Raw genomic sequence first — 57,671 nt, 5'->3', positions numbered from 1 at the left:
CGGCGGTGGCCGAGGCGGTGGTGCGGGTCCGCGAGCACCTGGCCGAGCTGCCGGACAACGGCATGGGCTACGGCATGCTGCGCTACCTCAACCCGGTGACCGCGCCCACGCTGGCCGCGCTGCCGCATCCGCCGATCCAGTTCAACTACATGGGCCGGTTCGACTTCCCGGAGGCCGCCGACTGGGAGTTCGCCCCCGAGGCGGAGGCCGCCGAGAACGGTGCCGACGACGCCATGCCCGAGACGTACGAGCTGGTGCTGAACGCCCAGACCGAGGACCGCGCGTCCGGCCCGCAGCTGGTCGCCACCTGGAGCTGGCCGGACGGCGTGTTCGCCGAGGGGTCGGTGGACGAGCTCGCCCGTCTCTGGTTCGACGCCCTGCAAGCCCTGGTAACGCACAACCCCATGAGGAGTATCCGATGAGTACGAACCCGTTCGACAACGCCGACGGCACGTTCCTCGTGCTGGTCAACGACGAGAACCAGCACAGCCTGTGGCCGGTCTTCGCCGAGGTGCCGGCGGGTTGGCGGACCGTACACGGCCCGGCCGACCGGCAGGACTGTGTCGACTACGTCAATGCGCACTGGACCGACATGCGTCCGCAGAGCCTGATCGACGCCGACCGCTGAGCGGCGGCCCGGACCAGCGCGCTCAGTGCCGGGCGCGCTGGTCCGACCAGGCCCGCCACAGGGTGGCGTACGGGCCGCCCCGCGCGATGAGATCGCGGTGAGTGCCCACCTCGACGATCCGGCCGGCCTCCAGCACCACCACCCGGTCCGCGCTCACCGCCTGGGTGAGCCGGTGCGCCACGACCAGCGCGGTACGTCCCGCCAGCGCGGCCGTGGCCACCCGTTCGAGCAGGCGCGCTCCGGCGCTGCCGGCCTCCGCGGTGGCCTCGTCGAGGATCGCCATCGGCGGATCGGCCAGGATCAGCCGGGCGAACGCCAACTGCTGTGCCTGCGCCGCGGTGAGGACGTACCCGCCGGCACCGACCTCGGTGTCCAGACCGTCCGGCAGTTGCCGCACCCAGCCCAGCGCGTCCACGGTGTCCAGGGCGGCGCTCACCTCGTCGTCGGTGGCGTCCGGGCGGGCCAGCCGCAGGTCGTCGACGAGGGGCCCGGCGAAGACGTGCACCTCCTGGGTGATCAGGGCGACCTCGCCGGCCGGCACCACGACGCTCCCCCCGGTGGGCCGGTGCACTCCGGCGATCACCTTAGCCAGCGTGGTCTTGCCGGCGCCGCTGCTGCCGACCAGGGCGACCCGCTCGCCCCGGGCGATCGTCAGGTCGACGTCGTGCAGCACCGGCCGGTCCGGCCGGTAGGCGAAGTCCAGCCCGCGTACGACCACCGCGTCCGGTCCGTCTCCGGCGACGGCCCGCTGTCGTACCGGCGGGGTCAGGTCGGCGACCCCGACCAGCCGGTCCAGCCCCGAGGCGGCGGCCTGGGCGTCGTCGACCAGGGCGAGAGCCACGTTGACCGGGCCGAAGAGGCCGTGGAAGTACAGCGCCGCCGCGGTCGCCGTGCCGATGCTCACCAGGTCACCCCGGACGAGGAAGAAGCCGGTGCCGAGGACCGCGGCGAGTCCGGCGAACTCGGCGACGTGCAGCCGGGCGTAGAAGCGGGTCTGTAGCGCGACGCCCCGCAGCAACAGGTCGACCGCCTGCCGGGACCTGGTGGCGACCCGGTCCCGGTGCGCGTCGGCGATGCGGAACGCGCGGATCGTCGGCGCACCGTCGATGGTGGCGAGCAGGTGGTGTTGCTGGGCGGCGACGGCAACCCGCTGCCGGGCGTAGAGGGGCACGGCACGGCGGGCGTACCAGCGGACCGTGTGCGCCTGCACCGGCACGGCGATCAGCGCCGCGACCAGGAACCGCCAGTCGAGCACGGCCATCCCGGCCAGGGTGAGCACGATGGTCAACGCGGCACGGGTGAACTCGGGGACGGCGCTGCGGGCCGCCTCGGCGATCACCGCGACGTCGTTGGTCACCCGGGAGGTCAGGTCACCGGTCCCGGCGCGTTCGACCTGCTCCAGTGGCAGGTGCAGGGCCGAGGACACGAACCGCTCGCGCAGGTCGGCCAGCACTCCCTCGCCGACCTGCGCGAGCAGGGCGACACCGAAGCCGGCCAGGGCCGCCTCGACGACAGCGGCGGCCACCAGCCCCACGCCGGTGAGCACGACGTCGCCGGCGCTGCCCCCGCCGGTGGCAAGATCGACCAGGTGCCCGAGCAGCGGCGGGACCACCAGACCGGCCGTGGTGCCGGCGATCAGCAGGGCCAGCGCCCCGGCCAGCCGGGATCGCCGTGGCCGCACCAGGGCACGCAGCTGGGTCAGGGTGCGCCGCCCGGTCGCGATCGGCAGCAACGTCGTCGATTCGGTGGTCATGCGAGCACGGTCTCCCGGTAGGTGTCGTCCTCGGCGACCAGATCGCCGTGCGTGCCGTCGGTGCGGACGGTGCCGTCGTGCACGACGATCACCCGGTCGGTCACCGCGAGCAGCGCCGGGCTGGTGGTCACCAGGATCGTGGTGTGTCCGGCGCGCATCGACCGCAACCGGCCGGCGATGCGCGCCTCGGTCGCGGCGTCGACCGCGGTGGTGGGGTCGTGCACGACGAGCACCGGCGGTTCACCGGCCAGTGCCCGGGCGAGCGCGATGCGCTGCCGCTGCCCACCGGAGAGCGACCGCGCCCGGTCGTCCAGCACGGTGTCCAGCCCGTCCGGCAGGCCGTGCGCCACCTCGTCGGCGTCGGCAGCGGCCACGGCGGCGTCGACGCTCGCCGGGCGGGCCCGCCCGGCGAGCGAGACGGCGGCGCGGACGCTGTCATCGAACAGGTCGGTCTGGTGTTCGACGGCCAGCACCACGGCCCGCAGATCGTGCGGTGCGAGCGTGGCGAGCGCGACGCCGTCCAGTTCGATCACCCCCGCGGCGGGGTCGTGCAGCCGCCCGAGCAGCCGCACCAGCTCGGCCGCCTCGGCCGGGTCGGTGGCCACGATCCCGACCAGCTCACCGGGAGCGATCTCCAGGTCGATTCCGCGCAGGGGCGGGCTGTCCACCCCGCGCAGCGCGAGCCCGCCCCGCACGGGGGTGACCGGGCTCGCCGCACCGTCGGGCACCGCGGCGGGGGTGTCCAGCACGGCGGCGATCCGGCGGGCGGAGGCCCGGCCCTGGGCGATGTCCGCACCCACCCAGCCGAACGTCGACATCGGACCGACCAGGAACTGCGCCAGGCCGAGCGAGGAGATAAGCTGACCGACGCTGATCTGGCCGTCGAGGGCGAGGAGCCCACCGATGACCGCGACGACCGCCAGGAACACCCCGCTGAGCATGAGCACCAGCCCCTGGTACGCGGCCTCGGCGCGGGCCGCGCGCACGGTCGCGGCCAACGCGCTGCGACTGCGCTGCCGGTAGCGGGAGACCGCCGCGGTCTCGGCCCGCAGACCCTTGACCACCCGGAGCCCGTCGACCAGGTCGGCGGCGATGCCGGAGGCGTGCGCGCCGTGCTCCTGCTCCGTCTCGCTGCGTTCCTCCAGCGGCTTGCCGCACAGCCGGGTGAGCAGCAACAGCGGCGGCGTGCCCAGCAACACCACCAGCCCGAGCGGCACCGAGATGGCCAGCAGCAGGATCGCCGCGAGGGCCAGGCCGACGACGGCGGCCACGCCGGAGGCGACAGCGATGGCGACCGCGCCGACCCGGGCCGCGTCGCTGGTGGCGATCGACACCAGCGCACCGGGCAGTCGGTCGGCTTCGGCGCCACCACGCTCGTGCAGCACCCGCCCGGTCACCCGTAGGCGCAGATCGTGCGCCGCCTGCTCTGCGGCACGTTCGCCGCTGCGCTCGCCGTACCGGTAGCTGTAGCTCAGGCCGACGTAGACGGCGGCCAGCACACCCAGCCAGAGGAACAGACCGTCGATGCCGCCGTCCACCGCCCGGTCGATGATCACACCGATCAGGAACGGCACCGCCGCCTCGCCGGCCTGATGGCCGCAGATCAGCAGGGTGCTCAGCGAGATGAGGCGTCGCTGCCCACCGAGCGCGTCGGCGAGCAGACTCCGGCCGCCGGTCACGCGGGGACCCGGTCGGCGGGGTTCGCCGGCACACCGGCACGGGCCATCCGACGCCGCTGCCGCCCGGCCGGCACCACCATCGGGGTGTCCGTCTCCGGATCGGTCATCACCCGGCAGGGCATCGCGAACACCGTCTCCACCAGCTCCGCCGTCATCACCTCGGCGGGCGGGCCCTGCGCGAGGACCCGGCCCTCGCGCATCACGATCAGCTCGGTGGCGTACCGGCAGGCGTGGTTGAGGTCGTGCAGGACGGCGACGACCGTCCGGCCCTGCTCGTGCAGGTCGGCGCAGAGGTCCAGCACCTCGAACTGGTGGGACAGGTCGAGGAACGTGGTCGGTTCGTCGAGCAGCAGGATCGGCGTCTGCTGGGCCAGTGCCATCGCCAGCCAGACCCGCTGACGCTGACCGCCGGAGAGTTCGTCGACGAACCGGTCGGCCAGCTCGGTCACCTCGGTCTGGCGCATCGCGTCGGTGACCGCCGCCTCGTCCTGCGGCGACCACTGCCGCAGCAGGCGCTGATGGGCGAAGCGGCCCCGGGCGACCAACTCCTCCACCACGATCCCGCCGGGCGCGACCGACGACTGCGGCAGCATGCCGAGCTGCCGGGCCACCTGCTTGGACGGCTGCGACGCGATGGTCTGACCATTCAGGTAGACGGCACCGGACTGCGGCTTCAGCACCCGGGCCAGTGACCGCAGCAGCGTCGACTTGCCGCAGGCGTTGGGACCGACGATGACGGTGAACGACCCGTCGGCGATCTGGACGTCGAGGTCCCGAACGACCACCCGCCTGTCGTACGCCAGGGTCAGTGCGTCGGCCCGCAGCCGCGACTCGGTCATCGCTGTGCTCCTTGTCCGCGGTTACGTCGCTCGTGGAAGAGCAACCAGGTCAGGTAGATGCCGCCCAGGGCGGCGGTGACGAGGCCGACCGGGACGTCGTTCTCGGGCAGGATGCGTTGGGCGACCCAGTCACTGGCCGTCAACAGGGCGGCACCCATCAACGCGGCCGGTAGGATCCCGGCGTTCGGTGACCGGGTCAGCCGGGCTGCCAACGGTGGCGCGGCGAGAGCGACGAACGCGATCGGCCCGGCCGCGGCGGTGGCACCGGCCGCGAGCCCGACGCCGGACAGCGCGAGCACCACCCTGCTGCGTTCGACAGGTACCCCGTGCAGCATCGCGGGCTCGTCGCCCAGGGCCAACATGTCGAGATACCGGCCGTGGTGAAGCGCGACCGGCAGCAGCACCGCGACGGCGACGGCGACCAGCGCCACCTCGGTCCAGCCGGGACCGTTGACGCTGCCGATCAACCAGACCTGGGCGGCGATCGCCTCGTCCAGTCGACTGCGGTAGATCAGGAACGAGTTGAACGAGTCGAGCAGCGCGGACACGCCGACGCCCATCAGCACCAGCCGGAACGGCTGCACCCCACGACGGAACGCGAGCAGGTAGATGGCGACCGAGGTGACCAGGCAGCCGATGATCGCGCCGGCCGCGACCTGGAAGCCGGCACCGTTGAACAGCAGCAGGACGATCAGCGCGCCGGTCGCCGCGCCCACCGTCAAGCCGACGAAGTCGGGGCTGCCCAGGGGGTTGCGGGTCAACCCCTGGAAGATCGTGCCGCTCGCGCCCAGGGCGGTGCCGACCAGCAGGGTGATCAGCACGCGGGGTAGCCGCAGCTCGTGCACGATGAAGTCGGTGCCCGGGTCGCCCTGGCCGACGAGGCTCCGTAGCACGTCGGACACGGGGATCGGGAAGTCGCCGCTGGAGAGGTTGACCAGCGCGACACCCAGCGCCGTGAGCAGCAGCGCGGTGCCGGCGATCAGCGCCCGCAGGTGCACCCGCAGCGAGAGCCGGTTACCCCGGCTACGGATCACCAGCCGGGTGCTGCGCCCGGACGGGCGTAGCTTCAGCCCCGGCCCGCTCACAGGATGCTCAGCCGGCGTCGGCGGCACAGCGCGATGAACAGTGGTGCGCCCAGAAACGCGGTGACCACCCCGACCGGCAGTTCGGCCGGGGCCACCAGGACCCGCCCGAGCACGTCCGAGCCCAGCAGCAGGGTGGGCCCGAGGACGAGCGAGTAGGCCAGGATCCAGCGGTGGTCCGAGCCGGTGAACATCCGGGCGGCATAGGGGACGGCCAGGCCGACGAACCAGATCGGCCCGCAGGCGGCGGTCGCCACGCCGCACAACAGGGTGATCGTGATCATGCCCAGCACCCGGATCCGCCCCGGGTGCGCGCCGACCGAGGTCGCCGCGTCGTCACCCATGCTCAGCGCGTTGAGCTGGTGGCCCAGCATCAGCGCGAGCAGGACGCCGACCACCAGGAACGGCGTCAACTGGGTGATCGTGCCGGTCTCCCGGTCGGCGAGCGAGCCGACGTCCCAGTGCCGGTACCGGTCGAACGCCTCCCGGTGGGTCACCAGGATCGCCCAGACTCCGGCGCCGAGCACCGCGGTGAGAGAGACCCCGGCGAGCACCTGCCGTTCCGGGGTGGGGGCCCGGCCGGCACCGCCGAGCGCGAAGACGGCCGCCGAGGTGAGTCCGGCACCGGCGATGGCGAACCAGACGTACCCGGTCGCACTCGTCACTCCGAGCAGCGCGATGGCCAGCACCACGCCGGTGGAAGCGCCCAGGCTGACCCCGAGCAGCCCGGGTTCGGCCAGCGGGTTGCGGGTGAGCGCCTGCATCACCGTGCCGGCCAGGCCCAGGGCCGCGCCCACGCCGAAGCCGAGGATCGTCCGGGGCAGCCGTAGCTGGTGCACGATCTCCGCCGCAGCGGAGCCGTCGTCGTGCCAGAGCACCTGCCAGACCGTGCCGGGGCCGAGCGAGCGGCTGCCGACCGCGATGCTGAGCGCCACGGCGACGACGAGGGCAACGAGGCCCACGACGAGGCCGGCCCAGCGGCGACCGGTGCGCGACGACGACTCGCGCGGCACCTTGCCGGGTGGGACGGCCCGGGGCTCCGGGCGGGTGCCGGTGCCTGAGGTCAACACGTGCTCCATCCGTCCACCCGTTCGCACTACTCAATTAGGTGAGGCTAACCTACACTCCCGTCCGAGGTCACCACCCTGGGGCCTCGCTGGCAGAAAGGAACAGCCGTGCGGCCTTCCTCAATCCGCCGGAGCGCCACGGTCGCGGCGACCGTGCTCCTGCTTCTACTCGCGGCCTGCGGTGGTGGGTCGGAGCCGTCGGCCCCCTCGTCCAGCGCCGCCGCCTCCGACGCCTTCCCGGTCTCGATCGCGCACAAGTTCGGCACCACCACCATCCCGGCCGAGCCCCAGCGGATCGTGGTGGTCGGCCTGGTCGAGCAGGACGCGCTGCTGTCGCTGGGCGTCGTGCCGGTGGCCACCACCGAGTGGTTCGGTGAGAAGCCGGGCGCCATCTGGCCCTGGGCCGAGGCCGCGCTGGGCGCAGGGGCCAAGCCGCAGGTGCTCACCAGCACCGATGGCGTCCAGTTCGAGAAGGTGGCGGCCCTGCGGCCCGACCTCATTCTCGGCGTCTACTCGGGGCTGACGAGCGAGGACTACGCGAAGCTGGCGAAGATCGCGCCGACCGTGGCGCAGCCGAAGAACGCCGTCGACTACGGAGTGTCCTGGCAGGATCTCACCCGCACGGTCGGCACCGCCGTCGGTCGCAAGACGCAGGCGGACAAGGTCGTCACCGATGTCGAGGCCAGGTTCGCCGCGGCACGCGCCGCGAACCCGGCCTTCGCCGGCACGACCGGCCTGATGGCCACCACCTACGAGGGCTACTACGTGTACGGCCCGCAGGACTCGCGTGGTCGGCTCCTCACCGACCTGGGCTTCACGCTGCCGCCCGGGCTGGCCGAGGTGACCGGCAAGGAGTTCGGCGCGAACCTGAGCCGGGAGCGCACCGACATGCTCGACACCGGCGTGCTGATCTGGTTGGTCGACAGCTACGACACCGACCGGGCGAAGGTGCAGGCCGACCCGCTCTACAGCAGGTTGAAGGTCAAGACCGAGGGTCGCGACATCTACCTGGAGAACGAGGAACTGGTCGGGGCCGCGACCTCGTTCATCACCCCGCTGAGCCTGCCGTTCCTGCTGGACAGGCTCGTTCCGCAACTCACCGCGGCGGTGGACGGCAACCCCGCCACGGCGGTGCAGCGCGCCGCCACCTGACGATCCGGCGGGGAACTGCTCCAGACCGGACAGTTCCCCGCCCGGCGGGCCGCGACGGCGCAAACGGGGCCAGCGACCGGCTTCGCCCGACGTCCTGTGCCGAGGTAGAGCCGCGATGGCGGGCGCGGCACCATGACCGGCTCACCGCGCGGACCCGCCGCCACCGGATCGGAGCAGCGCGCCGTCTATATCGCCTGGAACCCGACCCCGCCACCGCGCACCACGTGCGGTGGACTGTCGACCAGCGGCTCGCGGGTCGCAGCGCGGCAAGCATCGCCCGCGCGCTCCACGACACCGGCGTTCCCTGCCCATCCGGCACCGACCCGGCACGTGACCCGCACCGCAGCGGCCAACGCTGGATGCTGACCACCGCCGCGGCGAGCCTGGCCAACCCCCGCTACACCGGTCGGCAGTCCTGGAACCGGCAACGCACCGACCATCAAACGGACAGCGTTTTCGCGGTCCGGTCAAGCAGGTCTTGGGCACCAACGCCGACCCCCGAATCGGCGTCAGTCAGCAACCCCTGCAGCACAGCCTGGAAACGGGCGCGATCCTGCAACGTGGAACGAGTCAGCTCGAACAGGACAGCGCTCAGCGCACCACTGAGATGATCCGCCGTCTCCGGCTCCGCCACGTGCCAGGCCCGAGCGAACAGACGCAACGCGGCCGCGTCCCCGCGCCGCAGTAACGCCTCGGCGGCAGCGTCCGTGACAGCCGTATCACCAGGATCAAGCAGAAGGGCCTGCACGTCTCACGCCATCGCCGACATCCCGCCCTATCTGCCACAGAGCCGAGCGCGGGCGGTCCGCAGGTTGTTCGACTGGCGGGTGCAGGCGGTTGTGGTGGTGACAGGTAACGTGGCGGCCGGACCCGCCGAACAGGCTAACCACCTCTGTCGCTCGCTGCTGATGGCCAACGGACGCTCCGCGCAGACGGCCTGTGCCGATGAGCCCTGTTGGCCCTCCGGCGCGACCGGCATCACGGCCGGACGGCCCCGACGGCATCCACGACGAGAGTGCCGCTGCGCACCATGATCTGCACGGTGTGCGTGCCGGCACCGAGGTTGCGCAGGGCGTACGTCTGATAGAACTCGGGAGAGGCGAGTGTGCTCGCTGCGGAGTTGACCACCGTACCGTCCACCGTGACCTGCAGGACGGCCGAGCCGTTGTTCGGCCCGATGATGTCCAGTCCGGTGCCGGCGAACGTGTAGGTCAGCGTCGAGCCGCTTCCCTGGCTGGTTGACAGGCTCCGCTGAACGTTGTACATACCCTTACCGTTCTCGTGCGCCCAGGACCCGCCGTACACCAGCTTCCTGGCGACCGGATTGGCCAGGTCGGACATCTCCAGGTTGTCCAGCACCTCGGAGTAGTACGGCGGGCTTCCGTCGACCGTCTCCACCCGGAGGTTGTCAAACCGGGTGAAGTAGTAGCCGCTGCCCAGCGTGATCCGGCCGGACAGCTTGGGATTCGGGTCGGTGTAGGTGGCCAGTGTGACGCCGTCGAGGTAGGCGGTCACCGTGCTTCCGACGCCCTTCAGCGCGATGTTGTGCCACGCGTTGTGAGCGGTGTTGAACCCACCGATCCGCACGCCGCCGGCGCCGCTGACCACGTTTCCGCTGGCGACCGCGCTGTTGTTGACCAGCAACTGCCAGCCCCCGTCGAAGGTGAACCTCACCGAGTACGGCGCACCGTTGTCACCGTGCTGCTCGCGGATGCCCAGCCGGGCGTGGTTGGCGCCGTTCTGGGTGCTGCTGTTCTCGAAGGAGACGTCGACACTGGCCTTGTAGTTGAGCCACCGGCTGTCACCGATCCTGGTGACCGCGTCCCCCCCGTTCCACGCACCGCCCAGGCCCTGGCTCGGGCTGTCCAACTGCTGGCGCAGCACGTAGTTGGTCGATCCGTCCGGCTGGTACGCCTCGAAGGCGCCGTTGCGGTCGCTGGCGTAGCGCGGGATGACGCTCCTGGTGCCGCCACGCGAGGTGATGAAGTCCTCCGTGCCCGTGATGGTGCCGCCACTGCCGATCACCGGGACCGTCTTGCCGGAGTAGTCGAAGCCGTCGGCGTAGAGGATGTTGTCGCTGGTGCTCTGCACGTCGCCGGAGATGTCGGTGTCCAGCACGGTGCGCTGGCCCTCCACCGGCAGGGGTTCCAGGTACTCGGGCTTGGTGTGGTTGGCCAGCGTCGTCACGGTGACGACCGAGTTCGGCCTGACCGTCACGGAGTACACCCCGCTGTCATCGGCCTGGACGCTGCCGAGGTGCTTCAGGTAGTTGGCGTTGAACGCCTGGCCGGGGTCGGCCGCGCGGGTTTCCCACAGCTGTAGGGCGGGAGTGCCGGAGTAGGCCATGTTCACCGGCTGGAGGCGGTACGACTGGGTGTACTCGCTGTCGTTCATGAAGACCGTGGAGAAGTTGCGCCTGTCGGGCGCGGCGAGCGTGAGATAGCTGGGCGTGCCGTTGCGTCCGACCACCGGGTTCGTCCCGGTCGCTCCGGTATAGCTGGATTCGGGGACGGCGCGCCAGATACCGGCCGTGTTGCTGGAGTTCTCCCAGCCGGTCTTGGCGAACCAGCTGAAGTGCCGCAGCACGTCGATGGCGGCGTCGTAGTGCAGCCAGCCCGACCAGGGATCACGGGCGCTGACGACCTCCTTGTAGGAGTACTGCCCACCCTCGTAGAAGGACCCGATGGCCGGTTGGTAAATGAAGTTCGTCCGGCGCGAGTTGACGAAACCCTTGATGATGGTGTTTCCCATCTCCAGCGCACTGTTGGTGCCGCCGATGCCGGTACCGACCACCGACGGGGACCGCATGTTGTTGTTGGGGCGGAAGGCGGAATTGCCGAAGGTCGCCTGTGCTTCGCTGTTCCAGATCTCCTTGTCGTAGTCCATCGCCAGGCGCTTGAAGTTGCCGGCGCTGTCGTCGTCGGGGCTGTAGTGGTAGCCGGCCGCCGCCACCACGTCGCGCAGGCCGGCGTCGCTGATCATGCTGCCGCCGAACGACCCGACACCGACCTCGTCGGAGATGACGACCTTGAGCTGGTTGTACCGGGATTGCTCCGTCGAGTTGGCGAAGTCGGCACTGTCGGTCCTGACCCGGTTGGCATAGGTCTTGGTCCAGTTCAGGTCCGCCCCGCGCTCGTTGAGACCCGGGTTGACGTAGTCGACCATGAACCCGTAGGTCCGGTACGCGCTCAGGATGGTCTTCTTGAACCAGGTGTAGACCTTGTCGTTGCTGTTCGCCCAGCCCGGGGAGTTCCAGCGCAGCAGGGACACCTTGACGTTCGGGTTGACCTTCTTCGCGTCGGCCGCGAGTTGGAAGCCCTGCGCCCGCTTGACGTTGGGGGTCTCGGACTCCCAGCGCATGGTCGAGGGGTCCGGTCCGGTGGAGTTGTTGCGGTCGTTGCCCATCTCGATCTTCACGTTGGTGAAGACCGGACTCTCCCCACCGAAGAGGACCCGCAGCAGCTGCGCGTACGCGGTCGGGCTCTGGGCCTTGTAGTCCATCAGCAGCTCGCTGGTGCTGTTGGCGCTGAGCGCACCGAAGCCCTTGAACGTCAGGCCGTTGACGTTGCCGGCGCGGACGTTGTTGCCGTCCACCATGATCGTGCCCGATCCCGGAGTCGACACGTCAGTGACGATCCACTGCTGGTTGGTGCTGCCGCTGTTCGCGTACTGGACGAGGTTGGCGCCGTCGGACGTGCTGCCCCCGCCATCCAGGTACAGCCCGTTGACCCGGTTCCTGAACTTGGCGTAGCCGCCGGAGTCCTCCCGGGTCCACTGCTGGTTGGTGCTGCTGCTGTCACTCCACTGGCCGCAGATGGATCCGCCCGTCGTGCGGCCCATCCCGTCCAGGTACAGGCCGGTGGCCCGATTCTTGATCCGGACGTAGTTGCCGACGGCCTCGATCGTCCACTGCTGGTTGTCGCTGGACGACGAGGAATACTGGCCGACTGCGGCGCCGTTGGTGGTCCGGCCCATGCCGTCGATGAACTTGCCGGTAGTCCGGTTGCCCAGTTTGACGTAGGCGGCGGCTACTTCCGTGGTTAGGCCCACTGGCGTGGATGCGACCGGCATGGCCAGCACGTACGTCAGGGCAAGCGCTGCGACCGACAGCATGCTCAGCGCGGTGGGCCTGACGCGGGCACGGCGCGGGCGGGCTACTCCCGGAGTCTGCCGAGGCGGAGCGGATCGAGGGCTGGTCATGAGATCTCCAGTCAACCGGTCAAGGTGTGGCAGGCGACGCCTCGGGCTCGCTGGCCTGCGGTGTCCAGAGGTGGCACGTCATCGTCTGATCGCATCGACTCACATGTATACCACCCGGATCTGGAGATGCCAGGAACCGGACCGAGACGTGCAAGAAAGTGCAGGCTCGAACATCCGGCCGTCCGGCGGGAGGACCGCGACGGATCCACCCAGCCGTCGGGGCCAGGCTGGGGACAGGATCTCGCGCTTGAACAGCGGGACGAGTGCCTGCCGGCCCCAGGGCTGGAACTCACTGACGTGCTCTCCACAAGATTCCGGCAGGCATCGGTATTCGTAGGGGGTGAGGTGGAGGGCGGCACGGGCGACGTCGCCGAGGCTGCGTGGGCTGGGGTGCGGTGGCCTAGCGTGCGCCAGCGGCCGGCCAGGATCGCGAAGCCACGTTCTCCGAGGCGCCGCATTGGTCGAAGGACGGCGTTGCAGGTGCGGTTGTCGACCGCGAGGCGACGGCCGTCGGTGGGTTGCTTGTGCGGGGTGTGGATGCCCTGGCCAGCGCCTTCGTCGCCAGTGTCGGCCAGGATGGGTAGATGCAGTTCGGAGGCTGCCCAGCACCGGGCGCCGTCCTACCGGTGGGCGCAGGTGAGATCGGGCAGGTGCCCCGACATGGCGTCCGAGGTCCAGATCGGCAGGCCGTCGGGGCGCATCACCGCCTGAATGCTTGCGCCGAAGTCGCGATGCTCCCCGGAGTACCAGGCGTCGATCGTTTCGCCTTTCACACTCACGGTGGTCTCGGCCAGCCGGATTGCAATTCCGCCCTGATCGACAGCATTCGCGACCGTCCAGCTTTAGCGCTTGCGCTACGCCATGAGTGTCTGGCCGGAGTTTATCCGCAAGTCGCTGACGGCCGGCACACTGCCAGGGTCGGCACCTCATGTATCGCCCGGCTGGCCCGCCCACATAGGGCCAAGGGCCTCAAAACGGCCAACCTGAATCAGGATCAGACGTCCTCTCAGACACGCGACACTAGCGCTCCGGCCACCCCATGGAGGCGAACGCGCTACTCGACGCCCTCCTTGAGGAGGAAGGCATGTCCCGTGCCGGGCTGGCCGTGCGGGTCAACCAGGCTGCCGAAGTCCGTGGACGGCCCCGCGCTACGACCACTCCCCTGTCATCCGGTGGCTGAATGGTCGGCGACCGCACGGCACAGCTGCCAACCTGGCCTGCCAGGCAGGCCAAATTTTCTTTGACGCACGTCGGCCGCGCCCACGATACGATTGATGTTCGATGATGGCTTACTCTTCGAGGGAAGCGCGCATGCCGATCACCACCACACCGATGTCGCCGTACATCGGTCTGGAAGTTCATGGCCTCGACCTGGAAGAGGACTTCGACGAGTCGACGCGGCAGACCCTGCTGGACGCCTGGATTCGCGGCGGCATCCTGCTGCTCCGCGGCTGCCGCTCCGCCGAAGCACACCTGCGGCTGAGCCGCTGCTTCGGCAAGCTTGAGTCTTCGGCGACGCCCGCTCTCAATGTCGACAACAATCCCTATCTGATGGAGCTGAAATACGATCCCGAAAACCGCAAGGATTTCCCCGCCGCCATCATGCGTGTCAATGGTGTCGAGCGTGCCGGCTGGCTGGGCTGGCATTGGGACCAGTCCTTCACGCCGGTGATCGCGCGCGGCGCGGCGCTGCGAATGATCGAGCCGGCGGCGATCGCGGGCGAAACCGGCTTCATCGACGGTATCGCCGCCTGGCAACGCCTGCCGGTGCAGTTGCGGGAGCGCATCGAGGACCTCGAAGTGGTCTACCATTTCTCACCTCAGATGGACAAGAACCCCTATGGCTTTCCGCCCGACCTGGTGAACCTGAAGACCGACTCTGAGAACATGGCTGATCTCCGCAAGTACAACTTCCCGCCGGTGGTGCACCCACTGGTCATCGTCCACCCGGAGACCGGCCGCAAGGTGCTCAAGCTGTCGCCGATGCACGCCAAGCACGTACTCGGCATGGACACGACGCAAAGCGATGCCCTGCTGCACCGGCTGGCGGACCACCTCGTGGACGAGCGCTACGCCTATTTCCACAAGTGGAGCAAGGACGACGTCATCGTCTGGGACAACTGGCGCGTGATCCACAGCGCCGCCGGCGTGCCCTTGGACGTGCGCCGTCGCGCGCACCGCACCACCCTGCTCGGCGACTACGGCCACGGCCGCTACCTCGACCCCGCGCTGGGCCGCGAGCCGCGCACGGCGACCATCGTCGACTGAGGCGGTGAGCGCATGCCCGGCTCCCAGTACTCCAGCCGCACCTGCCTAGTCTGGAGTTTCGCCAGGTCATCGGTGTAGTCGACGCGTGAGCGGCGCCGGCCGTACAGCTGCGCGTGTCGATGCTATTCATGCGGTGAGTGAGGTGGTCGCACTGTCTGACGGCCTCATCCCCCTCACCCTCGGCGAGGTCCGCCGTCTCCTGGCACACCTGATCACCACGATCCGATCCTTCGACCACATCCATCGATGGTCACGATGGCGACGCCGACACCAGTACCGCGCCAGAACAGCCCACTACCAGCGAAGACTCCGACTCCATCAGGCACGGCTGGAGCACCAGTCCTGGTGGAGGCCGGGCAGTACGTCCTGCGGCGGGATCGGGTGTCGTCCGTGGACGACGTGCTGCTCAACGCCGCCGGCGTCGGGCTGGCCGCGCTGGCCTCGCGGCTGCGTGTCAGGAGGTAGCCGGCACAGGCCGTCAGCGCCACGGTTGCCAACGCTGCGGACGGACCGATGAGTGCGCGGCCACCCTCGCGGGAGCCCAGCGCGGCTCCGAAGGAGCGGTGAGCCATCAACGACCAGCGGGACCGCCACGACAGGGCCGACCCGATCGAGAGCGCGGACCCGATGGACAGGACCGATCCGGCGGAGCCGACGCTGCCGATGGACAGCACCGAGCCTCGGGATCCGATGGACAGCAACGAGTCGGTGGACCACAGCGGCAGCCGTGACGAGCGGGTGGAGGTCATGAACGGATCATGCGGCACTGCTGTTGCTCCCGCGGCCATCCGGATCTGACCGGGAGCAGCCGCCGCGACCGCGGGTGGCGTCTGACCTCAATCTGACGGAGAGGGAGGGGGTGGGCACGGTCTGTGCGGGATTTCGACCGGCACGGCACCGGGGGCAAGGAAGTGAGCGGCGTCGATTGACGGATGGCTGCCCGGTCAGGAGACTGACTGACGCAGGTAAATGTCATGGGAGTGTTCACAGGGTGTTACAAATCCAAGACCGCAGGTCGGCGGGCTGAGATTCCGGGCCGGAAGGCCAGTCGGAGGCGCATTGCGTGAACGCTCCCCGTCCGCGTCCGCTGCTACTGCTCCGACCAGACCGGGACATCCCGACGGTGATCGGCATCCGCACTGCCGTGTCGCTGCCACGGCCGCGCCTCGGCGCGGTCCGAGGGTCGCCACCGTGCCAGCCCACAGGAGGTACCTGAGCCGTGTCGACACCTTCGGCGGCACCGGCGGCACGTCGCGCCTCCCGACACTGACCCGCACGAGCCCCCAACTGGTCGTCCTCAAGCCCTGGAGATCGTCATGTTGTCACGCAGACAGCGCGTCGCGCTGCTCTCCGCCTGCACGGCGGTCACCGTCAGCGCCGGCGTCGCCGTCGTCACGGTGGCGTCCGCCGCCGCGATCCGTCAGGAGGTCGAGACCGCGCCTGCCACCTGCGACGGCGCGATCGAGTCCAACCACACCGGCTACTCGGGCAGCGGGTTCTGCAACGGCAGGAACGCCGTCGGTGCGGCGGCACAGTTCACCGTGAACGTGTCGGCCGCCGGCACGGCGACCATCGCCGTCCGGTATGCCAACGGTACGACCGACAACCGCCCGGCCGACGTGCTCGTCAACGGATCGGTGGCGCAGGCCGCGAGCACGTTCGACCCCGCCGGGGCGTGGACGACCTGGGCCACGAAGACCCTCACCGCCTCGCTCACCGCCGGCAGCAACACGATCCGGTTGAGCCCCACCACCGCCGCGGGACTCGCCAACATCGACTACGTCGAGGTCGAGACGACCGGCACCCCGCCGCCGTCCGAGACGGGCCGGCAGTTGGAGGACCTGAACCGGGGCGTGATCAGCGTCCGCTCCGGGTCGGGCAACCTGGTGTCCTGGCGACTGCGCGGCACCGAGGCGGCCAACACCGGCTTCAACGTCTACCGCGGCACCACGAAGCTGACCGCGTCGCCGATCACCACCTCCACCAACTACCTCGACACCGGGGCGCCCGCCGACGCCTCGTACACGATCCGTGCGGTGGTCGACGGGGCGGAGCAGGTGGCCTCGGAGGCGTCGCTGCGCTTCGCCGGTGGCGACCACCTGGACGTGCCGATCTCCCGGCCGGGCAGCAACTACACCGCCGGTGACGCCAGCGTCGGCGACGCCGACGGCGACGGGCAGTACGAGATCTTCCTCAAGTGGGACCCCAGCGACCTGAAGGACAACTCCCAGTCGGGCGTGACCAGCAACGTCTACCTCGACGCCTACCGGCTCGACGGCACCCGGTTGTGGCGCGTCGACCTGGGGCGCAACATCCGCGCCGGAGCCCACTACACGCAGTTCCAGGTGTACGACTACGACGGTGACGGCCGGGCGGAAGTCGCGGTCAAAACCGGTGACGGTAGCCGCTCCGGCACCGGGCAGGTCATCGGTGACGCGAACGCCCTGCACCGTAACGCTGGCGGGTACATCCTCACCGGTCCCGAGTACCTGACCATGTTCAGCGGGCTGAGCGGCGCGGTGCTGGCCACGGTGCCGTTCCAGCCGGCCCGCGGCAACGTCAGCGACTGGGGCGACGACTACGGCAACCGCGTCGACCGGTTCCTGGCCGGCACCGCCTACCTCGACGGGCGTCGACCCAGCCTGATCGTGGGCCGTGGCTACTACGCCAAGACCGCGATCGCCGCGTACGACTTCCGCAACGGACAGCTCACCCTGCGGTGGAAGTTCGACTCGAGCAGCGCGGGCAGCCAGTGGACCGGCAAGGGCACCCACTCGCTGTCCATCGCCGACGTCGACGGCAACGGCACCGACGAGATCATCTACGGCGGCATGACGATCAACGCCAACGGGACCGGCCGCTACACCACCACCTTCTACGCCCACGGCGACGCGCTGCACGTCAGCGACTTCGTGCCCAGCCGCCCCGGCAAGGAGATCTGGCAGATCCACGAGCAGAACTCCGGCGCGGCGGCGACGCTGCGCGACGCGAACACCGGCGCGATCATCATGCAGAAGAACAACAGCTGCGGTTGCGAGGGGCCGGGGCGTGGTGTGGCCGGTGACGTCTACGCCGGCAACCCCGGTGCCGAGTTCTGGGGGGCCGGCACCGGCCTGACCAACCTGTTCAACTCCGCCGGCGGCAGCGTCGGTCGTACCCCGGGCAGCTCCAACTTCCTCGCCTGGTGGGACGGCGACCCGGTGCGGGAACTGCTCGACGGCAACCACGTCGACAAGTACGGCACGGGCGGCGACACGCGCCTGCTCACCGCCACCGGCGCGCACTCGATCAACGGCACCAAGGCGACGCCCTCGCTCTCCGGTGACCTGTTCGGCGACTGGCGGGAAGAGGTCATCCTGCCCCGGGACGACAACGCCGCGCTGAGTATCTACGCCAGCCCGACGCAGACCGACCGGCGGCTCTACACCCTCCTGCACGACCCGCAGTACCGGGTGGCGATCGCCTGGCAGAACACCGCCTACAACCAGCCGCCGCACCCGAGCTTCTTCCTGGGCGACGGCATGACCACCCCGCCCCGCCCCGACATCTACCTCCGGTAGCTGCCACTTCCGGCGTACGGCGTCCGACCTCGTCGTGCCGGGCCTGCGGGCACACCACCGACCTTCGATCAGCCAAGGAGCTCAGTCATGAGACCCCTGCCCCTCCTCGCCGTCGGCACGCTCGTCGCCGGCATGGTCACGGTGTTGACCGGCAGCCCCGCGACGGCTGCCGTGAACCGGTACGAGGCCGAGACGGCGCCGGCGATGTGCACCGGCACGATCGACGCGAACCACGCCGGCTTCTCCGGGACCGGATTCTGCAACGGCGACAACGTCGTCGGCGCCTCGGTCCAGTTCACCGTGACCATGCCGGCGGCGGGACGGGCGACCCTGGGCGTACGCTTCGCCAACGGCACCACCACCGGCCGCCCGGCGGACGTCCTCGTCAACGGCACCCGGGTCTCGACCGCCGCCTTCGGCGGCACCGGAGCCTGGACCACCTGGTCGGCCAGCACGCTCACCGTGTCGCTGGGCGCCGGCAGCAACACCGTCCGACTCAGCCCGACCACGGCGGCCGGCCTGCCCAACGTCGACAGTCTCGATGTCGACACCTCCGGCAGCTCCTCGGCCGGCACCGGGCGGCCGGACGACTCGAACATCCAGTACTACGGCCGGTGGAGCAGGTCCGACCCGGCGTTCCCCGCGATGGGCTGGGCCGGCGGCTACCTTGAGACCCGCTTCACCGGCAGCGTCATCGGGGTGCGCCAGCGCAACGCCATCGACCTGTACTACTCCGTCGACCAGGCCGCACCGCAGTGGCGGCGCAACGTGTCCGGCAACGTCACCCTCGCCTCCGGGCTGACCGGCGGCTCGCACAGCATCCGGATCGGCTACCGCGAGCGGGCCGGCTCGTACACCGGCGACCCGGTGTTCGGTGGGCTCATCCTCGCCAGCGGCGCGCAGACCGCGCCGCTGGCCAGGCCGGCGAACCTCGTGGAGTTCATCGGTGACTCCATCACGGTGGGCCAGCCCAACGCCAACCGCCCCTTCACCGCCTACCCGTGGCTCACGGCCGAGGCCCTCGGCGCGGGTCACACCCAGGTCGCCCAGGGCGGCGCCTGCCTGGTCAACCAGGACTGTTACGGCATGGTCGACTGGTTCCGCCGCTCCTCGGCGTGGGTGAGCACCGACGACTGGAACTTCGGGACGTACCAGGCGACCGCCGTGGTCATCAACCTCGGCACCAACGACGTCGGTCACGGCGTCAGCACCGTGCAGTTCCAGCAGAACTACGTCGTCATGCTCGAACGCGTGCGCGTGGCGTACCCGAACGCCGAGATCTTCGCGATGGGCGTCTTCCGCAACCGGTACGTGCCCGAGACGCGAAACGCCGTCGCCGCCCGCACCGCGGCCGGCGACGCGAAGGTCCACTTCGTCGACACCACGGGCTGGATCGACCCGGCCACCGACACCACGGACAACGTCCACCCCACGGACGCCGGCCACGTCAAGATCACGCAACGGCTCCGGCCGATTCTCGACCAATACATCTGAGCGACCCGAGGAGCGACATGAATCGACGAGCGGTCATCGGCGTCGTGACGATGACGACAGTCCTCATCGGGCTGGGGGCCACCATCGCCACGGCGGCGTCCAGCCGGTACGAGGCCGAGACGGCGCCGGTGGTGTGCACCGGCACGATCGACGCGAACCACGCCGGGTACTCCGGGACCGGGTTCTGCAACGGCGACAACGCCGTCGGCGCGGCGGTCCGGCTCACCGTGACCACGTCGGCGGCCGGGACGGCGACGCTGGACGTACGGTTCGCCAACGGCTCCACCACCGCGCGACCCGCCGCCGTCCTGGTGAACGGCACATCGACGCAGACGGTGCCCTTCGCGCCCACCGGGGCGTGGACGACGTGGGTCACCACGACGGTGACCGTGCCGGTGAACCCGGGCACCACCACCATCGGGTTCAGCCCGACCACGGCCGGCGGGCTGCCCAACCTCGACTACTTCGACCTGACGGGCGGCGGCCCGTCGCCGAGCCCGTCGCCGTGCGCGCCGCCGTCGTCCAGCTCTCCTCCCCCGCAGGGGCAGGTCACCGTCTGGTTGGCCGGCGACTCCACGGTGGCCGACCCCTCCGGCGGCACCGTGTGCCCGGCCGGCTGGGGCAGCCAGTTCGCCCAGTACTTCACCGGCGACGTCACCGTACGCAACAGTGCCGTGGGCGGGCGGAGCATCCAGACGTGGCTCTACGACCCCAACGTGACGAGCACGAAGAACCCGGCCGGGGAGTGCGTCGTCAGCCCGGAGACGTACTCCTCGCGCTGGCAGGCCATGCTCGACCCGACGACCGGCATGAAGCGCGGCGACTACCTGCTCATCCAGTTCGGGATCAACGACGGAACCAGTGCCTGCCCCCGCCACGTCGGCTCGGCGCGGTACCAGCAGCTGCTCGGGATGATGGCCACCGCGGCCAAGGCGCGCGGCGCCCACCCCGTCTTCCTGACCCCGCCGGCCGCGCTCACCTGCTCCGGGAGCACGGCGGTCGGCAACCGCGGCTTCGTCACCGAGACGAACTCGGCCGGCAGCGCGAACGCCGTCCCCGTCATCGACCTGCACCGGCTCAGCTACACGCTCTACAACAGCCTGCGTTTCTGTCCCTTCAACGGCGACTACGGCTCGGGCCCGGTGGGCGCCTTCTTCTGCGCCGACCACACCCACTTCGAGCCGTCCGGTGCCCGGCAGATCGCCGGGGTCGTCACCCGAGCACTCCGTGACCAGCAGATCCCTTTAGCCACCTACCTGAGATAGGACGGGGACGCCGGTGACCGACCGGCGATCCGACCATCGCGGCCCACCCGGGGCGTCGACGGGGTACCGGCCACCGGCGTCCCGGGCTGGCCGGTCGCGCCGTCGTCGCCCTCGGGCGGACCCGGCCGCGTCGTCCCGGCCCGATCCGGGTCACCGCCCTCGGGCGGGCCCGGCCGCGCCCGGCCCGGCCCGATCCGGGTCACCGGGTGAGCCGCTGCGGGATGCCGGTCAGATCCGCTGCCGGAGTTCGTCGCGCTCGTCCAGCGAATCGCGCATCGCGGTCCGGACGACCTCGACCCCGGTGCCCGTCACCGCGGCGATGACCTCGGCGAGACGGGCGGGGTGTTCGATCCGTGGGTAGGTGGGCCGGGTGACCCAGATCTCGGGCCCCACCTCGTCCGCGTCGAAGGTTGCCGCGTTGCTGGTGAGCTGTGCGTAGTAGCTCTCGGCTCCGGGATCCCAGCCCCAGACACTCTGCCGGTTCCAGCCCGCCAGCTGAAGGTTGTAGATCGGGTACCAGGCCATGCGAGTTCTCCATTGTGTGTCGGATGGTCCGCTTCGGACGGTCCCCATCATCGCCGTCGCCGCCACTTCCCGACTGGTCGGCCGCGACGGGCAACGTCGGCGTGACCGGCTACCGCGTCTACCGGTTCGACGGCTGGTACACCTCCACACTGCTCGGCACCGCCATGTCGACGACGTACCAGCTGCCGCCCTCGGCCACGACGGGACCCGGCCCGTACCTCCAGTTCTACGTACGCGCCACCGACGCCGCAGGTAACCTGTCGGCTGCGTCCAACACTGTCGACGCGACCAGCTCGACGCCCCCGGCCGACCTCCCGCCGACAGCGCCGAGGGACCTGGCGGTCAGCCGGATCACCTCAACCTCGGTCACCCCGACCTGGACGGCGGCCGAGCCCGGCTGCTGCGACATCACCGGGTACACGATCGGATGCTCCCAGGCGTTCTACGACCCGGGGGCCTCCGTCCGGGTCGGCAACGCCACCACGGCCACTGTCACCCTCAAGCCGGCCACGCAATACCGCTTCTACCTGCAGGCCATCGACTCGGGCGGCACAGTTCACCGTCGTCGGACCCGCTCACCATCGTCACCCCGGCAACCGACACCGTGCCGCCGAGCGCCCCGGGGACGCTGACCGTCAGCGACGTGACCACCACGTCCGCCACGCTGAACTGGACGCCGTCGACGGACAACGTCGGGGGGGACCGGATACCACGCCTACCGCCGGTACGGGGTCTTCATCTCGACGCTGGTGGCCACCGTGCCGGGCACCAGCTACACGGTGTCACTCGCGACGTCCATGCCCAACCGCTGCTACGTACGGGGCCCGGGACGCGGTGGGCAACGTGTCGATCGCGACAAACGAGGTCCGGGCCGCCCCGCCGACCGGCCCGACCACTGCGCCACCCGGCCCCACCTGCGCGGTGTCCTACCCTAAGCAGTCGGAATGCACCGGCGGATTCGTCGCCGACGTCACGATCAGGAATACCGCCACGACCGCCGTCGACGGCTGGACACTGGTCTTCACGTTCCCGGGCGACCAGCGGATCACCACCCTCTGGAGCGCCACCTACGCCCCGTCCGGCTCCGCCGTCACGATCCGCAACGCCAGTTGGAGCGGCACGATCGCGGGCGGCGCGAACGTGTCGTTCGGCTGCCAGGGTACGTGGAGCGGCAGCAACGCGACCCCCACGACCTTCTCCCTCAACGGCGCCCCTGCCGGTGGCGGAGGGCCGGGTCGATCGGGGCAGCCGACGCCTGTGGAGTCTGCGGGCGGGCCCGGGTGTGGTGGATCTCGCCCAGCAGCCGGTCGACCTGCCCACCGGCGTGCCGGCGGTGGGGGGTGTTCACCCGGCCGGGTGAGGGCAGGCGTCCCTTACCGGCCGTCGAGTTGCTCGCGTAGCAGGGTGGCGATGCGGGCGAGTGCGGCGCCGAGATGGCGTTGCTGTGCCGCGCTGAGTGGCTCGAACACCAGTTGTCTGACCTGCTCGACGTGCGCCGGGGCACTGTCCTCGACCTTGCGCAGGCCGGCGTCGGTCAGGATCGCGAGGGTGTACCGGCCGTTGCCCGGGTCAGGGCACCGAGTAACCCACCCCTGCTGCTCGAAACGGACCATCAGCTTGGACAGCCGTGGTTGCGTGCTGTTGGACTGTGCGGCCAGGTCACTGAGCCGCATCGTGTGCGTCTCGGTCATGGACAGCCGGGCCATCACGCTGTACTCGAAGTTCGAGATGCCCTCGTCTCGCTGCAACTGACGGTCGAGCAACGTGGGCAGCGCGATGACCACGGTGCGTAGGTCGTGCCACAGCTTCTGCTGCTCGTCGTCGAGCCAAGGGGTGGAGCCGGTCATGTGCGCAGCTTACTTGACTGGGCAACCGCGTATCGAAATGCCTGCCTACTCACGAGCAGGTATCGGCGCTGCTGGGTTCCGTGACACCGCGCACGTTGACTTGCCCAGGCAAGTGAGGAACACTCATCCTCAGTTGCCCAGGCAAGTGCGGAAGCGTTCCGGCGTTTCGCCCCGAACAGATCGACACCGATGACCATGACGAATGACCCGACGTCCCTCACCCGGCCGAACCGGCCCGCCGAGGCCTACGCCAAGCATGTGGAACAGGTGTTGCCGTGGGCGAAGACGCAGCCGGTACGGGCTCCGTCCGACGGGCCCTTGCCCAGCCTTTTCGTCAGCCACGGGGCCCCATTCACCCCGGCACGCCGCTCTCTTACGACTTCAGCGGTTTCCACCCCCGCGACAAGACCCTGCCCTACGCCACCCCGGGCGCCACCACCCTGGCCCAGCGACTGGTGAGGGCGCTTCCCCGCAGGATGGCGGTGCACGAGTTCACCGACCGTGGCCTCGACCATGGCGCCTTCATTCCGCTGATGATGGCGAGGTATCCGGCGGCCGACGTCCCGGTCGTCCAGCTGTCGATGCCCAGTCTCGACCCCGGCGCGCTGCTCGACCTGGGCTCACGCCTACGGCCCCTGCGCGAGGAAGGCATCCTGCTGCTCGGCTCCGGTGATGATGGCGAGGTATCCGGCGGCCGACGTCCCGGTCGTCCAGCTGTCGATGCCCAGTCTCGACCCCGGCGCGCTGCTCGACCTGGGCTCACGCCTACGGTCCCTGCGCGAGGAAGGCATCCTGCTGCTCGGCTCCGGATTCATGACGCACAGCTTCGCCGCCATCCGGAGCCCAGCTCTCGTCGCGCACACCGCGGCGTTCGACACATGGGCCGCCGATGCCCTCGCCCGAGGCGATGTCGACGCCCTCACCGACTTCCGTAGCCAGGCGCCGGAGCCGACGTCGCGCACCCGACCTCTGACCACTACGTCCCCCTGCTGTTCACCGTGGGTGCCACCACGGAACCCAGCAGCGCGGTCAGCGCCATCAACCGGATGGTCCTGGGCAACTCGACCCGGTCGGTGCAGATGAGTTGACCGGCTCGCGCGCCGCTCAACCCACGGACCAGTGGAGGTGGCGACCACCGGTCCGAAGATTCCCGTTCGCCGCGGATCCGACACCACGAAACGATGAGGAGAACGCCATGAAGGCGATTCGCTACCACGAGTTCGGCAGCACCGACGTCCTGCGTCACGAGGAGGTGGAGCGTCCGGTCCCCGGCGCCGGCCAGGTGCTGGTGAAAGTCGCGGCCACCTCGTTCAACCCCGTCGACGACCACATCCGCCTCGGCGTCCTGGCCGAGATGATCCCCACCGCGCTGCCGATCACCCCCGGCCTCGACGTCGCCGGCATCGTCGCCGAGCTCGGCGACGGAGTCAACGGACTGCAGATCGGCGACCCGATCATCGCCATGTTCCCGCTGGACGAGCACGGCGGGGCCGCCGAGTACGCGATCATCGCAGCCGACCTGGTCACCGCCGCACCCCGCAGCATCACCCTGACCGACGCTGCATCACTACCCCTGACCGGGCTGGCCGCTCGCCAGGCGGCAGTCGAGCTCGCCGGGATCAGAGCCGGCCAGACCGTTCTCGTCAACGGGGCAGGCGGTGCGGTGGGAAGCCTCGTGGTCCAGCTCGCCCTCGACGCCGGCGCCAAGGTGACCGCCGTCGACGGCGGTCAGCACGCCGATCGCCTGAGCGGCTACGGTGCGGAGAAGGTCGTCGACCGGCTGGACCTCGACGCCGGCCCGGCCGCTGTCGGTGGCCCCTTCGACGTGGTGGTGAACCACGTACGCCTGGCCCCCGAGGACCTCGCGAAGCTGACCCCCTACGTGGCCGACGGCGGCATCGTCGTCAGCTCCGCCGGGCCCGTGCCGGCCGACGAGGCACGCTCGGTACGCACCGCGGGGGTGTGGGTAGGCCCCGACGCCTCCCACCTGGCCGACCTCGTCTCCCGCGTCGACAACGGCCTGCTCAAGCTGCATATCGCCGACCGCCGACCGCTGGAGGAACTGCCGGCCGTCCACCGAGACGCGAGCAACGGCAAGCTACTCGGCAAAACGGTCATCGTCGTGGCCTGACGCCACCGGGTCGGCGTCCACCGTCGAAGCCTCACCTGGTGGACGCCGACGTACGCAAGGCGTAGCGGAGCAGCTCGGCCGGAGCGGCAACGCGCCCGGCTCCGGACGGTGGGCCGGGCCGGTCGAGGGCAAAGATCGCATGCGCGCTCATGGTCAGATCCGGACACCGCTGTCAATCCCCTGGAAGCGTGGAGGGCGTCGTTATGCGGCCTGGGCCTCCAGGTCGCGGGTCTCTGGTCGTTCGTCGTCGATCGGGGATCGCCAGTCGCAGACGGAGTGCCGACGGCGCCGGTTGTAGAGGTCGGTGATCCAGGCGCCGATCTTCAGGCGGGCCGCTGTGCGGGTGTGGAAGTGGCGGCGGTGGACGATCGTGTTGTCCGACACCTGCCAACCCTGCTCGCGCAGCTCGCTACCGATGCGAGGGCTGCCGTAGGTTCCACCCGAGTCCTCGAACACCTTCCTGACCGCGGCCGCCAGTCGGACACGCCGGTCATCGCGGCGCGTCGGCGGCCGGTCACGCCACTTGTAGAACCATGACTCAGACACCCCCAGCGCCCGGCAGGCCACCGCGTGCGGCACGGAATGCTCGGTCCTCTGGGAAGCGATGAAGGCGGCCATGCTCACCGGCCCGTCGCTTCTTTGACCCACAGGACCACGGATCGCTTGAGGACATCACGCTCCATCGCCAGCTCGGCGTTCTCCCGTCGTGCAGTTGCAGGCTCACCCCAGTCGGTGTCGGCGGTACCGCAGGGAGGGAACGCCCTCCTGAATTCCGTTCTCGTCCAGCGCGTTGTAGATCGTCAGCCAGCCGCTCGCGAATCGCAGGCCCAACGCCACGGCACCGTCCGCCAGGTCACCCCCGGCCCACTCCAGAAGCTCCACCGCCTCAAGCCTCTGCCCGTGCCGGGCAACCAACAGCGCGGGAGCATCGCTGCGCCAACGGAGCCGGAAGCCGTCTGAGGCCGGCCACACCGGCATCCGTGTCACGTCGATCGACCCGTACGTGATCGACAGATCATCAAACTTCTGATGATTGACCTCAAGACGCTCGTCGTCGAAGTCCAACACCACCGGACAGTCGGCGAACCAGGTGTCGTCATCGTCATCCCACACCACCCAGCTGGACGTCAGCCGACGGCCCACGAGGCCCCGCAGCCGTCGAGCGTGACGACCGGCGACTTCAGCAGCTCCGTTCAGCCAGGCCGGCTGGTAGCCAGCAATACCGAAGTCGAAGGTCATCACCGGACGGTAATCCTGAGCCAGCCTGACTCATATTCGGGGGGACGGCGATCGTCGGTTCAGCGGGTGGTGATGAGGCGTTGCAGGGCGGCGTGGGCGGGGGGTCCCCGCGTGGAAGTGGTCGGCGTGCTCGACCAGAGGCCCACCACGGCTGAGGCTGACAGGCGCGCCGACGGAGGCGGGTTGGTGAAGAGCCGTCAGGGAAGGTAGCCAAGGATTCGGCCGCGTCGCCGGCTCGCGTGACAGAGGCCCGGTCAGCGGGTGTGTGCCCGCAACCCAGGCGGTGATGAGCCAGGGCCGGGGAAACCGCGCGGAGGCTCACCGAACCGCTGCGGGACAGGGACCGGCAGCGGAAGACGCGGAGCGAACATCGGCACCCAGGCGTACTCCTTGCGCAGCGACACGTCCGCGGCCCCGGTCGCCCAGGGAAGCCGGACGGCGAGATCGTCACCGAGCCGCCACAGTTGGTTGTCCCCACCCCGCGCGCCGATCCGAACCGGGAGATCGGCGAGGTCGGGGTGCTGATCGCGCACCAGATCCCGAATCAACTCCGCAGTCATCTCGATCCCGACAGGGGTCATGCCGACCGCCGGTAGTCCGGCAACGCCGCACGTCCACCCGGCAACTGACCGCCGTCAACTGCTGCCCCATACCCGGCCGGATCACGCTTCGCGCCGCCGGACTCACCGTCGGGTCACCACCGCGTGGCGCTACGTGCAGGAAGCGGTCGACTCTTGTGGGCTCACCGGCACCGCCGGGCTCGGCGTGCGGCGCCGGATCACGACGCAGCAGCCCTGCGCCTGAAGATCCGGACAAAGCTCCACTGCTGCCCACGCCGCGCCACCGCGATCGGTCAAGCCATCCTCGTCCCGCAAAACATCGAAGCCCACCGCTACGCAGGGCGAAAAGTGATCGATGCTCCCGCCTCCATCGCCCGGCCCTGCCCTCGGCGACGGCACCACCGTTTCCCGCCACATTCTCGGTAGCCGCAAAAATGGCTTGTGCCACACCTTGAGTACGGTGGCGAACGCTCTCTAGAATTGCTGGCGTGGCTAATCAGATCGGGGTCGACCCGGAGCTTCTGGCCTATGTCCGGGAATTCTCGCTCAGAGAGGACGACGTCCTTCGGGCGCTACGCACGCACACCGGCGAGCTTCCCGGCGGGCAGTCCCTGCAGGTGATGGCCGAGGAGGGACAACTCCTTGCGCTGCTGGTGTCCCTGGTCGGGGCCACGAGGGTGCTGGAGGTGGGCACCTTCACCGGCTACAGCACCCTGTGCATGGCCCGGGCGCTGCCACCGCACGGCCGGCTGGTGACCTGTGACATCAGCGCGCGGTGGCCGGAGATCGGTGCCGACTACTGGCACCGCGCGGGGGTCGCCGACCGCATCGAGGTACGCATCGGTGCGGCCGTCGAGACCCTTGACAAAATGCTCGACGAGGGCACCGGCAGCAGTTTCGATCTCGTTTTCATCGACGCCGACAAAGCGAACTATCCGCAGTACTACGAATTCGCGGTGCAACTCGTACGCCCGGGTGGACTGGTGGTGGTGGACAACACGCTGTTCTTCGGCCGGGTGGTCGACCCGACCGCCGGTGATCCGGACACCGCCGGGGTGCGGCGGGTCAACGCCATGATCCGCGACGACCAACGGGTGGATGTGTGCCTGCTTCCGATGGCCGACGGCATCACGTTGGCCCGGCGGCGGTCCGGCTGATCTCCACACCGCGGTCCGGCCGGTGGAGGCCGGGTGCGGGCGGTCGACCCGCGCCGACGGTCGCCGGGCCGGCCAGGTCGGGGGCGGTGAGGTGGAACGTCGACGGTGCCGGTTGCCGGCGTGCCGCCAGGTGCAGTCGCTGGACGGCCCGGTCGCCGTCGACGGCGATGCGGTCCCGGCACGCGCAGGGCTCCTCGTCGAAGCCGGCGAACCGGTAGGCGATCTCCATCATCCGGTTCCGGTCGTTGGGCCGGAAGTCGGCGATCAGGTGCACCCCGGCTCGGGCGGCCTGGTCCACCAGCCAGGTCAGCAGGACGGTGCCGGTGCCGAAGGACACCACCCGGCACGAGGTGGCGAGCAGCCGCAGGTGCCACACCCCGGGGTGTTTCTCCAGGACCAGCACACCGACCGCGCCGTGCGGCCCGAACCGGTCGGTCAACGTCGTGACCAGGACCTCGTACCGGGGGTCGGCCAGCAGGGCCCGCAACGCCTGATCCGGGTAGTGCACTCCGGTCGCGTTCATCTGGCTGGTCCGCAGGGTCAACTCCTCGACCCGCGACAGGTCTGCGGCGTCGGCCCGCCGGATGCGCATCACCAGTTCCAGCGAACGCAGGAAGTCCTCCGCCGGGCCGGTGAACCGGGCCTGCTCGTCTGCCCGCCGCTGACCGGCCTGGTACATCTGCCGGCGTCGCCGGGCGTCCACGGTCACCGACGTCGGACTGAACTCGGGCCGGTCCAACAGGGCTGTGGCCACCCCGGCGTCGTAGCAGCGTACCTGCGGGAGGTGGAAGGCGACCTCGGCCCGTTCGACCGGTTGGTCGTCGATGAAGGCGACGGTGCCGAGCGCGAAGCCCAGCCGGTCGGCGATCCGCTGGACGGCGTCGGACTTGCGTCCCCACCCGATCTGCGGCGCCACGAAGTACTCGGCGACGCCGAGCGCGCACAGCCGGGCCCAGGCCGGCTCGTGGTCGTTGCGGCTGCAGACCGACTGGAGGATGCCCCGGGCGTCCAGCCCGGTGATCACCGCCCGGATCGGGTCGGGGAGCACGACCTGTTCGTCCTCCAGCAGGACACCCTGCCAGAGGGTGTCGTCCAGATCCCAGACCAGGCACTTCACGGTCACGGGTGGGACCGTCGGGACCTCGTCGGTCACGTCGACTCCTTCATGGACTGCCGTTCGTCGGCAGCAGGGGATGAGTGGGCGGGTGATCGGCGCGGCGGTGGGGTCACCGGCGGTTCACCGCGTGGTCGGCCAGCATCAGCTGACACATCTCGGTGCTGCCTTCGATGATCTCCATGAGCTTGGCGTCGCGGTACGCCCGGGCGACGGGGTGCCCGTCGACCGCACCGGCCGACGCCAGAATCTGGACCGCGTCGGCGGCGGCCCGGGTGGCGTGCCCGGCACTGACGTACTTGGCCAGGACGGTGGCGGTGACCACTTCGGGTGAGCCGGTGTCCCAGCAGCGGCTGGCATGCTCACAGACCCGGGTGGCCACTTGCTCGGCGGCCCACAGGTCGGCCAGGTGCCGGGCGACGAGCTGGTGTTGGGCCAGCGGGCGGCCGAACTGGTGGCGGGAACCGGCGTGTGCGACGGCCGCCGTCAGACAGGCCCGCAGTATCCCCACGCAACCCCAGGCGACCGACATCCGGCCGTAGCTCAACGCCGTGGTCACCAGCAGGGACAATGACTGCCCGCCGGCACCGAGCAGGCTGCTGGTGGGCAGCCGTACCGCGTCGAACCACACGTCGGCGTGTCCGGCCGCCCGGCATCCCAGGGGATCCGCCCGCCGGTGCACCCGTACCCCCGGGGTGGCCCGGGGCACCACCACCACGGCTCCCTGGTCGCCGAGTCGGGCGAAGACCAGGAGCAGGTCGGCGTGGTCGGCGGCGGTCACCCACACCTTGTGGCCGTCGAGGCGCAGGGTGTCGCCCGTCGTGGTGACGGTGGTGGTCATCGCCGACAGATCACTGCCCGCCTGCGGTTCGCTGAAGGCCACCGCGGCCGTGTCCGTGGCGGCCAGGCGGGGCAGCAGCGACCTGGCCTGGGCCCGGTCGGCCAACCGTTCGATGGTCCAGGCCGCCATCGCCTGGGAGGTCATGACGCTGCGCAGGGAGCTGCACAGGCTGCCCACCTGGGCGGTGAACTCGCCGCTGTCCAGGCTGCTCCATCCCGCTCCGCCGTACCCGGTCGGGATCTGGGGGGCGAGCAGGCCTGCGGTGTTGAGTGCGCGCACCACGTCCACGGGTAGCCGGCCCGCCCGGTCCCAGTCGCCCGCCCGGTCGCCGACCAGGCGGGCGGCGAGCGTGGCGGCCTGGGCGGGCGTGACGGTGGGCGCGGTGGCGGCGACGGTCTCAGGCACCGTGGTCGCCGGGTTCGCTGTTGCGGAGCCGGTCGACCAAGGCCACCATCCGGCGCACCGTGCGGAAGTTGTCCAACCGCAGGTCGGTGCCGCGCACGGAGACCCCGTACGTCTGCTCCAGGTGCACCACCAACTCCATCGCGAACAGCGACGACAGCCCACCGGTGGCGAAGAGGTCCGTGTCCGGCGGCCAGGTCCGCCCGGTACGCGCCGTCAGGAAGCGCACCAGTTCCGGCGCGGCGGTGTCGACCCGGTCGCCGGTGTCCGACACCTCCTGGTCGGATGGCACAGTCATCACAGGTCTCCCTCGTAGTGGTAGAAACCCCGTCCGCTCTTGCGGCCGAGGTGGCCGGCCCGGACCTTGGTCAGCAGCAGCTCACAGGGGCGGCAGCTCTCGTCGCCGGTGCGTTCGTGCAGCACCCACAGGGAGTCGACCAGGTTGTCCAGGCCGATCAGGTCGGCGGTGCGCAGCGGACCGGTCGGATGTCCCAGACACCCCTGCAGGAGTGTGTCGACGGACTCGACGCTTGCCGTGCCGGCGGCCACCACCCGGACCGCGCTGTTGATCATCGGGTGCAGGATCCGGCTGGTGACGAAGCCCGGGGCGTCCTCGACCACCACCGATTCCCGGCCCAGGGTGGTGAGTAGCCGGCGTACCGCGTCCAGGGTGTGCGGACCGGTACGTGGGCCGCGGATCACCTCGACGGTCCGGATCAGGTAGGGCGGGTTCATGAAGTGGCTGCCGATCAGGTCTTCCGGTCGTGCCACCGACCGGGCCAGTTCGCCGATGGGGATCGAGGAGGTGTTGGACACCACCGGGGTGCCTGGTGCCACCAGGGCGGAGACGTCCGCCAGCACCTTCGCCTTGGCGTCGGGGTCCTCGGTGACCGCCTCGACCACCGCGGTGAGGGTGCCGGTCCGCCCTGTCGAGACGTCCGCGAGGGACACTCCGACGTCGAGCAGGCCGGGTCGGGTGCCCTCCGGCAGGGCACCCATCAGCCGGGCCGTCCGGACCTGCCGGTCGACCCGGTCGGTGGCCTCGGCCAGGCGACGGCGGTCCACGTCGATCATGGACACGGCGATCCCGTGCCCGACCGCCAGTGCGGCGATGCCCGTCCCCATCACTCCCGCGCCCAGCACCGCCAGTCGTTGCGCGGCACCCGGCGTGGTGTTCTGCCCCGTCAAGAGGGTCTCCCTTCGTTGTCGAGACGGCACCGACACGGTTCGCAGGCCACGGCGGCCACGGTCACACCTCGGAACGGCCGGCCTTCCGTTCGTCGACGGACGATCCGTTGGCGACCGGCCAACCGTTGACAACCGACGATCCGTTGACAGCCGGCGAACCGTTGGTGATGGACGTCCCGGTGGCGGCGGCGGTGGGGTCGCCGGACGGGGTGGGGTCGGTGTAGAACTGCCGCGCCCACTGCCGGTACCGACCGATCGGGCCGTCTCCCCGGGCGAGCTTCGGCTGTTCGACGTGCTCCTGGTGGTGCCACATCAGCAGGTCCGCGCCGGTGTCGACCGAGGCCACCCGTTGGGCGATCGCGCCGAGCAACCGGGCGACGGGCAACGCCGTCGCCCGGGCGGCCCGCTCGGGCAGGAACGGCAGGCCGGCCAGCTCCAACTTGGTGCCGAATCGCAGTTGGATCCGGCCCGGAGTGGTCGGGGTCGCGTGCAGCATGACGTAGAGGTCACCCGCGCCGTTGGGCAACCGGGTGCGGGCCGCGATGGTGGCCAGTCCGATCACGGTGAGGGTGTAGGACTGGCGGCTCTGGCGCATGACGGTGCCCCGGGCGGTCGCGGTGACCGTGCTGATCGGCTCCCCCATCACCGGTGCCCCCTCGATGACCAGGTCCCGCAGCCCGTGCAGGGCCGGGAGGTGCCCCCAGTCGAAGGCGTTCTCGATGACGTCCTGCGGGTGACCGGCGATGTCGAAGGTGTTGTGGCTGAAGGGTTGCCGCTCGTCCATGCCGAAGATCGGCACCTGCCACTGCGGTGCGAGGCCGAGCGCGTGCCGCCACACGTAGATCGACCCGTTGGCCTCGCAGACCGGGAACTGGGTCAGGGTCGCCTTGGGCGGCGGCAGGTCGTACCCGGTCCGTACGCAGGCCCCGGAGGGGTCGAAGGCGAACCGGTGGAAGGGACAGACGATCTCCTCACCCTCAAGTGTTCCACCGACGCCCAGATGCGCCCCGAGGTGGGGACAGCGTGGGCGGACCGCCCGCAGCAACCCGCGGGGAGTCCGGTAGACGACCACCTCGCCACCCAGGAACGGGCGGGTGGTGATGACCCCGGGCCGGACCTCGTCGGAGAAGGCCACGCAGAACCAGCCGTTCGGGTCGGGACGCGTGGGCGGGTGGAGCCGGTCGGCCGGTGCGGCGGTGTGCCGGCGGATCTCACGGTTACGGAGCAGCTGTTTGACCAGCGACCTCATGGTTGTTCTCCTAGTGGGCGACCGGGCAGGCGTCAGGGCCCGGTCCGGGGGTCGACGGCACGGGTAGGGGCTGCGACGTGGCGACCGGCGGTGCGTCGGTCCCGGAGGTCTCCGTCCGACGCCGCAGCCGCAGGCGCAGCCCGCGGGAGCTGAGGCTGGTTTCCACCTTGGGTCGGAAGGGTTCCTCGCCGACCGGGGACAACTCCCAGCGGGCCGCCACCGCGGTCAGGGCCAGGATCGCCTCGGTGAGCGCGAACTGGTCCCCGATGCACTTGCGCGCGCCGGCGCCGAACGGGACGTAGCCCGTCCGGTCGGGTGAGGTGCCGCACCAGCGGTCCGGGTCGAAGCGGTCCGGGTCGGCGTACAGGTCGGGTCGCCGGTGGATCAGGTACGGGCTGAGCACGAGGGTGTCGCCGCGTCGTAGCCGTACCCCGTCGAGTTCGGCCTCCTGGGCGACGGTGCGGGTCATCATCCAGGCCGGCGGGTAGAGCCGGAGGGTTTCGGTGACCACCCGGGTCGCCAGGTCGAGTCGGGGCAGGTGTTCGGGGCCGGGAAGCGCGCCTGCCAGGACGGTGTCGGTTTCGGCCTGCAGTGCATGTTGGATTTCCGGATGGGTGGCCATCAGGTGCAGTGCCCAGGCCAGGGTGATGGCGGTGGTTTCCATGCCGCCGAGGAAGAAGGTGAGGGCCTGGTCGGCCAGTTCGGCGTCGCTGAGCCGCTGCTCGTGGTCACGGCTTTCCACATCGACGGCCGCGACCAGTGCGGAGAGCAGGTCGGCGTGGTCGGTGGGGTCGGCCCGGCGGTCGGCGACGATCTCGGTGATGGTGGCGAAGAGCCGGGCCCGGGCCTGGTCGTAGCGTCGCTTGGCGGGGGTGGGTAGCCGGCGCAGCAGGGCCGGGGTCATCATCCGGCGGAAGAAGGCGCTCACCACGGTGTTGGTGTCGGCCAGGGCCCGGCGGAGGGTGTCCGCAGGGAGGGACCCGCTGAACATCGTCTCCATGGTGGCCTGGGTGGTCAGCGTCATCATCTCCCGGGTGACGTCGAGCACCTGACCGTCGTGCCAGGAGCCGGCGGTGGCGTGGGAGGCCCGGCCGAACACCGCCGCGTACCCGTGTAGGCGCTGTGGGTGGAACGACGGTTGGCACAGTCGTCGCTGTCGCCGGTGCAGCGGGTACGGGCAGGTGGACAGCCCGTCGCCGATGACCTCCCGGATCCGGTCGTAGATCGGGCCGCCCTTGTCGAAGGTCCGGTCGTTGACGAAGATGTGCCGGGTCAGGGTCGGGTCGCAGATCAGCACTGCGGAGGTCGGGCCCAACCGGACCCGCACCATCCTGGGGTAGCCGGCCAGGGAGCGGATGAAGGCCAGCGGATCCCGCAACAGGGGCAACGCGTGTCCGAGCAGCGGCAGTGCACCCGGTGCCAGGGGAATCGACGCGGTGGTCGTCGTGGTCGTCTCGGTCATGGGTTACCTCGTTCTCCGGTCTGCCGTCGTCGCACCGGGCGGTGGGCGGGTGATCTCGAGCAGGGCGGTGGTCCAGCGGAAGCCGAGGCCGAAGCTCACGACGAGGACGTGGTCCCCGACCCGCAGTGCGCCGGTACGGAACATCCGGTCCAGGGCGAGCAGCACGTCGCAGGGGCCGGCGTGGCCGAGGTGGCGGCCGAAGGTCCAACTGCTGTCGGTGGCGCGGCGGTGCAGCGGGGGTCCGGAGAGCACCAGGTCGAGCACGGCCGACCCGATCGCGATGGCCACCACGTGCGAGACGTCCGCCGCTGCCAGGCCGGTCTCGCCGAGGACGGTGTCGACACAGTGCCGGGTGCGGCGTTGAAGTGCCCCGATGTGCGGCAGGAGTCCGGTCTGTTCGGCGAGGAACCGTCGGCCGCCGCCGGCGGCGGCGCCCTGCTCACCGGCGCGGGTCAGCACCTCCAGCTCCGGTTCGGTGGCCTGGGCGGTGGCCAGCAGCCGGGCGAAGCCGGTGCCCCGGGTGAGCACCGCGGCCGCGCCGGCGTCACCGGCGACGTAGCCGATGTCGCGGACGTGGCCCCACCGCTGGTGGGGGAAGCGGGCTCCGGCGGTGACCAGGGCCGCCGGGGCGGTGGGTTGGGCGGTGAGGTGTTCGGCTGCGGTGACCAGGGCGGCCGCGCCGCCGTCACTGGCCGCCCCGACCTCGATCCCGGTGGTACGGGTGGCGCCGAGGACCCGCAGCAGGTACGGCGCGGGCGTGTAGTGGTCCTCGTCCTGGAAGGTGGCGTGGGCCAACAGGCTCACGTCGGCGCTGGGGACCTCGGCGTGGCGCAGTGCCAGCAGGGCGGCCCGGGCCGCCATCTGGGTGGCGGTCTCCCCGGTCGAGACTGCGGCCGAGGTGAACCCGTTGGCCGCGGCCATGGATGATGCGCCGGCCCGGGTTGCGTCCCACGGGTCCTGTTCGGGTCGGATCGGGGGTATCCAGGAACCGGTTCCGGCGATCGTGATGTCGTGCCACAACACCGCTGTCTCCTCGGCTGTCAGGGAAGGGCCGGTTGGGGGGTGTCGGCGTGCGGCCGGATCAACCTCCCGCTGTGGTCGGTGGCGTGGGCGCTGACCCCGGTGATGCGGGCCAGGACGTGGCCGTGAGGGGTCGAGGCGGTCAGTGCGCCGTCGGCGAAGCGGCAGTGCAGCCGGATCGTCGGGTGCGCGGCGCTGAGCTGGCAGTCGTTGCCCGGTCCGCCGAGGTCCACCGCCTCGATGCCGGCCATCGGGCCGACCAGGGGTGGCCGGTCGCCGGGTGGCGGCAGGAGCAGCAGGTGCACCATCGCGTCCAGCAGGATCGCCGGCACGGTCATCCCGGCCAGGGCCGGGTTCCACGCCTCGTGGTCCAGGCGGAACGTGGCGCTCGTGCCGTCCGGTCCCCGGGCGTACCCGCCGGTTCCGGCGAACGGGCCGCTGAGGGTGATCGGCAGGTCGGCGGAGTAGACCGGCATGGTGAAGTCCGGTTCGGGGCGGTGTGTCATCTGGTCGGTCGGCGCGGGCAGTGCGGGGTGCCGGTCGGCCAGCACGACTGTCGTCTCGCAGAGCAGGTCGTTGAAGCGCAGGACCTTGCCGTTGCGGCCGACCCGGTTGGTGGTGATCCGGACCGCCACCACGGCCCGGTCCGGGGACCGGTCGGTGAGTTGGGCCTCCACGGTGATGGTGCGGGGTGGTCCGGCGGACCTGACCGTCACCGACGTCCGGCAGACCAGGTCACGGAATCCGGTGACGACGAGGTCGGGGCAGAGGTGTCCGGCTGCGCCGGCGGCGGCCTCGAGGGCGAAGGTGCCGGGGAGGACGTACTCCCCGTTGACCCGGTGGTGGCGCATCCACCGGCCGTCCTGCTCCGCGAGGGTGTGTGGCTCCCAGGTCTTGGTGAACACCGCCCAGCGGCGGCCGCGCAACAGCACGCCGTCGAGCAGCGGCGTGGCCAGGGACGGGTCCGGTGGGGTGGGTGGTGGTGCGTCGGGTACGGGCAGTGGCAGCCGGCCGCTGGTGGTGTCGGTGCTGATCCCCCGCTGCCCCAGCAGTACGCGTTCCTCCGCCCGGATGTAGAAGACCGCCGCCCCGCTGCCGGGCCGGGTCACCGCGTCGAGGAACTGGGCGGCGCCCTGCCTGCTGCTGATGTAGGCGTCCATCCGGTTGCGGCGCAGGGTTTCCTGCATCGCGGCGCTGCTGGCGACGCCGACCTCCCGCCAGCCGCTCCAGAGGATGGCGAGTTCGCGGTGTCCCTCGGGTGCGTGCCGGTCGGCCCAGGTGCTCGCGTACGCCAGGTATTCGTTGACGGCGCAGTAGTCGACGTCTCCGGGGGCGGGGGCGAGGGTGGCCAGGGTGCTGAAGTTGCACCAGGTCCGGGGCGGCCGGCCGGCCAGGGCGCGTTCGAGGTTGCGGTAGCCGGTGGCTTTGGTGGCCCGTACCGCCCGGAAGTCGACCAGGGTCTTCGCGTGCAGTGCCCGGGAGCGTAGGTCGAGGACGGTGTTGATGAGCAGGTCGATGCGCCCGTGCCGGTCCATGACCTCGTCGAGGACCGCCCTGGTGCGGTCCGCGTCCAGCACGTCGCACACCCGGTGGTGGACCCGGTCCGGCCCGCACAGTTCGGCGAGCCGGTGCACGGTCCGGCGTACCTCCAGGCGGGCCTGGGCACGTTCGTAGGCGGTCTTGAGTTCCCGCACCGACGCGTCGGGGTGTTCCCGGCGTCCGGCGGCGATGAACTCGGCCTGGGGTGGCAGTTCGTCGTCGGTCTCGGGTAGCGGGGTACGGCCGACGAGGTACAGGTGGGGTCGGTCGGTGGTGCGGGCCACGGCGTCGAGGAGTTCGGGGGTGATGCCCCGGGCGCCGCCGAAGGCGACCACGATCGCGTCCGGTGGCAGGGTGGGCTCCCCCGCCGGGTGCGGTCCGGTCTCGTCGTCGGCGACGGCCAGCTCGGACCAGGTCTGCCCGCGGCAGGCCAGGGTGTGCGTCGGCACCCGGGCGGTCGCCGCCCGGGCCAACTGCGCCAGCGCGGTCGGGGCGTCCGACGCGTCGGTGACCAGGGCGTTCCCGCTGCACTGCGGCACCTCGGCCCGCACCGAGCGGACGAGACCGGTGAACAGACCGGCGAGCGGATGCGTCGTTCCCTGCGGTAGCGCGGCGAGCAGCAGCGCGGCGAGCGACCCGCCGGCCCGCAGCGCGGGCAGCGCGGCCTGGATGGTGGTGAACGCCAGGTCCTGGAGGTCCTCCAACCGGGCGGCCTCGGTGTCGTCGGCACCGCCGTCGGGGGTTTCCAGCCGGGTGAGGATCCGGATGTGGCGTGGAACGAACGGCAGGTCGGCCAGCGCGTCGGCGGCGGCGTCGGGCGGTACGTGGGTGGCGGCGTCGACCCCTGGCTGCGGTGCCCAGACGGCGATGTCCGGTCCGGTGACCGCAGCGGCGAGGTCCGCGGCGTCGGTGAGCACGATGCTCCCGGCCGGGATCGCCGGCCCGTCCGGATCCGGTGGGGTCAGCGGACGCAGCTGGAGGGTCTGCCGGCGGCCGATCGGCTGTTCGGCCGGTTCCGGGACGACCCCGCCCGGGTCGGGGCCGGGACCGGTCGGCCTGGTGAACCGGATCGACGGTGATCCGGGGGCGGCCGGTGACACGACGGTGTCGGTGCCGGTGACGACGGCCCGGAGCACCGCCAGCAGGGCGTCCAGGGCCAGGTAGGTGCGGTCGGTGCCGGCCGGTGCCGGCAGGGTGTGTGCCGGGTCGTCGGCGGTGCCCTCGGGTGCGGTGCCGAGGGTGCCCAGGATGGGCAGGCCGTACTCCCGGGCGGTGGAGCGGCGGGCGACGGCGACGACGGCGGCACCCTCGGCGACCGACCGACCCGCCGGTACGAGGGTGTCCAGGTGCCGGTCCCATCCGCTGATCGGTCGTAGGCTCACCGCGCCGACGAGGGCCAGGTCGCAGGCCCGGTGGCGGAGTTGGCGCAGGGCCAGATCGAGGGCGCTGTGGGTGGAGTCGCGGTGGGCGTAGACGCTGGTGCCGAAGCCCCGCAAGTCGTAGTAGTTGGCGGCCCGGCCGGACAGGATGCAGGAGACGGCACCGGTGAAGTCGTCCTCGTTGAGCTCGTCGGGTATGACGTCGCCGGCGTCGGCGAGCGCTTTGGCGAGGTACTCCCGCAGTGTCTGGGCCTGCCCGGGGTCGGGTAGCAGGTCGAACGTCGAGGCGCACTCCTGCGCGTGCACCCGTAGGGCGGCGCGGGCGTTGTGCGTGGTCGGCAGGCTCGCCCCCACCAGGATCGCGGTGGTGGGTCGCAGCGCGGTTCCCGGCTCGCCGAGGTCGGCCAGGAGCGGCCCGAGGGCTTGGAGCATCATCAGGTGGGCGGGGTCCATGTGCCGCATCGTCCGGGGCGGGATCCGCACGTCGAGGGGGGACGGCAGCGGGTACGGGCTGCCGAAGCTCAGCTGCGGGGCCGGGCCGTCGCCGACGAGCCAGCCGGGCACCCGGTCACGGTCCAGGCCGGGCAGGTGGGTGCTCCAGCCCACCACGACCAGGTCCTCGGTGTCCGGGGTGCGGTCGGGCACCGACGGTCGGGGCGCGGGTCGGGTCGACGGCACCCGGTCGGCGAGCACCACGTGGGCGTCGGCTCCCCCGAGGCCGAACGAGGACACCCCGACCATCCGGGGGCGGGCCTCGTCGACCGGCCAGGGCGCATCGGTGACCGGCACCGTCAGTCGGGTGCCGTCGCCCAGCAGCGGGTGGGGATCGGTGACCACGGTGTGGCCGGGAATCGTGCGGTGGGCGAGGGCGACCAGTGCGTGCGCCACCGACACCAGCCCGGCCAGGACACCGGTGTGGCCGAAGACCTGTTTGTTCGACGTCAGCAGGCACGGCCGGTCCCGCTCGCCCAGTCGTGACAGCAGGGAACGTAGTTCCACCTCGTCACCGACGGGGGTGCCGGTGCCGTGGGCCACCACCCAGTCCACGTCGGAGGCGTCGACGCCGGCGTCGGCCCAGGCCCGGCCGATCGCCAGTTCCTGTCCCCGGGTGGCCGGGGCGTGGATGCCCTTGCCGCGGCCGTCGGCGGCCAGTCCGGTGCCGAGGACGACGCCGTGGATGTGGTCCCCGTCGGCCACCGCGCGGGCGTACGGTTTCAGCGCGAGCATGACGGCGCCCTCACCGATCAGTGTCCCGTCGGCCGCCTGGTCGAAGGGGCGGATCCGGCCGCTGACGGTGATTCCCTGGGCCCGGCAGAACAGCGTGAAGCCGATCGGTTCGATCACCGACGTGCCGCCGACCAGTGCCACGTCGCAGCTTCCCTCGCGGAGGGCCTTGACGGCGGCGTCGAGACAGAACAGGCCGGTGGCGCAGGCCGCGTCGAGGGTCAGGTGTTGGGCGTCGCCCGGGATCAGCCCGCGTAGCGCGTTGCGGGAGACCGAGGCGGGCAGGTAGGCCAGCGGGTTGCCGCCGTCGCCACCGTAGTGGGCGCTGATGGCGTGGTCGGCGAGTTCGGCCAGCCAGTCGTCGCCGCCGCTGCTCTGGATGGCGTCGCGGATCAGGCGTTGGTACTCGTCGCCGAGGACGACGCCCTGGGTGCCGAGCCCGGTCTGGTCGTGGATGCCGGTGGTCGCCGCCAGCCACCGGTCGCCGGGCCGGCGGTGTACTCCGGCCAGGGCCTGGACGGTGCAGTGCCGCAGCCACCGGGTGGTGCGTGGCCAGCCGGGGTGTCCCAGGAACCCGTCGGGTTCGGTGAGCGAGGCGGGGTCGGGGACGAACCCCTGCACGTAGCCGGCTTCCCGGATGTAGAAGCTGTCGGTCTCCGCCGCGCTGGCCGACCAGAAGTGCCGCAGGTCGAACGCGGACGGCTCGCTGGCCAGCAGGACGCCCTCCCGGAGCCGGTCGTAGAGTTCGGCGGGGTTGTTGGTGCCGGGCAGGACCACCCCGAGGCCGACCACCGCGATGGCATCCGGGTCGTGCTCGGCGGGGCCGGTCTCCGGTCGGCGCGGCTGCGGGTCGCGCACCGGGCGTGGTGTCGCGGCGGCGGGGGCCGGTCCGGGTACGGCGACGACCTCGGGTACGGCGACGACCTCGGTGGTCGAGGGGTGCGCCTCGGGTGCCCTGGCTGCTGCGGTGGGGCGGACCGGTGGGGTTCGGGTGGGCACACCGACCTGCGCGGCGAGTTTGCTGTGCAGTCGCAGACTCTGCATTCCGCCGATGCCGATGCCGCCGTCGGCGACGAGGGTCTGCCCGGTGATGAATCCGGTGTCCGGGTGCAGGAGGTGGACGAGCAGCCGGGCCGCTTCGGGGGTGGAGATGGTGCGGCGCATCAGGTCGCTGGTGCGCGGCGAGTCTCCGAGCGCGGCGGCCGGGTCGTCGAGGTTGACGACGATCTCGCTGGCCACGGAGCCCAGCAGCACGGTGTTGACCCGGATGTCCTGGTCGGCCAGCTCCAGCGCCAGGTACCGGACCAGGGACTCCAGGGCGGCCTTGGTGACGCCGCCGGGGCCGTACCCGGGGACCGGCTGGTGGGCGCCGACGCTGGACAGACAGAGGATGCCTGCCCCCGGGCGGCCCACCATCAGCTCGGCCGCCCGGCGGGAGCAGTGGTACGCCCCCATGACGTTGGTGGACCAGGCCCGCTGCCAGTACGTGTCGTCGACGTCGAACAGGGGCAGGAACGCACCGCCGGCCGCGTTGTTGACGAGGAAGTCGAGGCCGCCGTGCCGCTGCCGGACCAGGTCGAACATCCGGTCGATCTCGGTGCGTTTGGCCACCGAGGCCCGGATGAACTCCGCGCTGAGGCCGGCCTCCGCCAGCTCGGTGCGCAGCAGTTCGGCCTGCTCGACGGAGTGGAAGTAGTTGACGACGACGTGTGCGCCGCAGGTGGCCAGTCGACGGACGATGTCCGCGCCGAGGCTCTTGGCCGCGCCGGTCACCAACGCGATCCGACCGTGCAGGCGTGGCGTGTCGGTCATCGGGCGGTCGCCTCCCCCCGGGCCTGGACGACGGCTTGCGCGATCCGCCCCAGGGTGCCGACGGTCAGCAGGGAGGTGTTGGCCCGCAGGTCCGGCAGGCCGTACCGGTCGGCGACCCGGCCGAGGAGGGCGACCTGCTTGAGTGACTCCACGCCCAGGTCGGATTCCAGGCCGTCGTCGTCGCCGAGCAGCTCCGGCGGATAGCCCAGGTAGTCGCCGTACAGGGCCCGGATCTCGGTCAGCACCACCGCGTACTGCCCGTCGGCGTCCGATGCGGACGACACGTGGTCCACGGTGGCCGGGGAGGCCGGTGTCACCGGTGCCTGCGGGGTCGGCGGCGCCAGGACGGACGGGACAGGCGGCGTCGGGGCGATGGGGGCCGGCGGGGCGGGCGGGACCGCCGGGGCGCTTGGGGCAGCCGGGACCGCCGCCGCCGGGACGGTGGAGGCCGCCGGGACCGCCGCTGCCGGGACGGTGGGGGCCGCCGGGACCGCCGGGGCGGGTGTGGTCGCCACGGGTGGCGGCAGCACGAGGGTGGGAGCCGGTCGAGCCGGGACAGGTGGCGCAGCCGCGACGGGTGGCGGGGTCGCCGGGACAGGTGGCGACGCCGGCGTCCGTACCTGCGGTGACACCGTTTCGGTGCGGCCGGCGACCAGCGCCCGGACCGCTGCGACCGGGTCGTGTTCGCTCAGCGGTACGACCGACTGGATGCCCGGGACCGACGCCTCGACGAACCGGGTGACGACCGGCCACTCCCCGCATTCGATGAACGTGTCCGCGCCGGCGGCGTGCAGGGCACGCACCGTGTGCAGCATCCGGACCTGGGCGGTGAGCGCGCCGGCCACCAGCTCGACCGGGTCCTCGTCGCCGATGTCCCGGCCCAGCCACGGTGAGGACACCCGCCACCGTCCGCCGCCGTAGGACACCCGGGGGGCGGTGGCCAGCAGGTCCCGGGCGGCCTGCGCGACCGCTGGGGTGTGGGTGGGGTGCGGAACGTCGAGGCGGACACTCGGCCAGCCGAGCGCCTCGGCCACCCGCTCCGCCTCGTCGATCTGCTGTCGTGGACCGCTGAGGACACTCTGCCGGGGTGTGTTCTCGCAGGCCAGCACCAGGTGCGGGTGGCCGATCAGCCCGGCGAGTGACTCCGCGCGGCGGCCGTCCACCCCGACGGCGAGCATCGTGCCCGGCCACGCCTGCCGGGTCAGTGCCCGGGACCGGGCCACCGCCAGGCGCGCGGCGTCGCCCACCGACACGTGCCCGGCGGCGGCCAGGGCCCAGAGTTCCCCGATGCTCTGTCCCACGATCGCCACCGGTTCGACGCCCTCGGCGACGAGCAGGTGGTACGTGGAGAGGCTGACCGCGAAGATCTCCAGGTACTGCACCTCGGGGCTGCGGGAGCGCTCGCCGACCACGTCCTCGATCAGGCGGGTGCTGATGTCGGGCAACCCCAACTCCCGGGCCGCCTTGTCGATGCGGGTCAGCGCCTCACGTACCGTCTCGTAGCGGCTGTGCAGGTCACGCAGGATGCCCGTACGGGGAGCAGCCACTGTGCCGGGCATGACGAAGACAGAATCCACCATGTGCGTCACCCTCGTTTCCGTCCCGGTGAACGGGCTCTGGCGCGCCGTGCCGGCGCAGGGACAATCGACGACGTGCGGCCTGCGGGTCCGGACGGACCCTGCGGTCACCCCGGCCCGGACCGCCCGGCCGGGGCAGGTTCCCGGCCGGCTATTCCGCGATCCGCGACCGGTACGCCCAGCGGAAGACGAGCGGCTCGTCGTCGCCGTCGTCGGGGCGTTCGAAGTGCTCGTAGCCACCGTGGTGCGGGACCTTCACCTTCGGTGCGTCCGGCGAGATCCGTTGACTGCGAAGCTCGGGCGGAAGGCTCGCCGGGCCGCCTTCGAGTGCGATCAAAACGGTGGTGCGGGGGGTTGTGGTGTCGTCCGGCTGGGGGGACACGGTCATGCGGATAGCCTCCCCGGGTAGGACGAACGAGACATGCGTCAGCTGACCCACAAAACCGACCCGGGGTCGCCGAGTCATCCGTCATCGGGAACCCGCGTTGCGGAGCACCTCCCGGGCGATCTGGTTACGGCTGCGCAGCCCGAGCTTGTGCAGGGCGCGGGAGATGTGCGTCTGGACCGTCCGGCGGGTCAGGAGCATCGCGGCGGCGATCTCGGGCGTCGAACGGCCCTCGGCGACGAGGACGGCGACGCGCCGTTCTGTGGCGGTGAGCGCCGCCCAGCCCGACACCGGCCGGGCTACGCGGGGACCGCTGACCCCTCGGCGTACGCCCCTGCCCCGCAGCCGCGCCTCGGTGCGACGGACGTCCCAGGTCGCGCCCATCCGGGTGTACAGGCCGACCGCCTCGGTGGCGGCCGCCCGGCACTCGACGGTCGCGCCGTGGCCGGCCAGCACCACCGCGAGGTCCTCAAGGGTCGCTGCCAACTCGGTCCTGGGGCCGGCCGACCGGTAGTGCTGCACGGCCGTGCGCAGCGGCTCGGGGTCCTCGGTGGCGAGGCCCACGCAGCGCTGCCGCATGGTCGCGGCCCGCCCCGGTGTTTCCTCGGCTTCGGCCCAGACGCGCGTCAGTTCGAGGGCGGCCGTCACGGTCGACGAGTCCGTGCCGGCCGACGCCATCCGGATGAGGTCGGCGAACCACGGGTGGTGGGGCCCTGCGCCGGAGTCGGGGCGGTGCTGCAGCATCGTGGCGAGCAGGGCGGCGCCCCGTTCCGGTTCGCCCTGCTGTTCGGCGTGCACGGCCCGGGCGGCGAGGAGGAAACCCTCGCTGTCCTCGTCGGTGCTGCGGTCGGCAGGCATGTCCGGATCGGAGCGCAGGTGCGCCTCGGCGAGCGCGCGGTCGTCGCGCCGGACGGCGATCAGCGCGGTGACGCCCCGCCGCAGCAGCGCGGGTCCACCCCGGTGCAGACCCGGATAGAACGGGCCGCAGGGGTCGTCCGCGACCGGGCTCAGTGCCGTCAACGCCTCATCCCAGCGGCCGAGCCAGTAGTACAGCATCGCCTCGGTGACGCCGATGGACCCGGCGGCGACGTCGTGTGCCCGGCGACGGATCTCCCGGGACAGCCGCAGCACCCTGTCGGCTTCCCTCCACCGGGCCATGTTCTGCAGGCTCACGACGCGGCAGTGCAGGGCGAACATCTCCAGTTCCGGGTGGTCGGGGTGACCGACGAGGGCGGTGAGCGCCTGTTCGGCGTACCGGAGCGCGGCCGGGTGGTCACGCCGGTCCGAGCGGGTCAGGGACAGCACGACGCTGGCGCCCGCGATCGCGCAGTCGTCGCCCGAGCGGCGGCCGGCGTCGAGGGCCTCGCCGGCCAGGATCTCCGCTTCGTTCGACCCGCCGGTGCCGGCCCGGCTGATCAGGGCCAGGGTGCCCAGGAGGCGTCCGCGCCACGGTTCGGGTATCGCCTGCCGGGTGAGCACCTGCCGCAGGATCAGTTCGGCCTCGTCGGTCTTCCCGCTGTTGTTGAGCGCACGGATCAGCAGCCAGTGCAGCTCGCCGTACGCGTCCAGCCCGGTCGACGACGCGAGGGCCTCGCGGGCCCGGTCGGCAGCCTCCTCCCACCGGCCCAGCAGTTGTAGTGAGCGGGCCAGCGCGACGCTCAGCGAAGCCTGGTGCGGGTCCTGTGCCGGAAGCTGTCCGAGCTGTGCGCGCAGCAGCCGGACCGTGAGTCCCGGGTCGGCGTCCGCCAACGCGTGGGTGGACCTCTGGAGCCAGTCGGGCACCCACCGGTTCTCGACGCCGCCCGCCGCCACCAGTTGGTGTGCCACGGTGAGCGGTTCGGCGGCGGCGGCGGCCAACTCCCGGGCCAGGTCGAGATGCAGCGCCCGGCGCAACGGCAGCGCGACGGCGTCGTACAGGGCTTGGCGGATCAGCGGATGGCAGAAGGTCATGCGCTCACCGGAGCCGGCGAGGATCCGGGCCGTGACGGCCCGCTGCACCACGTCGGCGAGGACCCGCACCGGCCGCCCCAGCACGACACTCAGGTCGGTGACGGTGAACTCGGTGCCGAGCAGTGCGGCGGTCCGCAACACGTCCCCGGCGTCCGGCACCAGCCCGAGCCGGCTGGTCAACGCGGCGGTGAGGGCCGGAGGTATCCGGTCGTCGTCGTCACGCAGGTCCGCGTGTCCCGCCACGACCTGGACCAGGTCCTCCCGCACCAGGACGTCGGCCAACTCACGCAGGTAGAGCGGGTTACCCACCGCAGCGCCCGACCACCGGCTCAGGGTCGGGCCGGGCGGCGCGCCGAGCAGCCCGGTCAGCAGCTGCGACACCTCCGCTTCGTCCAGCGGCACGAGGCTCAGCAGGTGTTCGTGGCCCCGGCCGGCGTTGGCCGGGGTACGGGCCGGACGGGACGGGTCCTGACTGTGTGCGGCGACCAGGAGTAGGGGCAGATGCTCGACGCTCGCGGCCAGGCGCCGCCAGACCACGGTCGACGCCTCGTCCATCCAGTGCGCGTCGTCGACGATCAGGACGGTGGGGCCCGCCGCGCACAGGTCGCCGACGAGCGAGACCAGCATCTCGGCCACGGCAGCCAGGGCCGACCCGGTGGCGGGGAAGGCCGGCGGTTGGCCGACCAGGGTCTGGGTGATCTCCGCCCGGGACGGATCATCCGGCCGTTGGCGGACGCCGAGACAGGTGAGCAGGACGCTCAGTGGTAACTGGTGGGAAAGTTGGTCGGCGACGGCGTGGAACACCTGGTAGCCGCGGCCGGCCGCGGCCCGGGCGGTGATGGTGAGCAGCGAAGTCTTGCCGATGCCCGGCTCACCGGCCAACCGGAGCACCGAGCCGGTTCCCCGCGCCAGCCGGGTCAACGCGGTCTGCGCGAGGCTCAGCTCACGCTCTCGCCCGACCCATACCTCGGACCCGGACTCCGGGCCTATTCTCAGCATTCCCATCGAAGATGAATCGCCGCCGGAAACATATCCGACGACGCAGATCCCTTTTCCGGCCGAACCGAATCCCAGCACACCGCGCCGGCCGGAAATCAACATCTATGACGGCCGCTGGACCGGCCCACAATACTCCGGCAGGCGGCCTTGATCGACCTCCGCCAGATCACCGAAATCCCTGAGACTATTCGCTCGGACACCCTACGATGATCCATCCTGATAGGAAGTTGTCGAAAAATCAAGGGAAGCTCGTCGAGTGCGCAGAGAGTCACTTTCCAGTCGAGCCGCCAGGGCAGTTATCGGATCGCAAAACACGTGTCGGTCAGGTTAATTTATGATGGAGCGGCCACCACCGAATGCGAGGAAGGGCCGTTAACTTGGCGCTCCCGGCGGGGGTCCGGTCATAAATCAGACTCACTCGCGCGAGGATTCGCCAGTCCTTGGGGTGTCCGATGGTGCGCTCGGCACGGATGCGCGGTGAGGAGTGCCAATCGCGTGCCGCGATGACACTCGGCGGCAGGAAAGCAGCACGTCTGGTCAGCGAGCACGACGTCGCCGCCGCCCCACAGGGCAACGCCCGGCCTGCACCGGCAGACGGCGCACGCGGACGCTACCTGCTCAGCGTGGTTGCCTCGACCCTGGGATGAATCGGGACAACTGGGATGGAAACCAGGTTAGGGTAATTTGGTGAGATACCGAGGTCCCGGCCGTCGACCGGTCGGTGCGCGCCTGCCGGTGCTGATGTACCACTCCGTCTCCGAGCTGCCGACCGGCCCGCTCCGCACCCTGGCGGTGCCGCCCCGGAGGCTGGCCGAACAGCTCGGCACGCTGGTGGGGGCGGGATACCGGCTGGTCGGGCTCACCGAGGCCCTCGACCTGCTCGACGCGGCCGACGAGGTGCCACCGGTGGTGGCGTTGACCTTCGACGACGGCTACGCGAACTTCCTGACCGAGGCGGTGCCGCTGCTGGCCGAGGCGGACGCCTCGGCGACCCTGTATCCCGCCGTGGGGCATCTGGGCAACGGTCCGGCAGCCTGGCTGGGTCGCTGGGCAACCGCCTTCGGGCCGTTGCTCACCTGGCCGCAACTGCGCGAGGTGGCCGCCGCCGGGCGGGTCGAGATCGGTAACCACGGCCTCCGCCACCACCCGCTCGACGTGCTGCCGGCCCGGTCGCTCACCGACGAGATCGCGGCCAGCCGCGACCGGCTCGAACAGGAGCTGGGCACCGGGACCCGCTCCTTCTGCTACCCGCACGGCTATCACGACCGGCAGGTCCGCACCCTGGTGCGGCGGGCCGGATACCAGAACGCCTGCGAGGTCGGCCGGCGCAGCTACCGACCGTCGACCGACGACCGCCTGGCCGTCCCCCGCCTACAGCCCACTCCCGACCACTCGGGAGCGGATCTCCTGGCCCTGGTCCGGGGCGGCGGGCCACGACTCGTGCCGCAGGCCAAACGACTGGCCCAGCCGGCCTGGCGGATCACCCGCCGGGTCGCCCGTCGGTACGGGCGGCAACTGACCTGAGCAGCGGTACCGACGAGAACCGGAGACCACACTGCCCCCGCACCGGCCGGCCGGCACCGGATGGCGGACCCCGCGACGGGGTCGGGCCGGTGCCGTCCTGCTCGTCGTGGCGCTGGTCGTGACGGGCGCCTGGCTGGCGTGGGGTCCACCACTTGCCCACCTCGACAGCGGCATCGAACGGCACGAGCCGCACCGGGCCCCGGCTCCCGGGCCGACCGGGCCGACGAGAAGTCCGCCGCCCCCGCCCGCCACCGTCACTCCCTCCGGAGCACGCCTGCCCCAGGGTGATCTGCCCGGCTGGCGGCAGATCTTCACCGACGACTTCAGCGGCCCGGTCCTCGACGACCGGTGGTTCGCCTACCAGGGCCAACCCGACGGGGACCCGGGCGGGTACTTCGATCCCGCCCACGTCTCGGTCACCGGTGGCGCGCTGGTCATCGGCGGCTGGCCCGAGCCCGGCCGTGGTGGCCGGTACGTCACCGGTGGCGTCTCCAACCGGCAGGTGGTCAGCCGGACCTACGGCCGGTTCGACATCCGGTTCCGCATGGACAGGGGTACCGGGATCGCCTACGCGTTGTTGCTCTGGCCGGCCTCGAACGACTACCCGCCGGAGATCGACATCGCCGAGGACAACGGCCGGGACCGAAGCCGGATGTACGGCGTGCTGCACCCGGTCCAGGGCCGGCCGGTCGAGCAGAACGTGCCGGGCGACTTCACCCGGTGGCACACCGCCGGCCTGGAGTGGACGCCGGACCGATTGGTCTTCACCCTCGACGGGCAGCCCTGGGCCACCCTCTCCGGCGATCAGGTGCCGGACGAACCGATGGCGCTCGCCCTCCAGAGCCAGGCGTGGTACTGCGGGCACACCTGGGAGGCGTGCCCGGACCAGACGACCCCACCCCGGGTCGACCTCCAGGTCGACTGGGTGGCTATCTACGAGCTGACCTGACCTGAGCCGAGCCGGCCCGCCGGACGTCATCCGGTGAGCTGGTAGACGTTCACCCCGGGCCCGTGTTGGAACAGCACCCATCGGCTGCTGGCCCGCAGCGCCGCCTCCAGCCGGTCGAGCGCCCCGTCGGGCAGGTATCCGAAGTAGGCTGCCTGCCGGCGCATCCCGTCGCTGATCACCAGGTAGGTCGCCGTCCCGCCGAAGCCGCGCAGATAGCTCTCGATCGCCGGCAGCTGCGCGGGACCGAGCGCGACGCCGCGTAGCTGCGCCCCCTTGACCAGGTCGGGCTCGCCGACCGGAACGCTCCGGTTGAAGTCGGGATAGTCGGCGGTGAGCCGGCTGGGGAAGTTCGACGTGGCAAGTCCGATGGTCGCCCCGGGTGCGGCCTGGGCGTAGAGCTGCCTCGCCGCCGCGACCTCGGCGGCGTCCTGCCGATCCACCACGAGTTGGCCGTGCCGCCCCTGCACCGTGCCGAACACCGCCACGGTGAGCGCCAGCCCCAGCAGCACCGGCCGAAGCCAGGACGGGGATCGCCGGCCGGCGGTGCCGGTGCCCCGGCCCGCCGGGGCCGGGTCGTCGCCGGGAGCCTCGGCCTCGACCGCACCGGTCGGGCGTGGCGCGAAGAAGGCCATCGCGATCAGCAGGACGCACCAGGGGGCGGAGAAGAGGAAGACCCGGTAGATCGCCTCGCCGCCGTAGCTCTGCCCGGCCAGGAGCAGGAACGGCGTACCGGCGAGGACCGCCGGCACGAGGACCGTCGAGTGCCGGTGCCGGGACCACAACACCGCCAGGGCGGCCAATCCCCAGACGCTCAGCGCGAGGGACCGGACCACGACGGCGGAGACGGCCTGTCCGGTCGATCCCCAACCGTCGGCGTTGCCGGCCGCGTTGGCGAAGATGTTGATCCCCTCGAAGAGGCCGAACGAGCCGGCGACGAGGTGGTAGCGGGGCAGCAGGTAGCCCAACAGGATGACGCCCATCGCCACGACGGTCCACCACGGCCGGATCTGGCGTAGCAGGGTGAGGGCTCCGACCTGGGCCAGGACGAGATACGGCGAGAGCTGGTGGGTGGCGGTGAGCACCGCGAAGATCACCAGTAGGGCGGCGAGGGACAGCGCCCGCCCCCGGCGGGTGCTCCGGTCGACGTCCTCGGCGGGGTCGGGCCGCCGCAGCCGGTGCAGCAGCACCAGGAGGACACCGAGGCTGAGCAGGAAGGCCAGCGCCTGCGGTGCCAGGTAGTCCTCCTCCACCCAGTTGACGGCGACGAAGCCGAAGGCGGTCAGTGCGGCGACCCGCCGGTCCGGGGAGAGGGTCCGGGCGATCGCGGCGAGCAGCAGCACACCGGCCAGGTTGAAGAAGACCGCCGACCAGTCGGCCAGTACGACGGCCGGCTGCCCCGAGAGGTCGGCGAGCTGCGCGACGCTGGCGAAGAGGGTGGGCCACTGCTGGTAGATGTCGGTCGGCGCGCCGACCGAGCCGGTGGCCTGGATCAGCTCGACCACCCCGAGGTGCTTGTACGTCCAGGCGTACTGGGGCTCGTCGAGCAGGAGCGGCACCGTGCCGTGCACCAGCAGCACCAGCAGCACCAGGTACACCGGCTGCACACCGGGTGCCCGACCGGCCCGGGTGAGACCGAGGACGAAGCCACCCGTGCAGAGCGCCACCGCGGCGAAGAAGGCAGGATGGATGCTGGCCAGCAGCCCGTACCCGGTCACCCCGTCGAGATCGGAGCGGGCCAGCGCGACCAGCCAGAGCAGCGTCGCCGCGGCCAGGATCACCACGTGGCCGACGAGCCGACCGCGCCCGGTCACCGGCACCCGGTATGGGCCCGGCCCGGCCCGCCAGCCCGACCGACGTAGTGCCAGCACGCAGGAGAGCGCGACCAGCACCGCTGCGGCCAGCACGACCGCGCGCGGCTGCCACCAGCCGAGCCAGACCTGGACGGTCGCCGTCGCCGCATAGCCGGTGACGCTGACCAGCAGCGCCGCCGCCCAGCCGAGCACCGGCTGCCGGACCCGGAGCTGCGCCAGCACCGCCAGGCCGGGGCCGAAGCCGGCGAAGGCGACCGCGACCGGGGCGGCCAGCGGCCCACCGGTGGCCAGGGTGAGCAGGGTGGCCAGGGCGATGCCGAGCCCGGTCCAGGCCATCAACCGCCGGTTCGTGGCCCCGGCCGAGGTCTCCCCGGTCGAGGTCTCGCCGGTCGACGCGGCGGCGCGGTGCGGGCGGTCGGCGGCCGGGCGGTCGACGGGATCAGGCACCCGTCATCCCCGCTTCGAGGCGACCGCCCGCCGTGCCGCTGGCCGGATCGACGGCGGTGGCCCGGTAACGGCGCACCAGGCCGGGCACCAGTACGGCGGCGGTGACCGCCTGGCCGACCAGGAGCGCGAGCGCCGGAGCGGCGATGCCGAAGCGGGGCAGCCCGAGCACGGTGCCACCGAGGCAGATCACCGCACCGAACGCCTGGACCAGAACCATCCGCCACATCCGCTTCTCCATCATCGCGAAGGCCGCATAGAGCAGCACCACACCGGTGAACGGCAGGGACAGGCCGACCAGGCGCAGCGCGTCCGCGCCATGGGCGGCGTAGTCCGACCCGAGCAGCCCGAGCAGTGGCGTGGCCGCAGCGACCAGCGTCAGCATCGCCAGGCCGGCCACCAGGGCGACCAGGAGCACGGCCCGGTCGATGTGCGCCCGCATCCGGCCTCCGTCGTCGCTGCTGGCCTGCACCACGAAGGAGGTGACCACGTTCCAGAGCACCGTCGTACCGGCGACGCCGATTACCCAGGGCAGGTGGAAGTAGGCGCTCGGCACCGGACCGAGCAGGCTGACCACCAGCACCGGTGGCAGGAAGGCCAGGGTGTTGTTGATGGTGCCGTTGACGTACTCGGCGGAGGCGAAGTTGAACACCTCCCGGGAGGTCGGGCGGGGGGTCGACGCGGTCCGCCGCTGGGCGGGGGCCAGCCGGGTCAGGATCCACCAGTTGACCGCCAACATCGTCACCAGCATCGGCACCGTCCAGGCCAGCAGCAGCCCGTAGCCGGCGGCGGTGCCGGCCAGCAACGGCAGCAGCGCCAGCTTGCCGGCCGAGGCCAGCACGTTCTTCACCGGCACCAGGCCCGGCCGGCGCAGCGCGGCGAGCACGCCGTCCTGGATGAAGAAGATCGCCGAGGCGACCACGGCGGCGACGAAGGCCAGCACCTCGACCGGCTGCGAGCCGAGCACCCCGGAGAGCAGCCCGAGGCCGAGGAAGCCGGCGGTGAGCAGCACCGCCATCGCGGCGGAGGCCGCATACCCGGCGAGGATCAGCCGCCGGGACCGGGTGCCGGCGGTGGGCAGGAACCGGGCGAAGAGGCTGGTCAGGTTGAGCTGGGCCAGGCCGGCCAGCAGCGCCATCGAGGAGATCGCCGCCGCGGCCCAGCCGACCCGCTCCGGCGGGAACCAGCGGGCCGCCACCAGCCAGAACACGAAACCGAGCGCGGCGCTGGCGACCGTCGAGGACATCAGGGCGAACGCGGTCCGCAGCAGCAGCGACGGCTGCGCCGTACCGCCGGGGGGTGTGTCGGTCGAGGCCGGTCCCGCCGGGTCGGTCGGGGCGTGCCGCAGCGGGGTGGCGGACCCGACGGCGGGCCCGGCGGTCACGCCGCCACCTGCTGCGGCCGGCGGGCCCGGCGGCGCCCGCGCAGGTAGGCCGCCGGGCCACGGAGCATGCCGCGCCGGTTGGCGGCGAGCAGTTCGGGCGGGAACTCGGCACCGATCCCGGCGAGCCGGGGCCCTTCCGGCCGGTGCAGGTCGCGCAGCGCAGTCGGCGCGAGCCGCAGCAGCGGCAGCAGCCGGGCCGGATCGGTCAGCACCAGCCCGGTGTACGCGGCGGTCAGCCCGGTGCCGTAGCCGACGAGCTGCTTGCGCAGGCCGGCCAGGTCGCGGCGGTGGTAGTGCCGGACCACGGCGGCGGGGTGGTACACCACCGTGCCCCCGGCCAGCAGCACCCGGGTGAAGGCGAGGGTGTCCTCGGAACCCATCGCCGGGGTGCCCGCGCCGAGGGCGGTGTCGAACCCGCCGATCCGCTCGATCACGCCGGGCCGGAAGGTCATGTTCGCGCCGGTGCCGAAGGGCGGCAGCGGATAGAGCGGGCTCTGTCGCGCGGCGGTGGCCGGGGAGAACACGTCCGGGGTGTACCCGCGTCCCTTGCTGTGCCCGCCGAAGCTCTCGAACCACAGTTGCGGGTCGGTCTCCAGCTCGGCCGGCACGATCACGCCCGACACCACGTCGGCCTCGGGGTGGTCGGCGAGCGCCCGCGCCACCTCGCTCAGCCAGTGCGGATCGGCCACCTCGTCGTCGTCGATCCAGGCGAGGGTCTCCCCCGGTGCCGCCGCGACGGCCCGGTTGCGGGCGAACGACAGACCGGCCCGGGGCTCGACGATCCGCTCCACCGGCCCCCGGCTCGCCGCCGCGGCGGCCACCGCCCGGGTCGCGTCGGTGACGGGTGCGTTGTCCACGACCAGGACCCGGAAGTTCGGGTACGGCTGGGCCAGGAGGCTGTCCAGGCAGCGGGCCAACTCCTCGGGGCGTTCCCTGGTGCAGACCACCACGGTGATGGGCGGCGGGTCGCGCAGCACCTCGGCCCGGCGGCGTAGCTGCGCCGAGGCGGCAGCGGGCGGCAGTCCGGCCGGCAGGTCGCCAGGTGCCGGGGTGGGCCAGCCGGCCGGCAGCCGCCGCCGCAGCTCGGTGCGGAGGCTGGTGTCGATCGCGGTGGCGAGTGCGGCCGGGTCGAGTCCGGCTTCGGGCACCTCCAGCAGGACCGAGCCGATCGGCTCGGTGTGCAGGCGGACCAGCAGCCAGACCCGCTCGATCCGACGCCCGTCGGCGGCGACGGCGGGGATCCGGGGCAGCGGCTCGGTCAGCTCGACATCGCGGACCAGGGCCGGCAACCGGCCTCGGGTCGGGTTCGGCCGGGTCGGGGCCGGATCGACTTCGGCCGGCGGGGCGGCAGGGTGGCGGGTGAGCAGTTCCAGCACCGCACCGAGCGCGGCGGCGAGCAGACCGGCCAGCATCGCGCCGGCCCGCAGCGCCGGACGTGGGCCGGCGCCGCGCAACGGACCGGTGACGCCGTGCCACACCGCCCGGGGCAGGACCGAGCGCAGGTGAGCCTGCTCGGCGGTGAGCGCGCCACCGGTGCCCAGCAGCCGGGCCATCAGGATCTTGCCGCGCCCCTCGTTGACACAGCGGACCAGGAAGTAGCGGAAGGTGGCGCGGTCGGCCTGCACCGGGTGCGAGATGACGGCGTCCGGGACGTACACCCAGTGGCCGCCGCTGTGCCGGGCCAGCCGCAGGCACAGCTCGGTGTCCTCGGGCCGGGAGCGGTTGCCGACCTTGCCGAAGTCGGTGCGGAAGCCACCGGCGGCCAGGAACGGGTCGCGCCGTACGGCCATGCTCGCCGACCAGACGTTGCGGACCCGCGCGGTGCTGGTCGGCAGTCCTCGGTAGGAGGCACCGACCGCCCAGAGGAACTCGTCCGGCAGCCACCGGGGTTGCCGGGTCTCCCAGCGGGCGACGGTGCCGGCGCCGGCGCCCACCACGGTGGGGTCGGCCAGTGGCGCGATCAGGCGCGACAGCCAGTCGGGGGCGGGCCGGACGTCGTCGTCGAGGAAGACGAGCAGTGGACCGGCGGCCTGCGCGGCCCCGGTGTTGCGGGTGCCGGAGACCCCGGGCTGGAAGCGGTTCTCCAGCACGGTCACGCCGGTCAACTCCCGGCTGGCCCGCTCGAACAGGGCCGGGTTGTGGTCCACCACCACGATGATCTCGGCCGGGGCGGGCGACTGGGCACGCAGCACGGCGATCGCCTCGACGAGGTATCCGAAGCGTCGCTCGGCGTGGCTGGGAATGACGACACTGATCTGCGGCACAGGCGTGGTCATACTGCCTCCAGTCGGTACTCGGTGCGGGCGGCTCCGACGGCGGCCCAGGCCAGTTGGCTGAGCGGCAGGACCGGGACGGCCACCACGGCCCTGGCCCGGCGATCCGCCCGCAGGTGGCGTCGGCCGAACTCGCTGGCGATGGTCCGCAGCACCCGCAGGCCGTCCCGCACGGCGTCGAGGTTGCTCTCGCCGTGGATGCGCGGGTACTCGGTGCTGGGCACCTCCCTGATCCGGCGGCCGTCGGCGGCGATCCGGATGTTGATCAGGGTCTCGATCTCGAAGCCGTCACCCCAGAGCTTGCTGCCGTCGGCCGGCTGGGGCAGCGCCGGATCGGGCAGGTCCAGCACCGGCAGCAGCCGACGCCAGAAGGCGTTGTAGCCGTAGCAGAGGTCGGTGAAGCGGGTGCCGAAGAGCACGTTGACGATGCCGTTGAGGCCACCGTTGCCCAGCCGGCGCAGCGGGGTGATGTCGAAGCTGGCACCACCGGCGCGGAACCGCGATCCCTTGGCGAAGTCACCGTCGTCGAGCAGCGCCTCGACGAACCGGGGGATCTCCGCCGGGTCGGTCGAGCCGTCGGCGTCGATCATGGCGATGATGTCGCCGGTGGCGACCGCGAATCCGCAGGCCAGTGCGTTGCCCTTGCCGGTACGGGTCTGCTGCACGACCCGGACGCTGGGCCACAGCTCGCGGGCGACCTCTACGGTGCCGTCGACCGAACCACCGTCGACCAGGATCACCTCGTCGATGTCGCGGGGCAGCCGCGCGAAGACGTGCGGCAGGTTGCGGGCCTCGTTGCGGGTCGGGATGACCACGGTGAGCGAGGGGCGTCGGAGCGCACGGGGGGCGTCGGGCTGGCGCGCCAGGGTGTCCATGGGCATGCGGAGGCATCCCTTCTCGGGCAGATCGCTGTCGGGGGATTCGGCAGGCGCCACAACGTTGTCCGGCCGCCGTAGAAGGCTGATGAACCGCCACCGGATACCAACGACCTGGCGAGCCGGATATTTCCCGACATAGCCCGGGGGCGTCGCGGCCCTCGGGCAGCCCCCACACCCCGCCCGACCAGCGACCCGGTGTCCGGTTCGAGTCGGTCAGTCCGCCACGAAACGGGCTCCGGGGTATCGCCGGACAGGGCCGCCCACCAGGTGACGACAACCCCCGCTGCCGCCAGCTTCGGCTCGCCCGGCGGCCTACCGCGGAGCCGGGCCGACACCCACCCGGGTGGCAGCTGACCATAGTGATCTTGCGGCTGTTCTGACTGGCGTTGGCGACACTACGTCTCAACCGCCGGCTGGGCGGTGCAGCACAGCGAGCGCCACGCCGAGGCCACCGGCGGCGGTGGCGAGCGCCACCGCTGCCAGCCAGGGACCGGGGGCACGGGCCGGGCCCCCGGCCGGACCGGCGCGGGTGAGGAGCCGTCGCCGTGCCGCCAGCGCGACGACGACGACCGTCGTCGCGCTGGCGACGGCGACGAGGAAGAACCAGCCACCGAGGTACGACAGGAGCAGCCGGCCGACCACGGCCACCGCGACGACGAAGGCCGTTCCGGTACGCCGCCAGGCCAGCACCGTGCGTTCCACCTGCAACCCGCAGTCGTTCGACGAGCCGGGGTCCACGGGGTCGCGCCGGCCATCGGGTGAGCGGCCGTGATCGGTCACCGGATCAGACCGAGGAGGACCAGCACGCCGACGAGCAGCAGACCGACACCGAGCGGGACGGCCAGCAACGGTGGCGGGAGGCTGCGGCCCAGTCTCAGGGCGAGTTCAGTGCGGGCCCAACCGCACCAGGCCTGGGCCGGCGCGGCGGTGCCGAGCAGGATCAACACGATCGCCGCCGCCCGACGGTAGCCGGGCACGATCGGCAGGGTCACCGCCTCCAGTGCCACACCGGCGGCGAACAACGCCAGCGAGGTGCGGACCCACGCCAAGAAGGTCCGCTCGTTGGCGAGACTGAACCGCGGATCGGGGTCACTGCCCCGACCGAAGACGCGCCGCGGCCATCGGGTCGACGGGGGCGGGCTGGCGGCGGGTCTCACCACGATGCCAGTCCCTTGACGATCGCTATGGTGCTTCCTGCGAGGGCGAGAGCGAGCATCCCGCGCCGGGCGGCGCCCTCCGGCAGCCACCGTTGCAGGTATTGCCCGCCGCCGATTCCCGCCAGCATCGCCACCCCGCAGGCCAGCAGCAGTCTCCAGGACAACACCGGGGTGCCCTTCGCGGCGAGGGACAGCACGTTGGTCACCAGGCCGACGAGTTGCACGGTCGGCACGAAGCTCCGGTGGTCCCAGCCGGTGCTGGCGGCGTAGACCGCCAGTGGGGGGCCACCCGTTCCCGCCGTGGTGTTGAAGAAGCCGGACGCGAACCCGGACGCCGCCGCCCCGCCCCGACGCCGGAGCAACGGCATGCTCTGGCCGACCGCCACCCAGGCCACCGAGGCCGCGGTGATCAGGCCGATGCCGACGAGCAGGGCCGGGCCGGGCAGTTCCCGGACCACCCAGACGCCCAACGGCAGGGCCAGGACCACCCCGGCGATCATCTGGACGGCCACCCGGCGGCGCAGCGCCCGGACGGTCATGCACAGCACGATCAGATTGATCACCGCGGAGAGCAGGTTGGCCAGTGTCACGCCCGAGAACGGGCCGAGGATCACCACCAGGAACGGGGCGGCGACCAGGGCGAAGCCCAGACCGGTCGCCCTCT

At 71.5% G+C, this 57,671-nt stretch carries 45 protein-coding genes and 6 pseudogenes (2 of these 51 cut by a window edge); 17 read left to right on the top strand and 34 right to left on the bottom strand.

Translation table 11 applies throughout. The annotated features are described in order from the left end of the window. Together ACQP1S_RS12010 and ACQP1S_RS12005 are read left to right on the top strand one after the other, a co-directional pair. Positions 1-422 carry the final stretch of an amino acid adenylation domain-containing protein gene (locus ACQP1S_RS12010; protein WP_432906227.1) on the top strand. The gene continues 10,348 nt to the left of window position 1, outside the view, so 422 of the gene's 10,770 nt are visible here — the last part of the coding sequence; the start codon falls outside the window, past its left edge; its stop codon occupies positions 420-422. Continuing rightward, entirely contained in the window at positions 419-628 is a 210-nt protein-coding gene (locus ACQP1S_RS12005; protein ID WP_432906224.1) for an MbtH family protein, read from the top strand. Before ACQP1S_RS12010 ends, ACQP1S_RS12005 begins: the two co-directional genes overlap by 4 nt. 22 nt (positions 629-650) lie before the next feature. Here ACQP1S_RS12005 and ACQP1S_RS12000 read toward each other — a convergent pair whose 3' ends face one another. From ACQP1S_RS12000 to ACQP1S_RS11980, 5 genes are read right to left on the bottom strand one after another with little or no spacing between them, the layout of a single operon-like run. Then, entirely contained in the window at positions 651-2,381 is a 1,731-nt protein-coding gene (locus ACQP1S_RS12000) for an ABC transporter ATP-binding protein (RefSeq protein ID WP_091253971.1), read from the bottom strand. Continuing rightward, positions 2,378-4,060: an ABC transporter ATP-binding protein gene (locus ACQP1S_RS11995; RefSeq protein WP_432906222.1), complete on the bottom strand. Its 1,683-nt coding sequence runs from the start codon at positions 4,058-4,060 to the stop codon at positions 2,378-2,380. Before ACQP1S_RS11995 ends, ACQP1S_RS12000 begins: the two co-directional genes overlap by 4 nt. After that, complete coding sequence (locus ACQP1S_RS11990) at positions 4,057-4,899, bottom strand: ABC transporter ATP-binding protein (protein WP_432906219.1); 843 nt, start codon at positions 4,897-4,899, stop codon at positions 4,057-4,059. The genes ACQP1S_RS11995 and ACQP1S_RS11990 overlap by 4 nt, the downstream gene beginning before the upstream one ends. Next, a complete protein-coding gene (locus ACQP1S_RS11985) occupies positions 4,896-5,933 on the bottom strand; it encodes a FecCD family ABC transporter permease (RefSeq protein WP_432906216.1) in 1,038 nt (345 codons plus the stop codon). The genes ACQP1S_RS11990 and ACQP1S_RS11985 overlap by 4 nt, the downstream gene beginning before the upstream one ends. A gap of 47 nt (positions 5,934-5,980) precedes the next feature. Further along, on the bottom strand, positions 5,981-7,060 hold the full coding sequence (locus ACQP1S_RS11980; protein ID WP_432906213.1) for a FecCD family ABC transporter permease: 1,080 nt from the start codon (positions 7,058-7,060) through the stop codon (positions 5,981-5,983). Positions 7,061-7,156: 96 nt separating this feature from the next. Here ACQP1S_RS11980 and ACQP1S_RS11975 point away from each other — a divergent pair, with 96 nt between their 5' ends. Next, on the top strand, positions 7,157-8,200 hold the full coding sequence (locus ACQP1S_RS11975) for an iron-siderophore ABC transporter substrate-binding protein (RefSeq protein WP_432906211.1): 1,044 nt from the start codon (positions 7,157-7,159) through the stop codon (positions 8,198-8,200). A gap of 224 nt (positions 8,201-8,424) precedes the next feature. After that, a pseudogene (locus ACQP1S_RS11970) lies at positions 8,425-8,583 on the top strand (recombinase family protein); the annotation flags it as partial. Between the two features lie 56 nt (positions 8,584-8,639). On the opposite strand, the gene ACQP1S_RS11965 reads toward ACQP1S_RS11970, so the two are convergent. The 3 genes from ACQP1S_RS11965 to ACQP1S_RS11955 form a co-directional block, all read right to left on the bottom strand. Next, positions 8,640-8,948 (bottom strand): hypothetical protein, encoded by a 309-nt coding sequence (locus ACQP1S_RS11965; RefSeq protein WP_432906208.1) that lies wholly within the window; start codon positions 8,946-8,948, stop codon positions 8,640-8,642. 230 nt (positions 8,949-9,178) lie between these two features. Then, positions 9,179-12,313 carry an RICIN domain-containing protein gene (locus ACQP1S_RS11960; RefSeq protein ID WP_432906205.1) on the bottom strand — a complete coding sequence of 1,045 codons (3,135 nt, stop codon included), beginning with the start codon at positions 12,311-12,313 and terminating at the stop codon, positions 9,179-9,181. 707 nt (positions 12,314-13,020) lie between these two features. Next, positions 13,021-13,179, bottom strand: a complete 159-nt coding sequence (locus tag ACQP1S_RS11955) for a hypothetical protein (RefSeq protein ID WP_432906203.1) — start codon at positions 13,177-13,179, stop codon at positions 13,021-13,023. A gap of 532 nt (positions 13,180-13,711) precedes the next feature. On the opposite strand from ACQP1S_RS11955, the gene ACQP1S_RS11950 reads away from it, so the two are divergent. Then, positions 13,712-14,668 (top strand): TauD/TfdA dioxygenase family protein, encoded by a 957-nt coding sequence (locus tag ACQP1S_RS11950; protein ID WP_432906200.1) that lies wholly within the window; start codon positions 13,712-13,714, stop codon positions 14,666-14,668. A 431-nt stretch (positions 14,669-15,099) separates the two neighbouring features. On the opposite strand, the pseudogene ACQP1S_RS11945 reads toward ACQP1S_RS11950, so the two are convergent. Further along, positions 15,100-15,387, bottom strand: a pseudogene (locus tag ACQP1S_RS11945) (hypothetical protein); the annotation flags it as partial. Here ACQP1S_RS11945 and ACQP1S_RS11940 point away from each other — a divergent pair. The 4 genes from ACQP1S_RS11940 (at position 15,332) to ACQP1S_RS11925 (ending at position 20,987) form a co-directional block, all read left to right on the top strand. Then, a complete protein-coding gene (locus ACQP1S_RS11940) occupies positions 15,332-15,466 on the top strand; it encodes a hypothetical protein (protein ID WP_432908523.1) in 135 nt (44 codons plus the stop codon). The pseudogene ACQP1S_RS11945 and the gene ACQP1S_RS11940 overlap by 56 nt on opposite strands. Positions 15,467-15,984: 518 nt before the next feature. Further along, positions 15,985-18,228 carry a carbohydrate-binding protein gene (locus ACQP1S_RS11935; protein WP_432906197.1) on the top strand — a complete coding sequence of 748 codons (2,244 nt, stop codon included), beginning with the start codon at positions 15,985-15,987 and terminating at the stop codon, positions 18,226-18,228. Between the two features lie 87 nt (positions 18,229-18,315). After that, positions 18,316-19,722, top strand: a complete 1,407-nt coding sequence (locus ACQP1S_RS11930; protein WP_432906194.1) for a GDSL-type esterase/lipase family protein — start codon at positions 18,316-18,318, stop codon at positions 19,720-19,722. Between the two features lie 17 nt (positions 19,723-19,739). Beyond that, the gene (locus tag ACQP1S_RS11925; protein ID WP_432906192.1) at positions 19,740-20,987 is read left to right on the top strand and encodes a carbohydrate-binding protein; all 1,248 of its coding nucleotides are present in this window, start codon (positions 19,740-19,742) and stop codon (positions 20,985-20,987) included. Positions 20,988-21,215: 228 nt separating this feature from the next. Here ACQP1S_RS11925 and ACQP1S_RS11920 read toward each other — a convergent pair whose 3' ends face one another. Continuing rightward, positions 21,216-21,512 carry a hypothetical protein gene (locus ACQP1S_RS11920; RefSeq protein ID WP_432906191.1) on the bottom strand — a complete coding sequence of 99 codons (297 nt, stop codon included), beginning with the start codon at positions 21,510-21,512 and terminating at the stop codon, positions 21,216-21,218. Between the two features lie 101 nt (positions 21,513-21,613). Here ACQP1S_RS11920 and ACQP1S_RS11915 point away from each other — a divergent pair, with 101 nt between their 5' ends. Beyond that, positions 21,614-22,144, top strand: a complete 531-nt coding sequence (locus tag ACQP1S_RS11915) for a fibronectin type III domain-containing protein (protein WP_432906189.1) — start codon at positions 21,614-21,616, stop codon at positions 22,142-22,144. 202 nt (positions 22,145-22,346) lie between these two features. Then, a pseudogene (locus ACQP1S_RS11910) lies at positions 22,347-22,664 on the top strand (cellulose binding domain-containing protein); the annotation flags it as partial. Positions 22,665-22,713: 49 nt separating this feature from the next. On the opposite strand, the gene ACQP1S_RS11905 reads toward ACQP1S_RS11910, so the two are convergent. Next, on the bottom strand, positions 22,714-22,860 hold the full coding sequence (locus ACQP1S_RS11905; RefSeq protein WP_432906187.1) for a hypothetical protein: 147 nt from the start codon (positions 22,858-22,860) through the stop codon (positions 22,714-22,716). 25 nt (positions 22,861-22,885) lie between these two features. Next, positions 22,886-23,359: a MarR family winged helix-turn-helix transcriptional regulator gene (locus tag ACQP1S_RS11900; protein ID WP_432906186.1), complete on the bottom strand. Its 474-nt coding sequence runs from the start codon at positions 23,357-23,359 to the stop codon at positions 22,886-22,888. Positions 23,360-23,634: 275 nt separating this feature from the next. Between ACQP1S_RS11900 and ACQP1S_RS11895 the strand changes: the two are divergent. Both ACQP1S_RS11895 and ACQP1S_RS11890 read left to right on the top strand, forming a co-directional pair. Beyond that, positions 23,635-23,973: pseudogene (locus tag ACQP1S_RS11895) on the top strand (dioxygenase); the annotation flags it as partial. 58 nt (positions 23,974-24,031) lie between these two features. Further along, positions 24,032-24,250: pseudogene (locus tag ACQP1S_RS11890) on the top strand (dioxygenase); the annotation flags it as partial. Positions 24,251-24,335: 85 nt separating this feature from the next. Here ACQP1S_RS11890 and ACQP1S_RS11885 read toward each other — a convergent pair. Continuing rightward, positions 24,336-24,467, bottom strand: coding sequence for a hypothetical protein (locus ACQP1S_RS11885; RefSeq protein WP_432908521.1), 132 nt, complete (start codon positions 24,465-24,467; stop codon positions 24,336-24,338). 87 nt (positions 24,468-24,554) lie between these two features. Here ACQP1S_RS11885 and ACQP1S_RS11880 point away from each other — a divergent pair, with 87 nt between their 5' ends. Next, on the top strand, positions 24,555-25,490 hold the full coding sequence (locus ACQP1S_RS11880; RefSeq protein ID WP_432906184.1) for an NADP-dependent oxidoreductase: 936 nt from the start codon (positions 24,555-24,557) through the stop codon (positions 25,488-25,490). Between the two features lie 201 nt (positions 25,491-25,691). On the opposite strand, the gene ACQP1S_RS11875 is transcribed toward ACQP1S_RS11880, so the two are convergent. The 3 genes and pseudogenes from ACQP1S_RS11875 to ACQP1S_RS11865 form a co-directional block, all read right to left on the bottom strand. Next, positions 25,692-26,108 carry an IS3 family transposase gene (locus tag ACQP1S_RS11875; RefSeq protein ID WP_432907976.1) on the bottom strand — a complete coding sequence of 139 codons (417 nt, stop codon included), beginning with the start codon at positions 26,106-26,108 and terminating at the stop codon, positions 25,692-25,694. 102 nt (positions 26,109-26,210) lie between these two features. Continuing rightward, on the bottom strand, positions 26,211-26,729 hold the full coding sequence (locus ACQP1S_RS11870) for a hypothetical protein (RefSeq protein ID WP_432906182.1): 519 nt from the start codon (positions 26,727-26,729) through the stop codon (positions 26,211-26,213). 114 nt (positions 26,730-26,843) lie between these two features. Continuing rightward, positions 26,844-27,310, bottom strand: a pseudogene (locus ACQP1S_RS11865) (phosphotransferase); the annotation flags it as partial. A 467-nt stretch (positions 27,311-27,777) separates the two neighbouring features. Between ACQP1S_RS11865 and ACQP1S_RS11860 the strand changes: the two are divergent. Then, positions 27,778-28,446, top strand: a complete 669-nt coding sequence (locus tag ACQP1S_RS11860) for an O-methyltransferase (RefSeq protein ID WP_432906181.1) — start codon at positions 27,778-27,780, stop codon at positions 28,444-28,446. On the opposite strand, the gene ACQP1S_RS11855 is transcribed toward ACQP1S_RS11860, so the two are convergent. The 11 genes from ACQP1S_RS11855 to ACQP1S_RS11805 all read right to left on the bottom strand — a co-directional run bounded on the left by ACQP1S_RS11855 (position 28,418) and on the right by ACQP1S_RS11805 (position 46,587). Beyond that, positions 28,418-29,599: an HAD-IIIC family phosphatase gene (locus ACQP1S_RS11855; RefSeq protein ID WP_432906180.1), complete on the bottom strand. Its 1,182-nt coding sequence runs from the start codon at positions 29,597-29,599 to the stop codon at positions 28,418-28,420. The genes ACQP1S_RS11860 and ACQP1S_RS11855 overlap by 29 nt on opposite strands. A gap of 73 nt (positions 29,600-29,672) precedes the next feature. Next, the gene (locus ACQP1S_RS11850; RefSeq protein WP_432906178.1) at positions 29,673-30,806 is read right to left on the bottom strand and encodes an acyl-CoA dehydrogenase family protein; all 1,134 of its coding nucleotides are present in this window, start codon (positions 30,804-30,806) and stop codon (positions 29,673-29,675) included. Then, entirely contained in the window at positions 30,799-31,101 is a 303-nt protein-coding gene (locus ACQP1S_RS11845; RefSeq protein WP_091253103.1) for an acyl carrier protein, read from the bottom strand. The genes ACQP1S_RS11850 and ACQP1S_RS11845 overlap by 8 nt, the downstream gene beginning before the upstream one ends. Continuing rightward, complete coding sequence (locus ACQP1S_RS11840) at positions 31,101-31,991, bottom strand: 3-hydroxyacyl-CoA dehydrogenase family protein (protein WP_432906177.1); 891 nt, start codon at positions 31,989-31,991, stop codon at positions 31,101-31,103. Before ACQP1S_RS11840 ends, ACQP1S_RS11845 begins: the two co-directional genes overlap by 1 nt. A gap of 61 nt (positions 31,992-32,052) precedes the next feature. Beyond that, positions 32,053-33,240 (bottom strand): Rieske 2Fe-2S domain-containing protein, encoded by a 1,188-nt coding sequence (locus tag ACQP1S_RS11835; RefSeq protein ID WP_432906175.1) that lies wholly within the window; start codon positions 33,238-33,240, stop codon positions 32,053-32,055. A gap of 10 nt (positions 33,241-33,250) precedes the next feature. After that, complete coding sequence (locus ACQP1S_RS11830; protein ID WP_432906173.1) at positions 33,251-34,702, bottom strand: cytochrome P450; 1,452 nt, start codon at positions 34,700-34,702, stop codon at positions 33,251-33,253. Between the two features lie 3 nt (positions 34,703-34,705). Continuing rightward, the gene (locus ACQP1S_RS11825) at positions 34,706-35,623 is read right to left on the bottom strand and encodes a 3-oxoacyl-[acyl-carrier-protein] synthase III C-terminal domain-containing protein (RefSeq protein ID WP_432906171.1); all 918 of its coding nucleotides are present in this window, start codon (positions 35,621-35,623) and stop codon (positions 34,706-34,708) included. Between the two features lie 119 nt (positions 35,624-35,742). Then, positions 35,743-41,676 (bottom strand): SDR family oxidoreductase, encoded by a 5,934-nt coding sequence (locus tag ACQP1S_RS11820; RefSeq protein WP_432906170.1) that lies wholly within the window; start codon positions 41,674-41,676, stop codon positions 35,743-35,745. After that, complete coding sequence (locus ACQP1S_RS11815; RefSeq protein WP_432906168.1) at positions 41,673-43,256, bottom strand: acyltransferase domain-containing protein; 1,584 nt, start codon at positions 43,254-43,256, stop codon at positions 41,673-41,675. The genes ACQP1S_RS11820 and ACQP1S_RS11815 overlap by 4 nt, the downstream gene beginning before the upstream one ends. A 148-nt stretch (positions 43,257-43,404) precedes the next feature. Further along, positions 43,405-43,641: a DUF5988 family protein gene (locus ACQP1S_RS11810; RefSeq protein ID WP_432906167.1), complete on the bottom strand. Its 237-nt coding sequence runs from the start codon at positions 43,639-43,641 to the stop codon at positions 43,405-43,407. 81 nt (positions 43,642-43,722) lie between these two features. Further along, entirely contained in the window at positions 43,723-46,587 is a 2,865-nt protein-coding gene (locus ACQP1S_RS11805; RefSeq protein ID WP_432906164.1) for an ATP-binding protein, read from the bottom strand. Positions 46,588-47,274: 687 nt separating this feature from the next. On the opposite strand from ACQP1S_RS11805, the gene ACQP1S_RS11800 reads away from it, so the two are divergent. Both ACQP1S_RS11800 and ACQP1S_RS11795 read left to right on the top strand, forming a co-directional pair. Next, a complete protein-coding gene (locus tag ACQP1S_RS11800; RefSeq protein ID WP_432906161.1) occupies positions 47,275-48,111 on the top strand; it encodes a polysaccharide deacetylase family protein in 837 nt (278 codons plus the stop codon). A gap of 106 nt (positions 48,112-48,217) precedes the next feature. Further along, positions 48,218-49,060: a glycoside hydrolase family 16 protein gene (locus ACQP1S_RS11795; RefSeq protein ID WP_432906158.1), complete on the top strand. Its 843-nt coding sequence runs from the start codon at positions 48,218-48,220 to the stop codon at positions 49,058-49,060. Positions 49,061-49,086: 26 nt separating this feature from the next. On the opposite strand, the gene ACQP1S_RS11790 is transcribed toward ACQP1S_RS11795, so the two are convergent. The 7 genes from ACQP1S_RS11790 to ACQP1S_RS11760 all read right to left on the bottom strand — a co-directional run. After that, on the bottom strand, positions 49,087-51,318 hold the full coding sequence (locus tag ACQP1S_RS11790) for a hypothetical protein (protein WP_432906155.1): 2,232 nt from the start codon (positions 51,316-51,318) through the stop codon (positions 49,087-49,089). Beyond that, a complete protein-coding gene (locus ACQP1S_RS11785) occupies positions 51,311-52,699 on the bottom strand; it encodes a lipopolysaccharide biosynthesis protein (protein ID WP_432906152.1) in 1,389 nt (462 codons plus the stop codon). The genes ACQP1S_RS11790 and ACQP1S_RS11785 overlap by 8 nt, the downstream gene beginning before the upstream one ends. Next, on the bottom strand, positions 52,696-54,975 hold the full coding sequence (locus ACQP1S_RS11780; RefSeq protein ID WP_432906150.1) for a glycosyltransferase: 2,280 nt from the start codon (positions 54,973-54,975) through the stop codon (positions 52,696-52,698). Before ACQP1S_RS11780 ends, ACQP1S_RS11785 begins: the two co-directional genes overlap by 4 nt. Then, entirely contained in the window at positions 54,972-55,853 is an 882-nt protein-coding gene (locus tag ACQP1S_RS11775) for a glycosyltransferase family 2 protein (RefSeq protein WP_432906147.1), read from the bottom strand. The genes ACQP1S_RS11780 and ACQP1S_RS11775 overlap by 4 nt, the downstream gene beginning before the upstream one ends. Before the next feature lie 399 nt (positions 55,854-56,252). After that, entirely contained in the window at positions 56,253-56,552 is a 300-nt protein-coding gene (locus ACQP1S_RS11770) for a hypothetical protein (protein ID WP_432906145.1), read from the bottom strand. A 74-nt stretch (positions 56,553-56,626) separates the two neighbouring features. Then, a complete protein-coding gene (locus tag ACQP1S_RS11765; RefSeq protein ID WP_176739210.1) occupies positions 56,627-57,007 on the bottom strand; it encodes a YidH family protein in 381 nt (126 codons plus the stop codon). Then, positions 57,004-57,671: the 3' portion of a TSUP family transporter gene (locus ACQP1S_RS11760; protein WP_432906142.1), read on the bottom strand. Its footprint extends 58 nt past the window's final position; 668 of the gene's 726 nt are visible here — the last part of the coding sequence; its start codon lies off the right edge, out of view; the stop codon is at positions 57,004-57,006. Before ACQP1S_RS11760 ends, ACQP1S_RS11765 begins: the two co-directional genes overlap by 4 nt.

It is taken from the genome of Micromonospora matsumotoense (assembly GCF_050951065.1).
Classification (GTDB): Bacteria; Actinomycetota; Actinomycetes; order Mycobacteriales; family Micromonosporaceae; genus Micromonospora; species Micromonospora matsumotoensis.
This window is presented reverse-complemented; position numbering and strand designations above follow the sequence as displayed.

Excerpts from the sequence above, each read along its gene's own strand:
- ACQP1S_RS12005 (WP_432906224.1), top strand. The coding sequence starts at position 419 with ATGAGTACGAACCCGTTCGACAACGCCGACGGCACGTTCCTCGTGCTG.
- ACQP1S_RS12000 (WP_091253971.1), bottom strand. The coding sequence starts at position 2,381 with ATGACCACCGAATCGACGACGTTGCTGCCGATCGCGACCGGGCGGCGC.
- ACQP1S_RS11990 (WP_432906219.1), bottom strand. The coding sequence starts at position 4,899 with ATGACCGAGTCGCGGCTGCGGGCCGACGCACTGACCCTGGCGTACGAC.
- ACQP1S_RS11980 (WP_432906213.1), bottom strand. The coding sequence starts at position 7,060 with ATGGAGCACGTGTTGACCTCAGGCACCGGCACCCGCCCGGAGCCCCGG.
- ACQP1S_RS11960 (WP_432906205.1), bottom strand. The coding sequence starts at position 12,313 with ATGCTGTCGGTCGCAGCGCTTGCCCTGACGTACGTGCTGGCCATGCCG.
- ACQP1S_RS11950 (WP_432906200.1), top strand. The coding sequence starts at position 13,712 with ATGCCGATCACCACCACACCGATGTCGCCGTACATCGGTCTGGAAGTT.
- ACQP1S_RS11940 (WP_432908523.1), top strand. The coding sequence starts at position 15,332 with ATGGACAGCACCGAGCCTCGGGATCCGATGGACAGCAACGAGTCGGTG.
- ACQP1S_RS11935 (WP_432906197.1), top strand. The coding sequence starts at position 15,985 with ATGTTGTCACGCAGACAGCGCGTCGCGCTGCTCTCCGCCTGCACGGCG.
- ACQP1S_RS11930 (WP_432906194.1), top strand. The coding sequence starts at position 18,316 with ATGAGACCCCTGCCCCTCCTCGCCGTCGGCACGCTCGTCGCCGGCATG.
- ACQP1S_RS11925 (WP_432906192.1), top strand. The coding sequence starts at position 19,740 with ATGAATCGACGAGCGGTCATCGGCGTCGTGACGATGACGACAGTCCTC.
- ACQP1S_RS11920 (WP_432906191.1), bottom strand. The coding sequence starts at position 21,512 with ATGGCCTGGTACCCGATCTACAACCTTCAGCTGGCGGGCTGGAACCGG.
- ACQP1S_RS11900 (WP_432906186.1), bottom strand. The coding sequence starts at position 23,359 with ATGACCGGCTCCACCCCTTGGCTCGACGACGAGCAGCAGAAGCTGTGG.
- ACQP1S_RS11880 (WP_432906184.1), top strand. The coding sequence starts at position 24,555 with ATGAAGGCGATTCGCTACCACGAGTTCGGCAGCACCGACGTCCTGCGT.
- ACQP1S_RS11875 (WP_432907976.1), bottom strand. The coding sequence starts at position 26,108 with ATGGCCGCCTTCATCGCTTCCCAGAGGACCGAGCATTCCGTGCCGCAC.
- ACQP1S_RS11870 (WP_432906182.1), bottom strand. The coding sequence starts at position 26,729 with ATGACCTTCGACTTCGGTATTGCTGGCTACCAGCCGGCCTGGCTGAAC.
- ACQP1S_RS11845 (WP_091253103.1), bottom strand. The coding sequence starts at position 31,101 with ATGACTGTGCCATCCGACCAGGAGGTGTCGGACACCGGCGACCGGGTC.
- ACQP1S_RS11835 (WP_432906175.1), bottom strand. The coding sequence starts at position 33,240 with ATGAGGTCGCTGGTCAAACAGCTGCTCCGTAACCGTGAGATCCGCCGG.
- ACQP1S_RS11830 (WP_432906173.1), bottom strand. The coding sequence starts at position 34,702 with ATGACCGAGACGACCACGACGACCACCGCGTCGATTCCCCTGGCACCG.
- ACQP1S_RS11825 (WP_432906171.1), bottom strand. The coding sequence starts at position 35,623 with ATGGCCGCGGCCAACGGGTTCACCTCGGCCGCAGTCTCGACCGGGGAG.
- ACQP1S_RS11820 (WP_432906170.1), bottom strand. The coding sequence starts at position 41,676 with ATGACCGACACGCCACGCCTGCACGGTCGGATCGCGTTGGTGACCGGC.
- ACQP1S_RS11815 (WP_432906168.1), bottom strand. The coding sequence starts at position 43,256 with ATGGTGGATTCTGTCTTCGTCATGCCCGGCACAGTGGCTGCTCCCCGT.
- ACQP1S_RS11810 (WP_432906167.1), bottom strand. The coding sequence starts at position 43,641 with ATGACCGTGTCCCCCCAGCCGGACGACACCACAACCCCCCGCACCACC.
- ACQP1S_RS11805 (WP_432906164.1), bottom strand. The coding sequence starts at position 46,587 with ATGCTGAGAATAGGCCCGGAGTCCGGGTCCGAGGTATGGGTCGGGCGA.
- ACQP1S_RS11780 (WP_432906150.1), bottom strand. The coding sequence starts at position 54,975 with ATGACCACGCCTGTGCCGCAGATCAGTGTCGTCATTCCCAGCCACGCC.
- ACQP1S_RS11775 (WP_432906147.1), bottom strand. The coding sequence starts at position 55,853 with ATGCCCATGGACACCCTGGCGCGCCAGCCCGACGCCCCCCGTGCGCTC.